Origin of the sequence: Pseudomonas sp. AM8 (assembly GCF_036346475.1) — a bacterium.
In the GTDB taxonomy this organism is placed as follows: domain Bacteria; phylum Pseudomonadota; class Gammaproteobacteria; order Pseudomonadales; family Pseudomonadaceae; genus Aquipseudomonas; species Aquipseudomonas marginalis.
The window spans coordinates 1-57,671 of record NZ_JAOTNX010000008.1 but is presented as its reverse complement, the minus strand read 5'-3'; the positions used below and the strand labels follow the sequence as shown (position 1 = coordinate 57,671).

At 52.5% G+C, this 57,671-nt stretch carries 43 protein-coding genes and 20 pseudogenes (1 of these 63 running past the window's edge); 30 read left to right on the top strand and 33 right to left on the bottom strand.

Going from position 1 to position 57,671, the window contains the following annotated elements:
- Nucleotides 1-330, top strand: partial view of an AraC family transcriptional regulator gene (locus V3W40_RS19375; RefSeq protein WP_330208719.1) — the 3' portion only. It extends 699 nt beyond the left edge of the window; 330 of the gene's 1,029 nt are visible here — the last part of the coding sequence; its start codon lies beyond the left edge, outside the window; its stop codon occupies nt 328-330.
- 308 nt (nt 331-638) lie between these two features.
- A pseudogene (locus tag V3W40_RS19370) lies at nt 639-871 on the top strand (GNAT family N-acetyltransferase); the annotation flags it as partial.
- 185 nt (nt 872-1,056) lie between these two features.
- Here V3W40_RS19370 and V3W40_RS19365 read toward each other — a convergent pair.
- Both V3W40_RS19365 and V3W40_RS19360 read right to left on the bottom strand, forming a co-directional pair.
- On the bottom strand, nt 1,057-1,404 hold the full coding sequence (locus V3W40_RS19365) for a GFA family protein (protein ID WP_330208718.1): 348 nt from the start codon (nt 1,402-1,404) through the stop codon (nt 1,057-1,059).
- A gap of 2 nt (nt 1,405-1,406) precedes the next feature.
- The gene (locus V3W40_RS19360) at nt 1,407-1,655 is read right to left on the bottom strand and encodes an LOG family protein (protein WP_330208746.1); all 249 of its coding nucleotides are present in this window, start codon (nt 1,653-1,655) and stop codon (nt 1,407-1,409) included.
- A gap of 76 nt (nt 1,656-1,731) precedes the next feature.
- On the opposite strand from V3W40_RS19360, the pseudogene V3W40_RS19355 reads away from it, so the two are divergent.
- Nucleotides 1,732-1,929 (top strand): annotated as a pseudogene (locus V3W40_RS19355) (transposase); the annotation flags it as partial.
- Nucleotides 1,930-2,045: 116 nt separating this feature from the next.
- On the opposite strand, the pseudogene V3W40_RS19350 reads toward V3W40_RS19355, so the two are convergent.
- The 10 genes and pseudogenes from V3W40_RS19350 to tnpA form a co-directional block, all read right to left on the bottom strand.
- A pseudogene (locus V3W40_RS19350) lies at nt 2,046-2,527 on the bottom strand (GNAT family N-acetyltransferase).
- A 101-nt stretch (nt 2,528-2,628) separates the two neighbouring features.
- Nucleotides 2,629-2,991 (bottom strand): annotated as a pseudogene (locus V3W40_RS19345) (IS66 family transposase); the annotation flags it as partial.
- A 33-nt stretch (nt 2,992-3,024) separates the two neighbouring features.
- Nucleotides 3,025-3,258: a DUF7673 family protein gene (locus V3W40_RS34785; RefSeq protein WP_442962854.1), complete on the bottom strand. Its 234-nt coding sequence runs from the start codon at nt 3,256-3,258 to the stop codon at nt 3,025-3,027.
- 392 nt (nt 3,259-3,650) lie between these two features.
- Entirely contained in the window at nt 3,651-3,929 is a 279-nt protein-coding gene (locus V3W40_RS19340; RefSeq protein WP_330208717.1) for a helix-turn-helix domain-containing protein, read from the bottom strand.
- Between the two features lie 336 nt (nt 3,930-4,265).
- Nucleotides 4,266-4,478, bottom strand: a complete 213-nt coding sequence (locus tag V3W40_RS19335) for a hypothetical protein (RefSeq protein WP_330208716.1) — start codon at nt 4,476-4,478, stop codon at nt 4,266-4,268.
- Nucleotides 4,479-4,730: 252 nt separating this feature from the next.
- Nucleotides 4,731-5,048, bottom strand: a pseudogene (locus V3W40_RS19330) (IS66 family transposase); the annotation flags it as partial.
- A 33-nt stretch (nt 5,049-5,081) separates the two neighbouring features.
- Nucleotides 5,082-5,663, bottom strand: coding sequence for a plasmid pRiA4b ORF-3 family protein (locus tag V3W40_RS19325; RefSeq protein WP_330208715.1), 582 nt, complete (start codon nt 5,661-5,663; stop codon nt 5,082-5,084).
- 3 nt (nt 5,664-5,666) lie between these two features.
- Nucleotides 5,667-7,172, bottom strand: a complete 1,506-nt coding sequence (gene tnpC / locus V3W40_RS19320; RefSeq protein ID WP_330215512.1) for an IS66 family transposase — start codon at nt 7,170-7,172, stop codon at nt 5,667-5,669.
- A 35-nt stretch (nt 7,173-7,207) separates the two neighbouring features.
- Entirely contained in the window at nt 7,208-7,552 is a 345-nt protein-coding gene (gene tnpB, locus V3W40_RS19315) for an IS66 family insertion sequence element accessory protein TnpB (protein WP_330215511.1), read from the bottom strand.
- The gene (tnpA, locus tag V3W40_RS19310; protein ID WP_330215510.1) at nt 7,549-7,947 is read right to left on the bottom strand and encodes an IS66-like element accessory protein TnpA; all 399 of its coding nucleotides are present in this window, start codon (nt 7,945-7,947) and stop codon (nt 7,549-7,551) included. The genes tnpB (V3W40_RS19315) and tnpA overlap by 4 nt, the downstream gene beginning before the upstream one ends.
- A 617-nt stretch (nt 7,948-8,564) precedes the next feature.
- On the opposite strand from tnpA, the gene V3W40_RS19305 reads away from it, so the two are divergent.
- Nucleotides 8,565-10,220: an ABC transporter substrate-binding protein gene (locus tag V3W40_RS19305; protein ID WP_330215509.1), complete on the top strand. Its 1,656-nt coding sequence runs from the start codon at nt 8,565-8,567 to the stop codon at nt 10,218-10,220.
- Nucleotides 10,221-10,743: 523 nt separating this feature from the next.
- Here the strand turns inward: V3W40_RS19305 and V3W40_RS19300 are convergent.
- Nucleotides 10,744-11,595, bottom strand: coding sequence for a DMP19 family protein (locus tag V3W40_RS19300; protein ID WP_330215508.1), 852 nt, complete (start codon nt 11,593-11,595; stop codon nt 10,744-10,746).
- A 459-nt stretch (nt 11,596-12,054) separates the two neighbouring features.
- Nucleotides 12,055-13,428 (bottom strand): IS1182 family transposase, encoded by a 1,374-nt coding sequence (locus tag V3W40_RS19295; protein WP_330215507.1) that lies wholly within the window; start codon nt 13,426-13,428, stop codon nt 12,055-12,057.
- Nucleotides 13,429-13,444: 16 nt separating this feature from the next.
- Between V3W40_RS19295 and tnpC (V3W40_RS19290) the strand changes: the two are divergent.
- Together tnpC (V3W40_RS19290) and V3W40_RS19285 are read left to right on the top strand one after the other, a co-directional pair.
- Nucleotides 13,445-14,158, top strand: a pseudogene (gene tnpC / locus V3W40_RS19290) (IS66 family transposase); the annotation flags it as partial.
- Between the two features lie 409 nt (nt 14,159-14,567).
- On the top strand, nt 14,568-15,266 hold the full coding sequence (locus tag V3W40_RS19285) for a reverse transcriptase domain-containing protein (protein WP_330208709.1): 699 nt from the start codon (nt 14,568-14,570) through the stop codon (nt 15,264-15,266).
- Nucleotides 15,267-15,585: 319 nt separating this feature from the next.
- Here the strand turns inward: V3W40_RS19285 and V3W40_RS19280 are convergent, their stop codons facing one another.
- Nucleotides 15,586-16,221 carry a recombinase family protein gene (locus V3W40_RS19280; protein WP_330215569.1) on the bottom strand — a complete coding sequence of 212 codons (636 nt, stop codon included), beginning with the start codon at nt 16,219-16,221 and terminating at the stop codon, nt 15,586-15,588.
- 192 nt (nt 16,222-16,413) lie between these two features.
- A pseudogene (locus V3W40_RS19275) lies at nt 16,414-16,794 on the bottom strand (recombinase family protein); the annotation flags it as partial.
- Nucleotides 16,795-17,148: 354 nt separating this feature from the next.
- Here V3W40_RS19275 and V3W40_RS19270 point away from each other — a divergent pair.
- Both V3W40_RS19270 and V3W40_RS19265 read left to right on the top strand, forming a co-directional pair.
- On the top strand, nt 17,149-17,787 hold the full coding sequence (locus tag V3W40_RS19270; protein WP_330208708.1) for a reverse transcriptase domain-containing protein: 639 nt from the start codon (nt 17,149-17,151) through the stop codon (nt 17,785-17,787).
- 82 nt (nt 17,788-17,869) lie between these two features.
- Nucleotides 17,870-18,042: pseudogene (locus V3W40_RS19265) on the top strand (transposase domain-containing protein); the annotation flags it as partial.
- A 29-nt stretch (nt 18,043-18,071) separates the two neighbouring features.
- On the opposite strand, the gene V3W40_RS19260 reads toward V3W40_RS19265, so the two are convergent.
- The gene (locus V3W40_RS19260) at nt 18,072-18,668 is read right to left on the bottom strand and encodes a SagB/ThcOx family dehydrogenase (RefSeq protein ID WP_330208707.1); all 597 of its coding nucleotides are present in this window, start codon (nt 18,666-18,668) and stop codon (nt 18,072-18,074) included.
- Between the two features lie 230 nt (nt 18,669-18,898).
- Between V3W40_RS19260 and V3W40_RS19255 the strand changes: the two are divergent.
- A pseudogene (locus tag V3W40_RS19255) lies at nt 18,899-19,177 on the top strand (IS66 family transposase); the annotation flags it as partial.
- Between the two features lie 11 nt (nt 19,178-19,188).
- Here V3W40_RS19255 and V3W40_RS19250 read toward each other — a convergent pair.
- The 4 genes and pseudogenes from V3W40_RS19250 to V3W40_RS19235 all read right to left on the bottom strand — a co-directional run.
- Nucleotides 19,189-19,278, bottom strand: a pseudogene (locus V3W40_RS19250) (transposase domain-containing protein); the annotation flags it as partial.
- A gap of 153 nt (nt 19,279-19,431) precedes the next feature.
- The gene (gene choX / locus V3W40_RS19245; RefSeq protein WP_330208706.1) at nt 19,432-20,367 is read right to left on the bottom strand and encodes a choline ABC transporter substrate-binding protein; all 936 of its coding nucleotides are present in this window, start codon (nt 20,365-20,367) and stop codon (nt 19,432-19,434) included.
- Between the two features lie 258 nt (nt 20,368-20,625).
- Nucleotides 20,626-21,234 carry an HD domain-containing protein gene (locus tag V3W40_RS19240; RefSeq protein WP_241089453.1) on the bottom strand — a complete coding sequence of 203 codons (609 nt, stop codon included), beginning with the start codon at nt 21,232-21,234 and terminating at the stop codon, nt 20,626-20,628.
- Nucleotides 21,235-21,258: 24 nt separating this feature from the next.
- Nucleotides 21,259-22,374 carry a TauD/TfdA family dioxygenase gene (locus V3W40_RS19235; RefSeq protein WP_330208705.1) on the bottom strand — a complete coding sequence of 372 codons (1,116 nt, stop codon included), beginning with the start codon at nt 22,372-22,374 and terminating at the stop codon, nt 21,259-21,261.
- An 88-nt stretch (nt 22,375-22,462) separates the two neighbouring features.
- On the opposite strand from V3W40_RS19235, the gene V3W40_RS19230 reads away from it, so the two are divergent.
- Both V3W40_RS19230 and V3W40_RS19225 read left to right on the top strand, forming a co-directional pair.
- Nucleotides 22,463-23,368: a LysR family transcriptional regulator gene (locus V3W40_RS19230; protein ID WP_330208704.1), complete on the top strand. Its 906-nt coding sequence runs from the start codon at nt 22,463-22,465 to the stop codon at nt 23,366-23,368.
- A gap of 278 nt (nt 23,369-23,646) precedes the next feature.
- Nucleotides 23,647-23,868, top strand: a complete 222-nt coding sequence (locus tag V3W40_RS19225) for a hypothetical protein (RefSeq protein WP_330208703.1) — start codon at nt 23,647-23,649, stop codon at nt 23,866-23,868.
- A 21-nt stretch (nt 23,869-23,889) separates the two neighbouring features.
- On the opposite strand, the pseudogene V3W40_RS19220 reads toward V3W40_RS19225, so the two are convergent.
- Nucleotides 23,890-24,090 (bottom strand): annotated as a pseudogene (locus V3W40_RS19220) (IS66 family transposase); the annotation flags it as partial.
- Between the two features lie 83 nt (nt 24,091-24,173).
- Between V3W40_RS19220 and V3W40_RS19215 the strand changes: the two are divergent.
- From V3W40_RS19215 to V3W40_RS19180, 8 genes and pseudogenes are all read left to right on the top strand, one after another.
- Complete coding sequence (locus tag V3W40_RS19215) at nt 24,174-24,866, top strand: NADP-dependent oxidoreductase (RefSeq protein WP_330215506.1); 693 nt, start codon at nt 24,174-24,176, stop codon at nt 24,864-24,866.
- Between the two features lie 228 nt (nt 24,867-25,094).
- Nucleotides 25,095-28,070, top strand: coding sequence for a formate dehydrogenase subunit alpha (gene fdhF, locus V3W40_RS19210; protein WP_330208701.1), 2,976 nt, complete (start codon nt 25,095-25,097; stop codon nt 28,068-28,070).
- Nucleotides 28,070-28,552, top strand: a complete 483-nt coding sequence (locus tag V3W40_RS19205) for a DUF1641 domain-containing protein (protein WP_330208700.1) — start codon at nt 28,070-28,072, stop codon at nt 28,550-28,552. Before fdhF ends, V3W40_RS19205 begins: the two co-directional genes overlap by 1 nt.
- A gap of 13 nt (nt 28,553-28,565) precedes the next feature.
- Nucleotides 28,566-29,912 (top strand): cytochrome ubiquinol oxidase subunit I, encoded by a 1,347-nt coding sequence (locus V3W40_RS19200; protein ID WP_330208699.1) that lies wholly within the window; start codon nt 28,566-28,568, stop codon nt 29,910-29,912.
- 32 nt (nt 29,913-29,944) lie between these two features.
- Nucleotides 29,945-30,937, top strand: coding sequence for a cytochrome d ubiquinol oxidase subunit II (gene cydB / locus V3W40_RS19195; protein ID WP_330215505.1), 993 nt, complete (start codon nt 29,945-29,947; stop codon nt 30,935-30,937).
- A 70-nt stretch (nt 30,938-31,007) separates the two neighbouring features.
- A pseudogene (locus V3W40_RS19190) lies at nt 31,008-31,420 on the top strand (VOC family protein).
- A gap of 85 nt (nt 31,421-31,505) precedes the next feature.
- Nucleotides 31,506-31,705, top strand: a pseudogene (locus tag V3W40_RS19185) (transposase); the annotation flags it as partial.
- A 76-nt stretch (nt 31,706-31,781) separates the two neighbouring features.
- Nucleotides 31,782-31,952: pseudogene (locus V3W40_RS19180) on the top strand (ATP-binding protein); the annotation flags it as partial.
- A 69-nt stretch (nt 31,953-32,021) separates the two neighbouring features.
- Here the strand turns inward: V3W40_RS19180 and tnpC (V3W40_RS19175) are convergent.
- The 7 genes and pseudogenes from tnpC (V3W40_RS19175) to V3W40_RS19155 all read right to left on the bottom strand — a co-directional run.
- Nucleotides 32,022-32,955, bottom strand: a pseudogene (gene tnpC / locus V3W40_RS19175) (IS66 family transposase); the annotation flags it as partial.
- A 187-nt stretch (nt 32,956-33,142) separates the two neighbouring features.
- The gene (gene tnpB / locus V3W40_RS19170) at nt 33,143-33,376 is read right to left on the bottom strand and encodes an IS66 family insertion sequence element accessory protein TnpB (protein WP_330208697.1); all 234 of its coding nucleotides are present in this window, start codon (nt 33,374-33,376) and stop codon (nt 33,143-33,145) included.
- A 188-nt stretch (nt 33,377-33,564) separates the two neighbouring features.
- Nucleotides 33,565-33,669: pseudogene (locus V3W40_RS34780) on the bottom strand (transposase); the annotation flags it as partial.
- A 634-nt stretch (nt 33,670-34,303) separates the two neighbouring features.
- Nucleotides 34,304-35,206, bottom strand: coding sequence for a LysR substrate-binding domain-containing protein (locus V3W40_RS19165; RefSeq protein ID WP_330208696.1), 903 nt, complete (start codon nt 35,204-35,206; stop codon nt 34,304-34,306).
- A gap of 167 nt (nt 35,207-35,373) precedes the next feature.
- Nucleotides 35,374-36,172 (bottom strand): annotated as a pseudogene (locus V3W40_RS34775) (aldehyde dehydrogenase family protein).
- Nucleotides 36,173-36,195: 23 nt separating this feature from the next.
- Nucleotides 36,196-36,867 (bottom strand): aldehyde dehydrogenase family protein, encoded by a 672-nt coding sequence (locus tag V3W40_RS34770; protein ID WP_442962848.1) that lies wholly within the window; start codon nt 36,865-36,867, stop codon nt 36,196-36,198.
- A 58-nt stretch (nt 36,868-36,925) separates the two neighbouring features.
- The gene (locus V3W40_RS19155; RefSeq protein WP_330208695.1) at nt 36,926-38,083 is read right to left on the bottom strand and encodes an iron-containing alcohol dehydrogenase; all 1,158 of its coding nucleotides are present in this window, start codon (nt 38,081-38,083) and stop codon (nt 36,926-36,928) included.
- 471 nt (nt 38,084-38,554) lie between these two features.
- On the opposite strand from V3W40_RS19155, the gene V3W40_RS19150 reads away from it, so the two are divergent.
- Nucleotides 38,555-41,068 (top strand): CoA transferase, encoded by a 2,514-nt coding sequence (locus tag V3W40_RS19150; protein WP_330208694.1) that lies wholly within the window; start codon nt 38,555-38,557, stop codon nt 41,066-41,068.
- A 170-nt stretch (nt 41,069-41,238) separates the two neighbouring features.
- Here V3W40_RS19150 and V3W40_RS19145 read toward each other — a convergent pair.
- Nucleotides 41,239-41,609: pseudogene (locus V3W40_RS19145) on the bottom strand (transposase); the annotation flags it as partial.
- 334 nt (nt 41,610-41,943) lie between these two features.
- On the opposite strand from V3W40_RS19145, the gene V3W40_RS19140 reads away from it, so the two are divergent.
- From V3W40_RS19140 to V3W40_RS19120, 5 genes are all read left to right on the top strand, one after another.
- Nucleotides 41,944-42,324 carry a hypothetical protein gene (locus tag V3W40_RS19140; RefSeq protein WP_330208693.1) on the top strand — a complete coding sequence of 127 codons (381 nt, stop codon included), beginning with the start codon at nt 41,944-41,946 and terminating at the stop codon, nt 42,322-42,324.
- Nucleotides 42,325-42,919: 595 nt separating this feature from the next.
- Nucleotides 42,920-43,330 carry a hypothetical protein gene (locus tag V3W40_RS19135; protein ID WP_330215504.1) on the top strand — a complete coding sequence of 137 codons (411 nt, stop codon included), beginning with the start codon at nt 42,920-42,922 and terminating at the stop codon, nt 43,328-43,330.
- 538 nt (nt 43,331-43,868) lie between these two features.
- Nucleotides 43,869-44,291, top strand: coding sequence for a hypothetical protein (locus V3W40_RS19130; protein ID WP_330215503.1), 423 nt, complete (start codon nt 43,869-43,871; stop codon nt 44,289-44,291).
- A gap of 918 nt (nt 44,292-45,209) precedes the next feature.
- The gene (locus V3W40_RS19125; protein ID WP_330208772.1) at nt 45,210-45,473 is read left to right on the top strand and encodes a DMT family transporter; all 264 of its coding nucleotides are present in this window, start codon (nt 45,210-45,212) and stop codon (nt 45,471-45,473) included.
- A gap of 772 nt (nt 45,474-46,245) precedes the next feature.
- Nucleotides 46,246-46,701, top strand: a complete 456-nt coding sequence (locus V3W40_RS19120) for a reverse transcriptase domain-containing protein (protein WP_330208773.1) — start codon at nt 46,246-46,248, stop codon at nt 46,699-46,701.
- A gap of 973 nt (nt 46,702-47,674) precedes the next feature.
- On the opposite strand, the gene choX (V3W40_RS19115) is transcribed toward V3W40_RS19120, so the two are convergent.
- A complete protein-coding gene (gene choX, locus V3W40_RS19115) occupies nt 47,675-48,658 on the bottom strand; it encodes a choline ABC transporter substrate-binding protein (RefSeq protein ID WP_330208774.1) in 984 nt (327 codons plus the stop codon).
- A 378-nt stretch (nt 48,659-49,036) separates the two neighbouring features.
- Here choX (V3W40_RS19115) and V3W40_RS19110 point away from each other — a divergent pair, with 378 nt between their 5' ends.
- The gene (locus V3W40_RS19110) at nt 49,037-49,222 is read left to right on the top strand and encodes a hypothetical protein (protein WP_330208775.1); all 186 of its coding nucleotides are present in this window, start codon (nt 49,037-49,039) and stop codon (nt 49,220-49,222) included.
- A gap of 70 nt (nt 49,223-49,292) precedes the next feature.
- Here V3W40_RS19110 and V3W40_RS19105 read toward each other — a convergent pair whose 3' ends face one another.
- Nucleotides 49,293-50,393: a PDR/VanB family oxidoreductase gene (locus V3W40_RS19105; RefSeq protein WP_330208776.1), complete on the bottom strand. Its 1,101-nt coding sequence runs from the start codon at nt 50,391-50,393 to the stop codon at nt 49,293-49,295.
- A gap of 1,611 nt (nt 50,394-52,004) precedes the next feature.
- On the opposite strand from V3W40_RS19105, the pseudogene V3W40_RS19100 reads away from it, so the two are divergent.
- Nucleotides 52,005-52,265: pseudogene (locus tag V3W40_RS19100) on the top strand (transposase); the annotation flags it as partial.
- A gap of 261 nt (nt 52,266-52,526) precedes the next feature.
- Here V3W40_RS19100 and V3W40_RS19095 read toward each other — a convergent pair.
- Nucleotides 52,527-53,552 (bottom strand): IS110 family transposase, encoded by a 1,026-nt coding sequence (locus V3W40_RS19095; RefSeq protein WP_330208800.1) that lies wholly within the window; start codon nt 53,550-53,552, stop codon nt 52,527-52,529.
- Between the two features lie 74 nt (nt 53,553-53,626).
- Here V3W40_RS19095 and V3W40_RS19090 point away from each other — a divergent pair.
- The 3 genes and pseudogenes from V3W40_RS19090 to V3W40_RS19080 form a co-directional block, all read left to right on the top strand.
- A pseudogene (locus tag V3W40_RS19090) lies at nt 53,627-54,526 on the top strand (IS3 family transposase); the annotation flags it as partial.
- Nucleotides 54,527-54,770: 244 nt separating this feature from the next.
- The gene (locus V3W40_RS19085; protein ID WP_330208777.1) at nt 54,771-55,226 is read left to right on the top strand and encodes a hypothetical protein; all 456 of its coding nucleotides are present in this window, start codon (nt 54,771-54,773) and stop codon (nt 55,224-55,226) included.
- Nucleotides 55,227-57,039: 1,813 nt separating this feature from the next.
- Nucleotides 57,040-57,498, top strand: a complete 459-nt coding sequence (locus V3W40_RS19080; RefSeq protein ID WP_330215502.1) for a hypothetical protein — start codon at nt 57,040-57,042, stop codon at nt 57,496-57,498.
- Nucleotides 57,499-57,671: the final 173 nt, after the last annotated feature.

The following is a 57,671-nucleotide window of genomic DNA, read 5'->3' as shown; positions in this document are numbered from 1 at the left end:
GAGCCGATCAGATGGGTACTGCGTAGGCGACTGGCGGCTGGTCGACCCGATGTCCGCTCGATCGCCACTGAGCTGGCCATGAGTGAGCGCTCATTGCAGCGTAAGCTGAACGACGAAGGTCTGACGTTCCAACGCTTACTCGGCGATACACGTCACCAACTAGCGCTTGAGTATCTGACCGATCCAACGCTGAGCCTTATGGAAGTGGCTTACATGTTGGGTTATGAGGATCAGAACTCGTTTTTTCGTGCCTTCCGCCAATGGGAAGACAGCACGCCAACGTGCTGGCGTGAAAGCAATCAGAAGATAATTAAAGGGCAAAAGTATTGATCTTCAGTGACATGGGCATGGTGGAAAGAGCTGTATTGCGAGAGAGTCTTACCGCGCCTGACGTTAGGCATTAACCACGATGAGGCGCTCGCCCTTTGATTTTTATCATCCCAAATTAGGACAGCTATTGCAGGCCGATCCAATGTAAGCACTCCATAAACTTCCATCTAGCGTAAGCGTCCGGCCAACACGCCTTCCAATTTTCAGACCCTCAGAGGATGGCAAGAAGGTCATGACTATCCACCAATCTGGCAGGTGAGGCAGGTATTATTCAGCGACCAAGATGATCAAGCAGGGATGTGAGTTTCATGGCCGTAAAAATTAGACGGGCTGAGAGCAGCTGTGTTGAAAAGATCGCCCCCCTTTTCGATGCGTATAGAGGGTTCTACGGACAACCCTCCAACCTTCCAGAGTCACGTGACTTTCTTGCCGAACGCCTAAGCCACAATGAGTCGACGATTTTTATGCTCAAGACGAATTTGGCGAGGCGCTAGGGTTTGTGCAGTTGTACCCTATGTTTTCCTCAGTCTCCGGTAAGCGTCCAGGTAATACATCTTGTCGCAACGTTGTTGACAGTCAGAGTGGGGCTCACGCTGATATTTCCACGATTACTGGTGGATTTCAGTTTCAGCAAGGTCATTTACGGATGACAGTATAAAGCTCCGCTTCCCCAAGGGTAATTGCCGCTTCATTCTCCTGGCTAATACTTCATCGTAGAGCGGATAATCACGACCGATTTTTCCCTGCCACTTGCCGCACTGGCAACGTTGCCAAGTCGAGACCGTCCAGACAATAGGCGTTGACGCTGTACAGATTAGAGTCTATGCGCCGTCTGTTGAAGGTATAGATCCCGCACTTTGAGCAAAAATAGTGCTCTGCCTTTCCCGTATTCCACTGGTACAGGCTCAGATACTTCTGGCCCCGGAGGATCTTAAGGGCGGCGTAGCTGACAGTAGCCATCAGCGCGTTCTTTTTGCGGCAAAGTGTGCAGTCGCAAGCAATCAGTTCGTTGATCTCAGCTTCGATGCGGAATTGCACTGCGCCGCAATGGCAACTGCCCTGATAGCGAGTCATCTTTATCCTCCTGAATGTCTCATGACATCCCTACAATTATTCGGTAAGCCTCTGCCCAAGCGACTGTGATGATTCGCCTTCACGAAGGCTTCCTCGACCATCTTGTCCAGGAACGAAATAAGCCCATTGTAGAAGCCTTCGACGTTGAGTAGTGCGCAGAGTTTGCGGTGACAACCGAGCTGCGCCGTAAGCGGTAGTGACCTGCCAGCCTCGTTCCGCCAACTGATTGAATGACTGATCGCACACTTCAAGGCATTGGACAAAGAGGTTGAGGAGCTAGAGGTGCAAATCAAAGTTTGGCATCCGGCTAACGAGACCAGCCGCTAGTTAGAAAGAATACCGGGTAGCGGCCCGCTGACCGCCAGCGCGCTGGTTGCCTCCGTAGGCGACGCGAAAAACTTTAGCAACGGGCGTCAGTTGGCCGCGTGGTTAGGTCTTGTGCCTCGGCAGCACTCCAGTGGTGGAAGGCCAACGTTGCTAGGCATGAGCAAGCGCGGCGATGCCCATCTGCGAACGTTGATGATTCGTATGCGTCCCGGGAACACGCCTTCCAAAAATTTTCAGGGGTAGTAGTCGCTTGAAACAAGTGTGCTCAGCGTTGATGTACTGGTTAGCCTATGACCAGTCACATTGGCAACCTCTCAAATACTCTTTGCCATTTGTTCTAATTCCTCCCCAGCCAAACGGTAGCGAATCCATTCTGGTTGCGCTTTAGCACCGATTAACTCGTAGAACTTTATCGCAGGCGTATTCCAATCCAAGACGCTCCACTCCAGACGTCCGCATCCTTTTTCCACGGCCAAGCTAGCCAGATGCTTTAGCAGAGCTTTACCTGCCCCCAAACCCCTATGCTGGTTAGAGACGTAGAGGTCTTCTAAATAAATGCATTGGCGTCCTATCCAAGTGGAATAGCTGAGAAAGTACAGCGCGAATCCCACCGGTTCGTCACCCTGCATGCATACCAAGGCCTTTGCTGGGGGGGCTCATTGCTAAGGTCACGTTCGATGTCTGCGACGCTAGCCTTCACCTCATGCTCAGCATTCTCGTACCGAGCAAGCTCGGTGATGAAGCGCAAAATCAGTTTTGAATCGCTAGCAGTGGCAGGCCGAATATGTAGACTCATGAAAAATCCTTTTGAAGGAGTAATATGCGTTAATTAGTTTCGATGCGGTGAGCTTTGAAGGTATAGTGAATTGGTTTTTCAAGGTTCAAGCAAGCTTCCACTTAGTACAGCAACAACTGGTCGATTTCACTGGACTTTTGCGTCGGCAACCGCGTCAGCACATTCTTGAGATACTTATACGGATCATGCCTGCTCATACGTGCCGACTGGATCAAACTCATGATCGCCGCTGCTCGTTTGCCGCTGCGTAGCGACCCTGCGAAGAGCCAGTTCTTGCGACCCAATGCCCATGGTCGGATCTGGTTCTCGCACCAATTATTGTCAATGGGTACGGCCCCGTCATCTAGGTAGCGTGACAGCGCTGCCCAGCGTTTCAGGCTGTAATCCAGTGCTCTGCTGATAGCCGAACCTTCGGGCACGAGATCACGCTGGACGGTCATCCAAGCATGCAGCATATCCGTAACCGTCCGGGCAACACACCTTCCTGATCCCAACGCTTAAGGCGATGGTGTCCACCTAAATTTGGCACTGGTGCCCGCGCATCCAAATTGTTGGGGAAACACCTTATTATCGTTTAGCCAGATAAATAGCTGGGCGCATGCGCTGATAATCTCTGGATCCAGCTCCCACACGTCGATCACGGCGGAGCGCACATCTCTCCCTGCGTTCCTCAAGGTGAATAAAAAACTAGCCACCATGCGGCCTTGCTTGGTGTCGACCTGAGCGGCCATCAGCAGTTTTTTTCAAATGCCCGTTGAGTTTCGGAATCGAGTGTAAGTGACGCGTCGTAATTTCCTTTTTACTTGGCTCATGGATTTACGCAGAGCCGTTACGTGGAGGTGGGCCTTCCAGCAGACCGCCTTCCGAACAAACATAAAAACAGCCCAACGTCTGGGACAAGTGTAGAAAACTTTTTACTGCGGCGGCATTATCAAACAGATGAATGGAGCGACCCGCGAGGTTGGCATCACCAGCGAAACAAGCTCGCGCCGCTTACGATAAAATTGCGGAAGAAGATAGGGCCAAAAGCAGCATTATAAAGGCGCAAGCAAGGCTTGGTAAAACGCCAAAGTGTCCCTGACGAAGGACTAATTTCCGCTATGTTGCCCCGCGATGCAGGCAATCAAATCAGTAATGATACGGCGCTCATGGGCAGGCAGCTGGCTGAGTGTCTTGGGGAACCCACCCCCCGGCCCCGCGTCCCGCGCTCCGCAGTTACGACGTAAAGCACGTCAACGCCGACTTTCGCCAGCTTGGCAAGATAGAACGCACTCGGACTCCGCAGCCCTCGCTCGTAGTTTGACTGCGCATTCGGCAGGACACCGCCAACTGCTGCGAAATCCCTTTGTGTGCGTCCCAGTCGGATGCGTTCTTCTTTGAGGCGCTGACCTATTAGATCCATACGTTCTCCCCCGAAATGCTCGAGAATATAGCAGCAGCGGAACCGTGCTCAAATCCGAGTGGTATGACCGTAGCCCTATATCCCTCGCGCGCACCAAAATAGGGTGTTACCACCATGGTGGCCCCGCAGAGAACTTTTTGGACAACAACAACCATATGCCCCCCACTTCAATAGGAAAGTCAGGGACTTGCGTTTTTATAATTTGGCGGCGAAGGAGAGATTCGAAACCCGTATCACCTCAGATGTCCAGCGCATCCCATCCAGCATCCACGCGATGACTGCTTTTTGGCCGGATGCGGCGTTCCGAATTACCTCTCTAGGCCAGGGGAGCAAGAGTCAGTTCGCGCCTGTTTCTACAATATCTGCGGAGCAATTTCTGTACTCCCAAAGAAGCTGGAAATAGCTCAACCCGATTTCCGCAGCTGGCAGACTTTCAAATTCTTCTGCAAACTGAGCCTTACGGCATAAGCGTCTATTACCATGGATGTCCACGGGTTCACTGTAAAAGATTTCGCCCTCCGGCTTTACGATCTTCAGCGTCCATTTCATACGCACCTCCCTACAAGTCACGTGAACAGCTCACATACTCTAGATAGCGCACAAAATGGCATTCGGCCACTACATAGTGCTGCTAGTGCTCACTGTCGGATAGGCGGTTAGGTGGCTGAATGCCCCCTGATTTGCTAAGCCTTCGAATGGCTCCTTTGCGCCGTTATCAGCCTGATGCCTAAGGTGGCTAGTCAGGTCGGAGGTACGGGGGGCGTCCATGTACGTCCGCCCAACACACCTTGCGTGATAAACGGGCACCCACCTGTGCGGCAACAGCTCGGTAATCTCACTCGCCCGCTGCGTCGGCAGGCGTTTAAGAACATCCTTCAAGTAAGCGTACGGATCATGTCCGTTGAGCCGCGCCGACTGGATCAAACTCATGATCGCCGCCGCACGTTTACCGCTGCGTAACGAGCCCGCGAACAGCCAGTTCGAGCGCCCAAGAGCCCACGGCCGGATTTGATTCTCGCACCAGTTATTATCGATGGGCACAGCGCCGTCATCGAGATAGCGCGTCAGCGCTATCCAGCGTTTGAGGCTGTAATCCAGCGCCTTGGCGATGGCCGAACCCTCGTAAGCGTCCGACCAACACCCTCTTGCTGATCAGACCTTCGCCTGCTTCATCCATTGATTGACCCACTCGCAGTCAAACGCCGTCGGATCGAACCCATCATCCCCATACCACTCCGACATTGCTTCATGCTCCGGGTGATTCGGATCCGCCAACGCTGCCAGAAAATCTTCATACCCTGGCGCGCCACCGATGTCCTCCGGCGGGCGAGCATTGGCTCCTTCAATGCAACACGGCAGTTGCGGGAAAATAATCGCGGGCAACGTTTTCTCGACTTTTATTCGTAGTTCCCAGTTGTCGCCAAAGTCATAGACATAGCGAAACGTCTTCTTCCCGTACAACACGCTGATCAGCTTTTTACGCTGCTCCGAAATCACCGGCGGCCCCCAATCTGGATCAGGCACGCCGTAACTTTCACCATCAATTTCAAACTCGTGCAGGTGTGTATCGCTCCAGCCAAAAACGGTCTGGATCACGCGATGCAACTTGCTCAAGGTGATGCTTTCAGGCACCGCCACCCGGCGCCAGATCGAAGGTTTTATCCATTTAAATTCCATGTGCAGTATCAGCACACGGTCGGTTTCAACCACGGACAGATGAGATGGTTTTGGCATGGATCAAGCAGCCTCGCAGTGTTCGAGAGGATTAAGAGAAACGTTCCAGGGCAGTAGTTCGTCCACCCGATTGATCGGGTGGTCGGCGATCCGCTCCAGCACGTGGGTCAAATAGGCTTGCGGATTCAGGTCGTCGAGTTTGGCCGAGCCTACCAGGCTGTAAATTGCAGCGGCTCGCACTCCACCGGCATCGGAACCCACGAACAGATAATTTTTGCGACCCAAAGCGACGGCGCGCAGCGCGCGTTCGGCCGCGTTGTTGTCGATTTCGATCCGCCCGTCATCGCAGTAGCGCGCCAAGGCCTGCCATCGATTCAGGGCATAGAAAATCGCACCGCCCAATGCCGATTTTTTCGACAGTTGAGTCAACGTCTGGTTAAGCCACACGTGCAGCTGTTCCAGCAGCGGGCTGGCCCGGCTTTGCCGAGCGGTTTTTCGCAGGTCGGGTGGTTGGCCTCGAATCTCGCTTTCGATGGCATATAAGGCCGCGATTCGTTGCAGAACTTCGGCGGCAAGCGGCGAGGACTGGTCTTTATAAACATCGTAAAACTTGCGCCGGGCGTGAGCCCAGCATGCAGCTTCTTGAACACTGCCCGAACGATACAACTGAGCAAAACCGGCGTAGCCGTCGGCCTGCAAGATCCCGCTGAAGTTTTTGAGATGAGCACGGGGATGTTGCCCCTTGCGATCCGGCGAGTAAGCAAACCATACCGCCGCCGGCGTCGTGTAGCCTGCGGGTCGGTCATCGCGCACATACGTCCACAGGCGCGCCGTTTTGGTTTTGCCGGTGCCCGGTGCGAGTACGCCAATCGGCGTGTCATCGGCGTGGACTTTATGACCACTCATGACATGGCGGTTGAGGGCGTTGATCAGCGGCCTGAGCAACTGGCTGCTCTGCCCGACCCAGTCGGCCAAGGTCGAACGCTCCAGATCCACGCCCTCGCGGGCGTAGATCTCGGACTGTCGATACAAAGGAAGATGATCGACGAACTTGGAGACCAACACATGAGCCAGTAGCCCAGGGCCTGCCAGGCCCCGGGCTATCGGGCGGCTCGGCGCAGGTACTTGGGCGATGTGCTCGCAGCAGCGGCACACCAGCTTGGGGCGAACATGGCGAATCACCTTGAAACGTGCCGGAACGTACTCCAGCACCTCAGACACATCCTCACCCAACTGGCGAAGCGTCCCATCACAACCGGAGCACTGCGACTCGGGCTGATGGACATGGATTTCGCGGGGGAGATGCTCAGGCAATGGTTTACGGCGGGAAACGGTACGAGGGGCTGGCTCAGTGATTGGCATCACTTCACCCTGGCTGACCTCCAGCTCTTCAAGGCTCAACTGGAGTTGGTCGATCATCGCGTCCAGTTGCTCGGAACTGCGACCGAACTGCGTGCGCCGCAATTTGGCGATCATCATTTTCAGGCGATCAATCTCTGCCCGCTGGGCAGAGATCAGCGCCTTGAAGGTTTGAAGATCATTGGGCAAGGAGTCGGTCACGTGAGTCATGGCCGAATATTACTAAGAATTTTCAGCGCGTAAAGTTAGACTGCAAGGACGGGTGCTGTACGAATTGGCCTGCGCCAATCAATGCCCTCTAACAGCATCGACAACTGTGCCGCTGTCAGCGATACGCGGCCGCTGGTTGCTTGTGGCCAGACGAAGCGACCTTGTTCCAGACGCTTGCAGAACAGGCACAAACCGTCGCCGTCACACCACAGCAATTTGATCCGATCACCGCGTCGTCCGCGAAAGGCAAAGATCTGGCCGGAGAAGGGATTGGCTTCCAGCTGAGTTTGTACCAATGCTGCCAATCCGTCGAAGCCACGGCGCATGTCGGTGACGCCGGCGGCGATCCAGATACGGGTTCCAGCGGGAGGCGCAATCATCGCAGCAACTGCTGCAAGGTGAGTTGCAAGGTCTGCGGGCCAGGTGTGCCGGTGATGCGTAGCTTGGCGTTTCCTACTTCTATAAGGATCTCGGAATGGGATTCTTGCGGCAGCGGCGCTGCTGACGGCAAGTCGATGGGTGCTTTGATCACCTCGACTGGCAAGAATGTTGCGCTCTGGCTAACCGGGCCGAATGCGCCGTCCTGGTATTGCTGCCGCCAGCGAAAAACCATGTTGGCATTGATGTCGTGCTCGCGAGCGATCAACGAAACGGAGACACCGGGTTGGTATGAGGCCTCGACGACCTTGCGCTTGAATGAGGGAGGGAAGTTCGGGCGGCGACCGGCGCAACGAGCAGGAGCTATATCCAAAATAGTGTCCACTAAAAGTAGCAAGTGAACCGATTCCCGCTGACAAGCTTTTGAGCAGAATTTCCTTCCACGCTACCCCCCGATTAGCAACATCCATCGCACTCTTCGCCGACGTGGCGGCAAGGGTGTCCTTGCCGGCCTGCAAGGGGTCGGCTGTCTTGGCGTTCGGGCGAGAGTTCTTCTTGTTGCGAAAGCCGGCGATCAGTTTTCGATTGGTATTCTCGATCGCGCGATCAACGATAAGGTTCGCCAATGGAGATAGCGACTTTTGTTCGTATTGTGGGCCCATGATTCCTTCTCGAAAGAACTTTCCTGTTTGAGGGGCGAACTACGGGCATGGAAGCTATCAAAGTGACACTATTGGTTCCACCTAAAAATGACGCGTTTGAAAAAGTTGTGTTCAGGGTGCTGTCTACGAGGCCCCTATCGCCAGGAGCTTTGCCGAACACGGATGCACGGAACGTCTGCTTCTGGCCGGTAGCTGTCTGTAGTAGGGAAGCAAACGCCAACCACGCCGCAAGCGAGAATAACGGCCGCTTTGGTTATCGTGGCGCGCGATTGCTGGCCCCGCATGAGTGATGTCACAATGACGCGCCACACCTTGCATGCTCAACGATAAGCGCGATTCACGGACTATCACCATGCCCAGCCTCTGTTGCTGTTCTAACACGCCAGGCCCGCCGAAGAGACTCCTCCTGGTTCGGCTGCGTCGACTGCTGTGTCTTGTGCTGCTCTGGGATCAGGCTGCGTGGGCGGGTCCTGGCGCTCAACAGAATGGCGCCGAACAGGTGATTGATGTACAGCTACGTTGGAAACATCAGTTCCAGTTCGCGGGCTACTATGCCGCCATCGCAAAGGGCTATTACCGCGAAGAAGGACTGGAAGTGCGCTTGCACGAAGGTGGCCCCAATGTCACACCGGTCGAAGAAGTGCTCTCTGGGCGTGCCCAATACGGCGAAGCCAATAGTGAATTGCTCTACGCACGTCTGCATGGAAAGCCCTTGGTAGCGCTGGCGGTGATATTTCAGCATTCACCTTCCGTGCTCGTGGCTCGCACAGACCAAGGTGTTCGCACTGTGCACGACCTGATCGGCAAGCCGTTGATGCTGATGGATGCACAGACCGATGCCGATTTTCTGGCGATGTTCCGTAGCGAGGGTATACCCCTCGAAAAACTACAACTGCTACCCAGTAGTTATCAAATTGGGGATCTCGCCAGCGGTAAAGTGACGGCGTTCAACTCGTACCTGACCAACGAGCCCTTCTACCTGCAACAGCGGGGCGTGGAATACAACATCATCTCGCCCGTCACCTACGGGATCGACTTCTACAGCGACGTCCTGTTTACCAGCCAGGTCGAGATTGACGAACATCCACAACGGGTGGAGGCCTTCCGCCGCGCTACCCTGCGCGGTTGGCGCTACGCGATGGATAACCCCGAGCAAATCATAGACCTGCTGCTCAATCAGTATTCGGTGGAGAAAAGTCGCGCGCACTTGCAATTTGAAGCTCAGGCCATGCGTCCGCTGGTGATATCTGACCTGATCGAGATCGGTCATATGAACCCAGGGCGCTGGCAACGTATGGCTGAAACCTTCCTCGAACTGGGTATGGTCGACAATATCGCCGGTCTGGAAAACTTCATTTACGATCCCAACCCGCCACAGCTCATCGAGCGGCTGCGCAAGACCATTGTGCTGATCAGTATCGGCTGTGTGCTTGTCCTGATGTTCGCTCTGGTTCTGTTGAATGCCCAGCGCCATCTGCGCAACGAGATCAAGTTGCGCAAACTCGCCGAAGAGGAAGTACACAAGCTGGCCTTCTATGACAGCCTGACTGGCTTACCCAATCGCAATAGTTTTATTCCCTTTGCTAGTCAGAAACTGCTGGCCGCAAAGAGCCGTGGAGAACATCTGGCCCTGTGCTATATCGACTTAAATAACTTCAAGCAGATCAATGATCGTTTTGGCCACCAGGCAGGCGATGCCATCCTGATCCATGTAGCCACGGCCATCAAATCCAATATTCGCGAGTTCGAAATAGCCGCGCGCATGGGCGGTGACGAATTCGTAGTGTTGCTCGACGGCGCGCATCACAGAGGCGATATCCAGCGCATTACCCATGAAATCTGCAAGGCTGTCGACCTGCTCATTCCATGGAAAAACAGCCAGATCAAGGTCAGCGCCAGCCTAGGGGTGGCGTGGTATCCGGAAGATGGCGAAGGTCTGGACGACCTGATTTTCAAGGCCGACACCGCCATGTTCCAAAGCAAAGCCAGTATCGCTGCGCAGGCTTGAAGCTGCTTGCGTGGTGCCCCTGCGGAAAGACTTGGTAGTTGAAACCAGTGCACCACTGCGGTTTGCGTGTGCGTCGTCCTTCGCATGACGCTTCTAGTCAGCGCCGTGACTGACCCGGATTGTAGAAGCTGAATGATCTATAGCCGCCTACGGTAATCTTCCGTCCGCTTCTGGCCGTTTTCTGCACGTCGTGAGAGTCAGAAAACGACCCAAAGCGGTCATCCACAGAGCCGGCAACTCATGGGAAAGAAGTAAAGGTCGTATGATGCTTACTCATTATCGATAAGGACATCACCATGAACAACGCGATGAGCCCGGCCAGGATAAAGAACACACAAAAGACTTGACTGCTCGTTTCGGTCGCGGGTGTGACCAGGTAAACAGCAGTTGCACAACAGAAAGTTCCTACGATGTCAGCAAGCATTTGCGCAGGGCAGTGCGTAGGTCAGAACGCTGGAGTTAGGATTTACCTCTGGCTTTTGGGTCACGATGCGATGCCCATTTTTCTATTATCGCCATGAATTTATTCTTCACAGCGTTCCAGAGTGATCTGGCCTATTGCTGGCCCAACAATCTCGACGGTGTCGTCGTGGCCGAGATTCTTTAACCGATAGAGCACGAGTGTGTTAGTAGCTGTAATGAACTCGGCTAAAAAACATTGGTAACGCAATCCAATCCAGATACTCGGTCGCCGAGTTTCGAACACGCCTCTCCAGATCAACCTACCCTGAGGCCAGGTTCGCCAACTGCGTGTAGGCAAGTCGTTCAGTGCAATCTTGTGACGTGCACCGAGTTCTCCTACATAGACTTCCAACGGTTTAATCAGCGGCGCCTGGGCGCGGATATCAGCAAGAAAATCACTTGCGCGCTGTCCTTTTGCCTGCAGGCGCGCCTCCCGCAATGTCTGGGCCTGGATGGCCCCGGCTATGACGAATTTCCATTCGAGATCGGGTACTGACTGGATACATTCGAGCGACCTCAGCCACGCTGCATGCATACCGGCAAAGTCGGTCTCTCGTTTAAGCGTGTAAAACTCGCTGTCTTTGTAGCCAATCCAATTGTCGACCTTGCCAAAGTCCCGATGGTCGAATCCTCCCCGAGCGCGAACAGCCTCCAGCTCCTTGGCATCAATATTGACGCGTTGAGCCACCTCTCGAAACAGCGTTTGGATGGCAAGTGCTCCCATGGCTGCCAACCCCTGTTCGACATCGGCCTGAACTTCTGGCGACCAACCGCTGTTGCTTATGAACTGCTCATGCCCTCCATTGCAAACTTCTCCTTCGTAGTTGGATACTTGGCAGCTCAGCCTGGTCTCGATAGGCAATTCGTGTCGCAAATATGCACCGTAATGCTCCAAAGTTTGGACGGTCTTCATAACCGCTCCTATCAAAGCATAAGGGTTCTCGCCCCGGTAATCTCTTTCGCGGATCGGAATAGAGGTCAATCGATGGGAGTTCGGATGTGCGGGGTCAAAAACATCCATATGGCACAGTCTCTCGGCGGTTGAAGGAGTGGCTTACTGTTGTCCTTCGAAAGACAATTTATAGGGCCGCCGACTGAACTTTTGTAATAAAAAAATCATAAATATGAAAGTGTTTTTCCTCAGAAGCAAGTGAGCTCGTAGGTTCAAGTCCCAGTTGGAAGTTTCGCGTAGCGGGCCGTCGCATTGTCCGCTATTGGCCGATTCTGTTGAAAAAGTCGGATTTTCATATGGCCTGAACTCAGGTTCGACCACCACCGGAGAACCTACTCACCACATTGAGTGGTTTTTCGGCCCTTCGGTGACCTTTGCTGCTCGGGTGAATTTGAGGTTTTTTGCTTGGTGCAGGCGCACCTATCCCGTGACTGGAGGCCCTTGAGATGAAAATTTGGCCAGCCGTCGCAGGTTCTGCACCGCAGCGGCCAGCGTGAATTCGTCCGTCGCGCCACTCATGCCACGTAGCCGCAGGCGATCCAATTTCAGGATGCGCTTGAGGTGGGCAAACAACATTTCGACCTTTTTACGTTCATGGCGTGAGCGCTGATATGCCGGCGTTGCTGCAATGCGCCGAGCCACATCGCGAGCGGCTTCATGGACGCTGCGAGCGATTTTGCGGAACGCAGTGTTCGGGCAGCACTTGGCTTTCATCAGACACGTAGCGCAGTCGGTCTGCCGGGATCGGAAGATGATGGTGTTGGCTTTGGTGACGTGTGAACGCTCATTCTTGAAGGCTCGCCATTCGCTGCGCAATGGGTTGCCGGCCGGGCAGCGGTACTCCTCGGCCTCTTCACTCCAGTGGAAATCGTTGCTTGAAAAACTGTCGTTCTTGCGCTCGGTTTTGTCCCACACCGGCACATGTGGCTCGATGTCTTTTTCCTCCACCATCCAGGCCAGCATCGGCGCGGTACCGTAAGCGGTGTCGCCAATGAGGCGGTCCGGCTTGATGTCTAACTGCGCTTCGACCCGATCGATCATGATCTTGGTGCTCTCGACCTCGGCGGTTCGATGAGCCGGCGTGGGCTCCACATCCATGATCACGCCGTGCTCGGTATCGATCAGATAATTCGTGGAGTAAGCGTAGAACGCCGGACCGCCTGGAGCAGCGGTCCAGCGGGCCTGAGGATCAGTCAGTGACAAACGCTTCGGTAGTGTTTCGGCCAAAGCCTCTTCATCGAGGGCTTCAAGGTACTCAGGCACGGCGCGGGTGCTCAGGGCCGGATCGCTCCAGTTGACCGGTTCATCACCCGGTACACCGCGCTGCCGACTCGCATCCGCTTTGATGATGCTGGCGGCCACGGCAAAGCCTTCGCCCTTGACCAGACCCGCGTCCATGCAGCGATGCAGCACTTTATTAAACAACCAGCGAAACAGATCGCTGTCCCGGAAACGGCCGTTTCGATTCTTGGAAAACGTCGAGTGATTAGGTACTTCATCCTCAAGGCTAAACCGGCGGAACCAGCGATACACCAAGTTCAAATGAGCCTCTTCACACACGCGCCGTTCGGAGCGAATGCCATAGCAATAGCCCACGACTAGCATGCGGATCATCAACTCAGGATTAATCGAAGGACGCCCAATTGGGCTATAGAAATCGGCGAGGTAGTGGCGCAGGTCGCTCAGATCGAGGCACCGATCAATGCTGTGCAGAAGATGATTTTTTGAGATGTGGTCTTCAAGGTTAAACGAGTAAAACAGCCGCTCCTGCCCACTCGCTAACTGTCCCATCATGCTGCGTACTCTCCCGCTGGGCAACTGCGGCGTGCAATTACAGCCGCTGGTTGATGCACTGCGCGAAGCCGTGCTGACGCACGGCGTCGTTCACGCCGACAAGACGCCGGTACAAATGCTGACGCCTGGCGCGAAGAAAACTCATCGCGCTTACGTCTGAGCCTATGCCACCAGTCAGTTCTCCGACCTGGCGACGGTCGTTTACGACTTCAGCCCGAGCCGTGCTGGCGAACATGCCCGAGCCTTCTTGGGCAGTTGGAACGGCAAGCTGGTCTGCGATGACTTCGCGGGTTACAAGGCCAGCTTCGACCTGGGCATCACCGAAATCGGCTGCATGGCCCATGCACGTCGAAAGTTGTTCGATTTGCACGCGACCAACAAGAGCCAGGTCGCCGAAAAAGCGCTGCACTACATCGCGGCCTTGTACGAAGTTGAACGAGAAGTCCGAGAGCTGGAGCCGGGTGATCGGCAGCGAATACGGCAGGAAAAAGCAGCACCAATCGCCGACGCACTTCATACCTGGATGATCGCCCAAAGTCAGCTTGTGCCTGAGGGTTCGGCCATCGCCAAGGCGCTGGATTACAGCCTCAAATGCTGGATAGCGCTGACGCGCTATCTCGATGACGGTGCTGTGCCCATCGATAATAACTGGTGCGAGAATCAAATCCGGCCGTGGGCTCTTGGGCGCTCGAACTGGCTGTGTGTCACGAAGGAGGCGTCATGGCGACGACATGAAAACGGCGGCACGACACTCCATGCTCCAAGATGGATGGAGGTAGGCCCTCCGGTCAGGGCGTGCAGGCGCACTGATCAAACGACCCGATGCTGCGAACATGTTCAGCATGTTGGTGGTGAGCGATTCGGGAAAAGGCAGAGAAACTACTGTCATGTAAGGCTCAGGTAGTTGAACGAAAGTGAACTGACTGATGAAGCGACGAAATCTCCACTGGTGTCAAAACGGGCTTGTATAGCCGGGCCCCGAGAAGTGCAGAGGACACCTGTCTACCGACTGCACGGCACTCGTTGTTAAGGCAGCAAGAACCTGAGCCAGGCCATTTTGGGGAACGTGAGAACCTATTCTCTGCACGTATCGTGGGGATAGGGACGGACTCACCCGTAGTAGTGATGAAAGACCTGTAATGGGGCTGGAGCGAAGGGGTGGGGATCACTTTCGTTGTGCGGGACACAACTCAAACGAGGATGACGTTTTAGTGCAGCGAAAAGCATTCGAGATACCGAAGTCGCTGGTGTGGATGGCGTACCAGGATGTACGCCGCAATCGTGGCGCGCCGGGCTGTGATGGTCAGACGCTCACGGACTTTGATCGGCAGCGCGATTATAACCTCTACCGCATCTGGAACCGGTTGTGCTCAGGGTCGTATTTCCCGCCACCTGTACGGGAAAAGCGCATTCCGAAAGACAACGGCAAGGAGCGCATCCTTGGCATCCCAACGGTCTCTGATCGGGTAGCTCAAGGCGCGGTGAAAAGATATGTGGAGGCTGTGATCGATCCGATTTTCCATCCTGACTCGTATGGGTACAGACCCGGAAGATCGGCCCACGATGCTTTGCGTCAATGTTCCATTCGGTGCCGTCGTAAGAACTGGGTACTGGAAGTGGATATCAGCGCGTTCTTCGACCACGTTGGGCACGACCTGATCATCAAGGCTCTGAAACATCCCCAGATGCCGAAATGGGTGATCTGGTACTGTCGACGCTGGCTGCAAGCGCCAATGCAGAGTGAGACGGGATTGCTTCAGGAACGGGGGCGAGGGACACCTCAAGGAGGTGTGATTACGCCGTGTACGATTTTGCATACTTTTTTCTCTGACGTCTGATCCAGTCGAACTCTCGCTGGCGTTGAACCCCGGATCCGGATCAACCCGGAACACGACCAAAATCTCGTCCTTGTGAATTTCGACACGTTTGACCAAGCCGCGGATGATCTCGCGTTTCGTGATGAAATCGACAGTGTCCAATCGGTCATGGACCGCAGCGGCAAACTCTTCGAGACGATTAATGACGAGAAACAGCTCGCGTTGACCCACCTGATGACGCCGAGACTCCTGAATCTGCTGATCAAGCTGGTCCAGGCGATGTTTCAAGTTTCGCATCTTCGGATCAAAGTCCGTTTTGTCGATCATCCCCTCGGCATAACTATCGATGAGCCGCGACTTGCCTTTCATATTCACTCTTTAGCCTTCCGGGATGGGCGAGCAGTTCAATAACCTGCTGCCACACCAGTTCATCAAGACGATCCGTTCGTATTTGCTGATTATCACAGACGCGTTCGCCACCAAAGCGGTAGGCATCGGTTCCAATGCAACGATAATAGGCATAGTTCCGACGTTGGCCTTTGGCCGCTGCCTTGCTGACTTTTTTACCGTAATAGGCGTAGTGACAATGGCCGCAAACGGTCAAGCCCTGAAGCAGGTAAACTGCACCATGACCGTGCTGACGAGCCGATTTGCGATTTTCGGCAAGCTGTTCCTGAACCGACTGAAATAACCCTTCGCTGACGATTGCCGGTACGGATATCTCGACCCACTGACTTGGATCCGTACGTACGGTTGAATACCCCTTCCTGGGCACCTCCGCACTGTGGCGTTGTGCGCGTATCCGAGGTAAACGATCACGCGCCTGTGTTTTACCGAAAGCAGCTCGTCCCATGTAAGCTGGATTTTGTAATAACCCCCACACGGTACTGCGATCCCGATACGGTTTACCTGAAGCGGTGACGGTGCCAGTAGCACCAAGACGCCGCACCACTTCGCCAATGCTCAGTCGCTCCATCCCAATCCATTGAAAGATGGCTCTGACCGTCGCCGCTTGCGCCAAGTCGATAACGTACTGTGCGGGTGCGCCATCAAGTTGCTTACGAATGTAGCGATAACCGTAAGGCGCAGTCGACAGCACATTGATGCTGCCGCGTCTGGCTCCATGAAGCTTGCCGCGACGATGGCGCTCCATGATTTTGGCCCGTTCATACTCCGCAATCATGCCCTGCATCTGCAGCAGCGACTCCTCTGGCGTGACGCCAATGGCATGATTGAGGAACACAACCTCTACGCCGCACGCCGATAGTTCTTCCATCAGCAAGGCCTAGTGAGCATATTTTCGCGACAGCCGGTCTGGGGACAGGACGTAGAGACGATCGACCAAGCCAAGTGCAGCGAGGTCTCTGAGCCGTTCCAATTGTGGGCGAATCAGCGTCGCGCCGCTGACGCCAGCGTCGACAAAGCGCATATCCTCAGCAACCTGGACACCATCAGCCACGATCCGCTCTGTCAACGCGGCAATCTGGCTTTCAATCGTACCGCGTTTAGCCTGTTGATCAGAGGACACGCGGGCATAGAAAGCCACCATCACAGCCTGGCTCATTGCTCACCTCGCTTGGCAGCATGATGCTTTGTCACAGAGGGTTGGGGTTGTGGCAATTCTGAGGAAACGCGCGTATCTGTCGGTTTTAGCTGCTCGTAGGCCCTATCGAGCTGTTCACAAGAGAATCGATTTGGCTCAAAAGCCAGACGGATACGCCAGATCCGCGGTTTTCGGCTCATGACTGAAGTCTCCCGTCAGTGGGGGCGATGACCTCAATGACGAGAACAATCTCGACGTCGGGGCATCCCGCATACCTCGGAGCAAAACTCTCCCTGGCGATGCGCAGCCCTCATTTTATCCGGAGTAGTTTGCTCTATTGTTGCTGGCGCTATCTCGCCCTTGTTAGCCAATTTATTCCTGCATTATGCCTTTGATCGTTGGATGGACAGGACGCATCGCGGCGTGCCGTTTGAACGGTATGCCGACGATATTGTTATTCACTGCACAAGGATGAGCGAGGCTGTTCGAATCAGGGAGAGCCTGACGCGACGGATGAGTGAAGTAGGCCTGACCATCAACGAAGAAAAGTCGAAGATTGTCTACATCGATACATTCGAGCGGCACAACGTTGCGACTAGCTTCACCTTTCTCGGATACGACTTCAAGGTGCGAACCCTGAAGAACTCCAAAGGCGAACTCTTTCGTAAGTGCATGCCGGGAGCGTCGATGAAGGCGATGCGCAGGATGGTAGACACGATCAAACACTGGCGCATCCATCGATCCACGACTGATGACCTGAGGGATTTTTCTCGCAGGTACAATGCGGTGATTCGAGGATGGATCGAATACTACGGTAGATTCTGGTACAGAAACTTCAGCTATCGATTGTGGAGCGCGTTGCAATCGCGCCTGCTCAAATGGATGAAGAGCAAGTACCGAATCTCTATACGTCAAGCGGAGCATCGGCTGCGTCTTGTTCGAAGAGAGAATCCGGAGCTGTTCGCGCATTGGTATTTACTACGTGCATCGAATGTGTGATCAAGAGCCGTATGACGGGAGACTGTCACGTACGGTTCTGTGAGCAGCCGAGGGGTGCAACTCCCTTCGGCTGACTCGACTTGCCGGTTCGCTTCGCAGCGGCAAACGGGCAGCTGCGACCATGAGTCTGATCCAGTCGGCAAGGCTGAATGGACATGACCCGTACACGTACCGAAGGATGTGCTCACACGCCTGCCGACGCAGCGGGTGAGTGAGATTACGGAGTTGCTGCCTCATCAATGGACACGAGCTTAGTAACAGAAGTTATCGTCTTCAGAACTCGACTAAAGAACATGTCCTACGCAGAAAAGGGCAACTGGAAAAGTTGGGGCCTCAAGCTTTAAGGTCTTGCCCATTTTCAAGTCATCAAACCCCATCACTACTACCCCGCCTAGGCCAGCTGCCGCGGCGGACAAATACATATTTTGAGTTACTGCCCCAGCTTCGAAATCAACGTAGCGAGCCCCTCTTAAACCGTCAGGTTGTTGATCCGCGAAATGACGAATTGCTGCTTCTCGGTCGGCCACAATGGCGATAACGGCAGGTGCGTCTTCGAGCCACTTTTCATCGCCTAAAGCCGCTGAATTTAATGACCCTTCGTCAAGAACATCTCCAGAGTGAGAGAGCTTCCCTGTATCTCCGTCGTATGGGTATACCCCTGGTGTCAACCCTTGCACTCGACGTACCACCACGATCAGTCCAAATGGATGCAGGGCGTGGGCCGATGGTGCGGTTCGTTTTCCGTCAGGAGACGTATGACCTTGTCCAGCATGCAGCAACGTCTCCAAACTTGTTAAAGAAAGCGGGTGCTCTCTGAAAGATCTAACACTCCGCCTGACAGACAGGAGACTTTTCAATACGGCTTCATTTGAAGTATCCACCACTTTTTATCCTTGCAAGGTTTTCATCTGACCATAACAGACCTGCGCCCCCAAAAATGAAACAATTTCACAGCTGTAATCACCGCTATGGGGCGACGCTGATCACGTCCTGCTCAGCGCCCAATGCCGCGATTAGATAACGCTTTGGAGCGTAAAAGTTAGGTTCAGATGCTTTCAGGCAGCCACTCCAAGGATTGTTTTTACCGAACGTGTTCACCATCTGCTTACTGGCCATCGCCAAGGCTTTGAATTACAGCCTGAATCGCTGGCCGGCATTGTCGCGTTATCTGGATGACGGCGCGGTGCCTATTGATAACAAGCACATCGAGCAGCAGATTCGGCCATGGGCTTTTGGACGCAAGAATTGGCTCTTAGCAGGATCGCTGCGCAGCGTCAAACGCGCGTCGGCTGCTTACTTGAAAGACGTTCTGGCGCGACTGCCAACGCAGCGTGCAAGTGAGATCGCCGAGTTGTTGCCGCATAACTGGGTACCGTTGCGCAACCTGTGATCCCCGTTCGGTCACGCAAATGGTAGCCGCTCTAATACATGGCGCAGCCACGCATAGGGCTCTTGGCCGTCGATCTTGGCGGTCTCGACCAAGCTATATATCTAAGGTAAGCGTCCAGCGAAGTCACCGTAAGCGTCCGGTTGAGGTACGTTGCGATGAGTAAACGCCTGGCACCTGGCTACATATGGCTCCCTCAGCGAGCCTACAACTGCGGATTTTCGATAAAAAAACCGCTTCACTGAAGCGGCATTTCTTTACTTGGAGATGTTTGCTAACACTGCTGCTTTCGCGTCTTTACCGTCGACGGTAGTCACACCAGCCAGCCAGCTATCCAGAATCTCAGGATGAGCGGCCAGCCATTTTTTCGCTGCACTCAAAGCGGGCTCCTTTTTGTCGAGGGAGTTCATGATGCTGCTCTCCATGTCGACCGTGAATTTCAGATTGCTGTACAACTTGCCAACGTTACCGCAGCGCTCGGCATAGCCTTTGGATGTGATGGTTTTGACCGTTGCTGCGCCGAAATTGGGACCGAAGGAATCATCACCACCCGTTAGATACACGATGTCCATGTTCACGTTCATTGGGTGAGGCGCCCACGCCAGGAACACAATGGGCTTCTTGCGTTGAATCGAGCGCCCTACCTCTTGGATCATGCCTGCTTCACCAGACTCGACCAGTTTGAAATCCTTCAAACCATACGAATTGTCTTTGATGATCTTCTGCACCAACGTGTTTCCGCCGCTACCAGGCTGGATGCCGTAAATGCGGCCTCCGAGCTGGTCTTTAAATTTCTCGATGTCCTTGAAATCCTTCAACCCCTCATCGGCTAGAAATTTTGGAACTGCGAGTGTGTATTTTGCACCTGTGAGGTTAGGGGCCGGTAGAACGGACAAAGAATTCTTAAGCGGGGTGACCAGAGGATCTTGAGATGGCGACCAGTAGTTAATAAACGTATCCAACTTGCCATCACTAATAGACTTCAGAACGATTGGCAGCGAAAGCATATTGTCCTCAAATTTGTACCCCAGACCTTCGGCCACCACCTGAGTTAATGCGTTTGTCGATATTCCATCAAGCCACCCCACGTTCGCGGTCTTGATGACTTGGCAACTACTGGGTTCTTGAGCCATAACCAATACGCTTTGAGATGCCATGGTTACTGCGATCACGGTTTTGTAAAACTTGTTCATCCGACTCCCCTCTAGAGTTGCACTAACTCTGTTTGACGTAACTGGATGGCAGGCTCAAATTTGCAAGTGGCTGACGCTTGTGAATTGCGCCTTTCCCGCTTCGATTATCGGCCAATCGCCAGTACGGCATAACCGCGTTTTTATTATGAGGAGCATGCGGTTTTCTTATGGATCAGTACGGAGGGATCCACCTGGATGCGCACGTAAAGCGGCAGCATGCTGCTGCTATTCCGCAAATTTGAACCGTAAGTAAAACGCCTAGGCCACAGGTTGGTCGAGCGCGCTGCGGCCCATAGTCTGGTCACCAACGTACTTTTGATCGAATGCTGGCCGAGTGAAAATCCTCCGAACCATAGGCTCGAAATGCTCCAAAGGGCGAGTAGGGTAATCAGGGTCAAAGGATGATTGGTCCCATTCCTCACAGAAGCGCACACAGCTTTCGTAGTACGGGTGGTCTTTGTATAAATCCCGCTCATTCCGATCACCGCCGAAGAAGTGAACGTAGTAGTAGTTTTGGAAAAGGCCGTGATAATTGATGACCCAGGTCACCTCTGGACGAACATAAGGGCGAAGGATGGATGCTGCATACTGGGAGTGGTTGTAGGGGGCGAGCTCGTCGCCTAGGTCATGTATCAGCGCTGCAACCACCATCTCCTCATCTGCACCAGCGTCCTCAGCTCTACATGCGGTCTGAAGCGAATGAGCGAGTCTGCTCACCTTGTAACCGCTTAGAGAGTGTTCCAGATCCCGCAGGCATTTGAGGAGCCGGTCAGGAAGCTCCTTTGCGAAATCGGTTTCCAGCTGGGTCAGCATTTCATATTCGGCTTTGGTGCCGTCTTTCATCTGGGTAAAAGCTACGGTTTCCATCATCAGTCCTCAGGCTTTCGAATCTTATTGAGCTTTCAAGCTTCTTTTCATGGCTTTGTAGATGCCTTTGGGGCCATCCATATCCATGTAGCAACCTTGCAGATGACGGCGACCTTCATTGGTATCAAAGCTCGTCCGGCCATGGAGGACACGTGTGTTGTTGAACATTTGCAGCTCGCCCTTCTCCAGCTTGAAACGTCGCTCAAATGCCGGATCCACAAAGAGCTCGCCCATGCGACGACGTGCACGGTGGAATACGGCCATGTCGTGTTCATTCAGCAACGGTAGATAGTCGAGGCGTGGGCTATAGCTGACACCTGTCATTCGGCCCAGCGCGTCGGTCATGATGATTGGCCGCCGCTCAATCAACTCAACGTCGTTATCGACGTGGCGGTAACGCACAGGCACGTTGGCCAGCAGTTCGAAGCCTTCGGGATCTTCCAACTTAAGCTGCTCTGCGACCGCGAGACTGTCAACGAGTGTAGAGAGCCCCCCCGATGTTTCGTTGATCAGGCAGTGCAAAAGCTGGATGCCAGGCATCGGATCGCGATAAGGGTTATCGGTATGAGGATCGAGGTGAATTGAGCGATAGGCCAGGTCATTGGAGTTCGGCCGGGAGTAAACCTCGAAGTACTTGCCGAAATTGGTTTCGCGCACCTGGCCAAAGATTCTGCCTACATCCAGAACTGACTCGGCTTCGGTAGGCACGTTCTGGATAACGACAACCCCATAGGTTAAAAACTTGCTGAATGCCTCCAATCGATAATCGAAGTCACTCAGTCGGTTGAAGTCGATGTAGATGAGCTGGGTGTCAATATTGCTCTTCCAACTGATGGGCGTTGGCAGGCCATCCAGCGGATCGAAGTCGGCACGAAACTCCGTGAGGTCATACAGACCAGCATAACCATCGCTAAATGACAGCCATGCCTGATCTACGCCTTTGGCCTCTGCTTCAACCAGAGTGATGCCGTCAGGAAGGTTGTGCGGGTTGAACAGTCTTTGCTGAGTTGTGACATCAAGACTCACGGCGTCCTGACAGCGCTCCCGCAACCACAAAGGCGCGAGCACAATGGTTTCCCCTGGCAGCTGCGCGATCACGGATGCCGGATGTTGCTTGATTTCAAAAGTGACCTGTACCATGAGAACCTCCAAATAGGTGGTCTTAGTATCCTTACGTGCTCAGGGATAAACACCCGCAATCCCCTTATTAGAGGTATGCATAAACGTTATGGAGCCGAGCGAACAGGACCTTCCGCCACTTAAATCTTTGGTCGCCTTTGAGGCCACAGTCCGCTTGGGTTCGATGACGGCCGCAGCCGTTGAATTGGGCACTACTCAACCGGCGATTTCTCAGCGGATTCGCACCTTGGAGGAGTCGCTTGGGTGTGTACTCTTCGAGCGCAACGGCAAGCTGTTGCGACCCACCTATGAGGGTCAGCAGATTTATTCAGGCCTGGCATCCCCGGTGAGTGAAATTAAGGCAGCGGTCAAGCGCATGCGTCGCCATTTCACCAAGCAGAAACCTACCATCTCGATCGCTGCGAATTTTGGATTCTGCTATTTCTGGCTTATGCCGAAATTGCCTGCGCTCCAGGGCCAGTTCCCCCAGATCCAATTCAAGATTCGCCCAGTAAACCTTGACGATGATCCGATGCTTCAAGATGCCGATATCGCCATTCAGTTTGGATCCCTCGACGGTGACTTCCGATTTGAAAAGCTACTGATCCCCGAGACGGTATTCCCAGTGTGCAGTCCAGATCTGGCTGAAAAACTGGGGCTAATGGAAGGTACGAAAATAAGCAGTATCGAGGATCTACCGCTGCTTCATAAGGACAGCGATGACTCCCGGTGGCTGGATTGGCATCACTGGTGCCTGCACGCGAAGATCACTCCGCCAGAGGAAGCGCCAGTTTTTTGCTTCAATAACTATCCGTTGCTGCTTACCGCTGCGCAGGATGGTCAGGGTATTGCGCTGGGATGGGCGGGGCTGATCGAAGAGCAGATCAAGGCGGGCAAATTGATCGCTCTCGGGCCATCAGTGGACAGGCCTCACCGGGGTTACATTGTGAGATCGAACTATCACGAGACACTTCTTGTGAGGGATGTCCTTCAGTGGCTGATTGCGGCAAGCTGACCTTGAAGCCTGCGCCGTTGAATATCCGCCAAATCCGTTTCCGCTGCTGAAAATCGTGCTGGCGAGGTATTAGATTAACGCGATGCCGATCCCGCCCGGGACCAGACTCGTCTATCTGGCGAGCATTCTCGCCTAAATGGGTGTCCGGTTTCATTAGACCACTACAGGATCAGCCGATAGAACATGATGGTAAAACGTTTCGCCCTTCCATTCATCGTAGTGCTTGAACCGTCTTAATCCTCTCCGCTCTACTGTTTTACACTTTGGGGATTTTAACCATGTATGAAGACAGAAAAGCACATGCGCTGGCGACTTGGAATCGGCTTCTTGAGCATCCTGAGATTCGTATGAGCGCCCCCGAACAGTACGATGAACTGCTACGCCTTGCAGAGGAGTATTGCGAGGAAGGGTTTATTACCCGCGAAGATCGGAGGCGAATTATTGAGAAAGCCACCGCGAACTACCGTCGAGCAGTGGAGGGGCTAGGCCAAGGCATTTAGCGTCATTCCCGACATAATCATACCACTACGTAACGAGCCAGCGAACAGCCAGTTCGAGCGTTCAAGAGCCCACGGCCGGATTTAATTCTCGCACCAGTTGTTATCGATGGGCACAGCACCGTCATCGAGATAGCGCGTCAACGCTATCCAGCGCTTGAGGCTGTAATCCAACGCCTTGGCGATGGCCGATCCCTCAGGCACAAGCTGCCTCTGGGCGATCATTCCGTAGGTCACAACCGATAAATTACCGCTGACGTTGGGCTGGGAAGTCGCCGGACTGATCGAAAAAGTCGGGCAAGGCGTGAATGGAATTCAAGAAAGGCGACCGCGTGTATGCGATGATCGGTGCCGCTGGCGGCTATGCCGAGTATCCCGCGTGCCGGCCGAGGATCTGGCATGGATCCCCGCAGGCCTCGATTGGCCTCACGCAGCGGGCGCGCCACTGGCCGGGCATACGGCCTGGCAGGCCTTGGTGGAACATGGCCAGGTCGAACATGGGCAAAAAGGTGCTGATCCATGGCGGCACGGGGGGCGTCGGCCATTTCGCGGTGCAATTTGCCAAGGTCAAGGGCGCCGAGGTCTATGCCACTGCGTCCACCGACAGCCTGCCGTTTTTGCGTGAGTTAGGCGTCGACAGGGCAATTGATTACAAAACCGAGCAATTCGAGGCGATCTGCAAAGACTTCGACTTGGTGATCGACTTGATCGGTGGTGAAACCCAGGCGCGTTCCTGGCAGGTACTGGGGGAGGGTGGCCGGCTTGTATCGATCCTAACAATGCCTGATGCCCACCATCCACAGGCAGCAGGCAAGACCGGAACACGATTTACCGCCATGCCTCGCGGGGAAGAGCTGGCCGAGATCGCAGGTTTGATTGAGGCGGGCAATGCGCAGGTCTATGTCGCCAAGGTCTTCGAGCTGAACGAGGCCGCGCAGGCGCTGGATTTCCTGAGCAGAGAACACGTGCACGGCAAAGTGGTCTTGCGCGTGAGTCACTGAAGGAGGCGACTCTTGAGTAAAGCTCGTTGCCGATTGCGCCGGTACTTGGCCGGCGCAATCAACTCAAGCTCGGCAATGGCCGTTCACGAAGTCAGCAAAAAAAGTTCTGAACGTTTTTCGTCCCTTGAATATCGACTCTGTAACTGAATATTTCTGCCTGGGCATCCGCCTTGAGTTCTCGCGGAGCGAATGCAACGGCAAATAAATCGGCTAACGGGGCGATTTTCCATGAGTGACGATATCCAGTGCAGCGTCGAATATAACGGTCGCATCCTTCACGGCAAAACTGACCAGCCGCTGATCGATTTCCTCGCGGAGCAGGGTATCGATTTACCCCACGTCTGCTATCACCAAGCCCTTGGGCCGATTCAGACCTGCGATGTCTGTTGGATCGAGCACAACGGCCAGATGGTTCGCGGCTGTACGTTGCGCACTGTCGACGGCATGCAGCTGGTCAATGACGGGCCTCGCGTAAAGGCCGCTCAAGAAGAAGGCCTGGACCGGATTCTCGCCAAGCATGAGCTGTATTGCACCGTCTGCGAGCACAACACCGGTGACTGCACGCTGCACAATACCGTCGCCGACCTCAACCCTGCGATCCAGCGCTACAGGTACCAGCGCAAGCCCTATGACAAAGACCACTCCAACCCTTTTTACACCTACGATCCCGACCAGTGCATTCTCTGTGGACGCTGCGTCGAGGCGTGTCAGAACGTCGAGGTCAATGAGACCTTGAGTATCGATTTCACCATGCAACATCCGCGGGTGCTGTGGGATGGAGGCACCACGATTGAGGGTTCCAGCTGCGTGAGCTGCGGTCACTGCGTCACCGTTTGCCCCTGCAACGCCTTGCTCGAAAAAACCATGCAGCCCGATGCAGGGCCTTTGACATCAATGCCCGAGGACATCAAGCGTCCGCTTATCGATGCGGTGAAAACCATTGAGAACACTCTTGGCGCACCGCCCATCACGGCTATTTCCGTCATGGACATGCACTGGCGCCAGCCCGAAATCAAGCGCACCAAAACCGTATGCACGTACTGCGGGGTGGGTTGCTCGTTCGAAATGTGGACGCGAGACCGCCACCTGTTGAAAGTGCAGCCGGTAATAGATGCGCCGGCCAACGGCATATCAACCTGTATCAAAGGCAAGTTCGGCTGGGATTTCGTCAACAGCGAAAAACGTCTGACGACGCCGCTTATCCGCGACAACGGTCGATTTCGTGAGGCGAGCTGGGACGAAGCACTAACATTGGTCGCCGAACGCCTCTTGGCGATCAAGCACGAGCATGGCCCCGACGCTATCGGTTTCATCGGCTCAAGCAAGGCCAGCAACGAAGAGGCTTACCTGACGCAAAAAATCGCGCGCTTGATCATCGGTACCAACAGTGTCGACAACTCGTCGCGTTACTGCCAGAACCCGGCCACCCAAGGGCTTTTTCGCACGGTGGGTCATGGTGGTGACGCCGGCACGATTGCCGACCTGGAGCAGGCGGACCTGATCGTCCTGGTGGGCAGCAACCTGGCGGAGAATCATCCCGTCATCGCCTCGAAGATCAAGGCCGCACGCAAGCACAAGGGGCAAAAGCTGCTGGTGGTCGATCCGCGCAAACATGAAATGGCGGAGCGCGCCGATCTCTTCCTGCAGATCAAATCCAGCACAGACATCGTCTGGGCCAGTGCCATGTCACGTTATCTCTTCGACCATGACTTGGCGGACAAGGAATTTCTGAAAAGTCGTGTGAATAACGTGGACGAATACCGGCGCTCGCTTGATCCGTTTACGCTGGAATTCGCCTCGCACATCACAGGCCTGTCTCAGTCGGAACTGGTCAGGGCCGCGACCATGATCGCAGAGGCGAAAAGCGTGTGCCTGCTATGGGCGATGGGCATCACGCAGCACAGTCATGGCGCGGACACCAGCACGGCGCTCTCCAACCTGTTGCTGGTCAGCGGTAACTACGGGCGCCCAGGCACGGGTGGCTACCCGATGCGCGGCCACAACAATGTCCAGGGGGCCAGCGATTTCGGTTGCCTCAAGGATGTTTATCCAGGCTACGAGAAGGTCTCCGACGAAGCGGTGAGAGCCAAATGGGCCAAAGCCTGGGGCGTGGCGCCTGAACAGCTGTCCAGCAAGGTCGGCGAAGACAATTTCCTGATGGTCGAGCACGCCGCGCAACGCAAGATCAAGGCCATGTACATCATCGGCGAAGAGACGGCGTTCTCGGATGCCGACACGGAAAACGTGCATGAGGCATTCAAGCATCTGGACTTCATGGTGGTTCAGGATATTTTTTTCAGTCGAACCGCACAATTTGCAGATGTCGTGTTGCCAGGCTCCCCGAGCGTTGAAAAGGAGGGGACGTTCGTCAACACCGAGCGGCGGATCCAGCGTTTTTATGAAGTCTTTCCACCGCTGGGCAACAGCCAGCCGGACTGGCGCATCCTGACCGATCTGGCAAAGCGCATGGGGCATGACTGGGGCTATGAGCATCCCTCGCAAATAATGGAGGAGGTGGCGAGTATTTCCACCCTGTTCGCGGGTGTCCGTTATGAGCGCCTGGAAGGCTGGAAAACCCTGCTCTGGCCAGTGAACGAAGATGGCACCGACACGCCATTGCTCTACACCAAGCGGTTCCACACAGAGGATGGCAAGGCCGTGCTGTATCCGCTGGAGTGGAAAAACCCGGCGGAAGCGCCTGACAGCGACTTCGATCTGATGCTGGACAACGGGCGCATGCTGGAACACTTCCAGGGCAACAATCAGACGGGACGTGGAGACCGTATCGATTCGTTGTCCCCTGACTGGTTTGTTGAAGTCAGTCCCGAGCTTGCCGCCGAGCGCGGCCTTCAGGAGGGGACCATGGTGCGTATCACCTCGCGGCGTGGATCGGTCTCTGCGCCGGGGGTGATCACCGACCGAGTGCGCGCAAAGGTGCTCTTCATGCCGATTCACCAAGGCAAACCCGGCATCAATGAACTCACGGGCGAACACCACGACCCGGACGTCAATACGCCGGCCTATAAGGAAACCGCGGTGAGGATGGAGGTCCTGAAGGAGCCACGTCAGCGTCCGCCATTGCCACCCGGGAATTTTCGACATGGCCACAGGACGCCGAACAAGGGCGTGGACGTGGCCGTGAAATGGGCCAGAGACGATTACGCGCCGATCGATGCCCCGGCGCCCCATCCGGAGAGGTTCTAATGGCTGAGCCTATCGATTACGACGTCAAACCGCCCAAGACCGAGCCTGATGCGAAGGATGAACTGGATCGCCTGCTTCAGAACCTTCATCAACACGGCGTTTTGCGCATGGCCAATGATTTAGTGTGCGCCAACACAGCGATTACCAAAGTACTGGTGGACGGCCTCAACAAGGACGGCACGCTCAACGTTATCCAGAATCTGTCGATTTTGGCGATGGCGCTTTCACGTGTTCAGCCCGATGAATTCTACCGACTGGTCTTTGCGCTGAAAGACGCCGGCGCGGCGCTCAGCCAATGGCGCGCGCCGGAGAATGCCGACCTCGCACCGGGTGTCAAAGGCGCCTACCGTTTGCTGCATGATGAATCGCTCTGGCGTGCGATCACACCGCTTGTGGAAGGGTTGAAAGCAATGGGCGAAGGGATGAAAAAGCCGCTCGACAAACCGGTCAGCCAGTTTACCGGCAAGCCCAGCGACGCCTGATCGGAGCCCGCACATGGAACCGTTGGATCCCGCGTTGATGCTGGCGCGTTATCAGTTTGCGTTCACTATCAGCTTTCATATCGTGCTCGCTGCGTTTTCCATAGGGCTGGCCAATTATCTGATGGTGCTGGAAGCCCTGTGGTTATGGAGCAAACGCCAGATTTACATGAACGTCTACCGATTCTGGCTGAAAATCTTTGCCTGGACCGTTGCCGTGGGCACTGCGTCCGGGCTTGTCATGGAGTTTCAGCTCGGGACTAACTGGAGCGCACTGGCCAGTCGAGCCGGAGGTATTCTGGGGCCACTGATGTTCTATGAAGTCATGGTCGCGTTTTTTCTGGAAGCGGGCTTTATCGGGGTCATGCTGTTCGGCATGGATAAAGTCGGCCCGCGCCTGCATTTCCTGTCTACGTGTGCGGTGGCCGTTGGCTCGTTATTCAGCGCATTCTGGATATTGTCAGCCAATTCATGGATGCACACGCCTGCCGGTTTCAGCATTGCCGAAGATGGCCGGTTCGTACCGCAAGACTGGCTTCACATCATCTTCAACCCCTCGTTTCCCTACCGCATGGTCCACATGAGCATCGCCGCGTTCCTCGGCACGGCCATGCTCGTGGGTGGCGCGGCCGCCTGGCATCTATTGCGCAACAGCCGTCACGCATCCGCGCGAGTGATGTGGTCAATGGCCCTGTGGATGGCGGCGGTGGTCGGACCCCTTCAGATCCTAGCCGGGGACTTGCACGGTGAAAACACACGCGATTATCAACCGCAGAAGCTGGCTGCCATGGAAGGCTCATGGCGGCGTCCGGCGCCGGGTGAGGGGGAACCCCTCAGGCTGTTTGCGATACCCGACCAAACGCTGCGTAAAAACGACTTCGAGCTGGCAATCCCCCATCTTGGCTCGCTGTACCTGCGCCATGACTGGACCGGCACCATACAGAGTCTTGATGAGTTCGCTGAACACGACATCCCGCCGGTGGCCGTGGTTTTCTATGCATTTCGCATCATGGTGGGCCTCGGCTTGCTGATTGTGGCCTTGGGCATTGCCAGTCTTTTCCTGCGTTGGCGCGGTGGCCTTTTTGAATGTCGATGGCTGCTGCGCTGTTCAGTCCTCATGGCTCCCGCCGGGTTCGCGGCAATGCTATGCGGATGGATCGTCACCGAAGTCGGCCGTCAACCATTCACGGTCTACGGGTTAATGCGCACCGTTCACAGCCATTCGCAGCAACCCCTTTCATTCGTTGCGGGCAGTACGCTTGGCATCATGGTCATGTATGTGCTGGTTTTCGGAGGGGGTCTTTTCTACCTGTTGCGCGCGGTCGGACAACTGCCGGCAGAAACTACGGACACCAATGAATAAGCGGCAGCGCAGAGTGGGGAGGTCGTATGTTCATGTCTGAAGCACTGTTACCCGACCTGGCGGCTGCCGCGATCGCCTTTACGATCATCCTCTATGTGATTCTGGATGGGACCGATCTGGGGGTCGGGATCCTCCTGGCGACGCGTCAGGATCCGGATGAAAAAAAGATCATGGTCAATTCCATCCTGCCCATCTGGGATGGCAACGAAACCTGGCTGGTGCTGGGTGGCGGCGGGTTGCTGGCGCTTTTTCCGGTGGTGTACAGCGTGTTGTTTTCCGCACTCTACATACCCGTCATTATGATGCTGCTGGCCCTGATCGCCAGGGCGGTTGCGCTTGAGTTCCGGGCTGACGCGCCCACGCGCATGAAGCGTTGGCTCGACATCTGCCTCGTGGCTGGCTCGCTGATCGCGACGTTGTGCCAAGGAATGATCATGGGGGGCGTCGTGCAGGGCATCGAGCAAGAGCAGGGCCGGTTCAGCGGCCACGGCTGGGAGTGGCTGGGCGCATTTGCGCTGACGTGTGGCGTGGTGCTGGTCATCGGTTATGCGTTGTTGGGCAGCTGCTGGCTGGTGTGGCGCACCGAAGGGCGCTTGCAAGCCGCGGCGAAAGGCCAGGCCCGCACACTCGGCTGGCTGACCCTGGTCGGGATCGCGGCTATCCTCGTCTGGACCGGCCTGTCCAACCAGGTTTATCGAGATCACCTGTTGAATTCCAGCCTCAGCCTGCCGCTTCTAGCGCTCCAATGTGCGTTAGTGGCCGGCTTTTACTGGGCATTCTCCAGCCGCCTCGAGTTTCTGCCGTTGTTCGCGGTGTTGGGATGGTTTGGCGTAGCTTTCGTTACCGCCATCCTCGTTTTGTATCCTTTGATCCTTCCTCCCTCATTGACGATCAGTCAGTCGTCTTCCCCTGCCGCGAGCCAGGCCTTTGTGTTGGCGGGCTTTGTGGTGTTGGTACCTGTGACGCTTGTTTACAACACATGGGGTTTTTGGGTATTCCGGGGCAAGATCACGGCGGGTAAATGAAATTACGGCTTGCTATACATAAGCGCATGTCGCTTTAGCACATAAAATCAGACATATATTCGGAGAACATATATTTAGTCACATTCAGATTGGTACCCGTGACCTTACGATCATAATTGACTTTTGCGATGCGGTATTCACTAGACTGGGCCTGGTGCGTATGCCCCTTGAAGATGACAATGGTCCAGCTTGAGCCGGTTGGCAATTGCCAGGACGGCGATGCCCACAATTTTTTGTTCAGTTGCCCTTTAATGGTTTGCCGGAAACTTGGGGAAATGCTGTTCAAATCAGCTTCGTCGCCGATTTGCAAAAGCCAGTAAGGCTGCTTGGGAAATCGCACTTGTAATGGGCGGCAAAGACGAAGGCGCGCCGGGGTTGCGGCCTCAGTATGCAGAGGACTACTTCGACACGTATTGCCGAGATCCGGAAGGCAACAAGCTATGCTTCGTCCATTCAGACGATATGAAGGGAGCGGGAATGTAAGTTTTTTCCGCTGTATTACTATGTAGTGGTCTAATGAAACCGGACATCCATTTAGGCGAGGATGCTCGCCAGATAGAGGTATCTGATGACCAAACAACGTCGTTCCTTTCCCGCTGAATTCAAACGCGAGGCCGCAGGCCTCTTGCTCGATCAAGGCTATAGCCATTTGAAGCCAGCCGCTCGCTTGGGGTGGTCGAGTCCGCGTTGCGTCGCTGGGTTAACCAGCTCCAGCAGGAGCGCAACGGCGTGATTCCGCAGAGCAAGGCGCTGACGCCAGAGCACCAGCTGTTGGCCGGTTACGGATGCACATTGACAACCACGTCTAAGTCGACGGTCAGTACCAACTGGTGAAGCACCAACTCGCTGCCCTTGTGGCTTGGACAAATCCCTGAGCTGGCAACTGGGGAGTGGCCGGTGGCTGTGCGACAGGCTGAACCTGATTATCGGCGGCCAGACCGGCGTGAGCAAAAGCTGGCTCGCTTGCGCGCTGGCCCACAAGGCCAGCCGGGACGGCTACGGCATGCGCTACCTTTACATAGCTCTATTTAAAAAAAATATTTGATAATCAGTAAGATAATCCTAAAAAATGGCGTTTCATTACGAATGGACCAAAATTATTGCAAGCCAGCTTGCCATTCCACGCGCCAAGCAAGTTGCGTGCATGCTCTCCCGCACGGCTTGGACTGAAGTCATAAACGACCGCCTTGAGCGCCGAATTTGGCGTAGTGCAGTAGGCCCAGGCATAAGCACGATGCGTTTTCTCACCTGGGGGAAGCATCTGCACCGGCGTTTCGTCAGCGTGGATCACGCCTTGGGCAAGCACTGTTTCGCGTAGCGCATCGACTAAGGGCTGGAGCTGCACACCGGTTTGAGCGACCCATTGCGCTAGTGTCGATCGGGCGATGGCGAAGCCGGCGCGGCTAAAGATTTTCTCTTGCAGATACAGCGGTAAATGGTCGGCAAATTTGGCCACCATCACGTCAGCCAGCAGGCCTGCGGTCGGAATGTCCTTATCGATGACCTGGGCGGGAACCGGTGCCTGAGTCGGTATTTCACACGCGCCAGACCCCCTTTTCCGCGCACATGCTGCTCCACCATTAACATGCCCGGCGTGTAATCCGGCTTCTCGCTGACATTCTCGCCAACCCGCTGGAGCTGGCAGCCGCAGGCGCATTGGATGTTGTAGGGTTCGCGATAAATCACGGTACGTAGAAACTGCGTAGGCAAGGAAACACGCTTGGGCTGCTTGCGTGGTTCAGCTTGCGCAGCCGGCGGATTCAACGCCTTCAGCTCGGCTTCAATGGCCGCGATGTCGGTGTCGAGCAAGTCGTGGAGCAAGCGGCCTTGGTCGGAACTCAATTGCTCACTGCGCTTGGCAAACTTGTTACGTTTGAACCAGGCGATTTCGTGGGTGAGTTGCTCGATGATGGTTTGGTCGCGGTCGTTCTTCTTGCCCATTCTGTCGACTTGCTGTCCGAGCGAATCAACCTGGATAGCAACTGCGCAGCGAAAGCGCGCAGTTGGTCGGGGGTCATCTGATCGATGATTGGGCGAGGAAGCCATGCCCTGGATTTTACCAAAGCGGATCGCCTGCGGTAGCAGGCCGAGGCGCTAATTACAGTTTCTAGAGCAATGTGATTGCACCGTCAGCCCCAACGAGTTGCCAAGGCAGACCGAGCACCAAAGCCTGAAGTTGCTCGGAATTCAGCTCCATCTCGCAGCCTAGTCGAATGCCTGGCCAGTGAAATCTAGGTTCAATCGACGAGCAGCTAGCCAGATGCCAATCCCGTCATGCACCAGCACTTTCATACGAGTGGCACGGCGGTTGGCAAACAGATAAGCACAGTACGGCTTCGCCGCACCCAACACCGCGATCACTCTGGCTAACGCGGTCTCGGTGCCGGCACGCATGTCCATGGGCTCGGTGGCAAGCCAGATGGCGTCGATGTGAATCATTGCATGAGTCCACGGACAAAGCGAGCGTAGCCTTCAGGATCAGGCATCGGCCATTTCACCGTGACCGATTGCTCGCCAAGCGGCAGCTCAATAATCGCCAAAGCTTTCGTCTGCCGCTTGGGTGCAGCTCTCAACGGAACGAAAGCCGGCAAGGTTGCAGGCGATTGGTCCCGGTAAGTCGGTAGCCACTAGCGGATCACGTTGGCGTTGATGCCGTGGCTGATGGCGACGCTGGATAGGGTGGCGTCCGGTTGCAGGCATTCCCGAATAACGTGGGCCTTGAAGGGTTTCGGATAAGAGCTTCGATGGCCGCATGAAAATCCTGACGTTAAGGCCGATAGCGTCCGCTTACGAGGACACCATCGCCCTTAATGCTGGGGTTCGGAAGGTGACTTTCCCAGACGCTTACGCAATAAGGTGGGGCAAGGCTGATTGGTCGGGCTTTCGTGCGGACTATCCATTAGGTTTGGATACGTTCCGGTTTGTTCGCCTGCTTTACTTGAATGTGAAATCCACTAACCGACCCGCTCAACATGATTCACCATATATTATTTTATAATCGTAGCGTTGATAATTGGGTCAGTTGGGGGCGAACATACCCTGGCGTACCTATCAAAATTGAGGGAGGAAACCTGGTCAGTAACTCCAAAATGCTCACAGAGCTTGCAATGGAGGGCTTGGGTGTTGCGCTGTGCGGGCTGGAGTTCATCCAAAGCCCCCTCAAGAATGGTAATTTAATCATTCCATTCCTGAGATGAAGATGTGACACCTAATGGGTTATTACTACCTCTCGATGAGAAAATCCGGTCGCTTGTGCGATGTGGCTCAGCAATTCGTCACTTGCTTGAAGAAGGAGGCCCGCCAAACTGAAGGTATAGGAAAACGGTTTGAGGATGGGCTATTCAGTCGTCTAAAAGTTGTATGAATTCATTTTTTTGAAAGAGAGGCTTCCTCAAGTAGCCAATCTAAAAAAATTTGGGAATGAGTGCTGGCATATTGATGTTCTGGAAGGACAGCGTAGAACGCTTCGGAGGTGGGTACGCGTTGAGTGAACGGAGCGACGAGCTTGCCTTCAGCTAGCATCGTAGCTACAAGTGATGTTCGTCCTAATGCAAAACCGTGTCCAAGAACCGCCATTTCCAACGCTGTTATAAGCGTGTCAAATTGCATGCCTTTCGAAGGTGGAACGCAGGAAATTCCTGTTTGCTTTAGCCAATAACCCCATCCCTCTTCGTATCCGATGACATGGAGTAGTCCATGTTCTTCTAGTGTTTTCTCTATATTGATGTCTACGTTAGAGCCGGTACTTAATAGCTTGGGGCTGCATACTGGAATAAGGTCATCCCACGTCAGTCTGTATGACTTATAACCCGGCCAATTCCCCTTGCCATATCGAACATCAATATCGACTTCTTTATCCTGCTCCTCCAGCCAGATATTGCTGGTGAAATGCAGGTTAACTGAAGGATAAACGCTGGTAAATCGTTCTAGTCTCGCAGCTAGCCAAGTAGTAAAAAAAACAAGGTTCACCCTGGTGGTAATGACCTTTGCACGTCCTTCGCCAAAAATTTCATCGGTGGCAGCAGCGAGACGTTCGATAGCTTCATGAACCGCAGGCATATAAGCGCGTCCCGCTTCGGTCAATTCTAGTCGGCGCGCTAGACGTTTGAAAAGCGTCATGCCAAGTTGTGACTCCAAACCTTTGATCTGTTGGCTGATCGCGGCCTGTGTCAAGTTTAGTTCGTCGGCAGCTAAGGTGAAATTCAAGTGGCGTGCAGAGGCCTCGAACGAGCGAAGCCAATTCAGCGGGGGAAGGCGTTTCTTATTCACTTATAGATCGCTCTTCATATAGCATTTATTGAGCGGGTGATGGTTACCGCCATCGCCCGTTCAATAATAGTATGTAGCGTCTAAAGATGTAAATGATCATATGAGGCGATAGCAACGAACGCCTCGGAGCATGAAAACTCCAGGGTTTCCATGCCCAATCGGGGCCGTTATTTCAATGTAGGTATTGAGAATGAGGCTCCTTCACGAACACCTGCCGATGGCCAGCGCTGGGTGATCATTTTGCGACGAGTATAGAACCGCACGCCATCCGGGCCATAAGCATGGAGGTCGCCGAACAGAGAGCGCTTCCAACCGCCGAAACTGTGATATGCAACTGGTACCGGCAATGGGACGTTGACGCCCACCATTCCTACTTTGATGTTGTCGGTGAAGTAGCGTGCTGCCTCGCCGTCGCGGGTGAAAATACACGTCCCGTTGCCATATTCATGGTTATCAATGAGACTCATGGCTTCCTGCATTGAGTCGACCTGAATCACCTGAAGCACCGGTCCGAAGATCTCCTCTTGGTAGCTCTGCATCGTCGGTTTCACGCCATCGATCAGGGTGCCGCCCACAAAGAAGCCGCTCTCGTATCCCGCGACTTCCACATTTCGACCATCTACGATGAGGCGGGCACCGTCGGCCTCCGCGCTGTCGATGTACCCGACAATCTTATCCTTGTGCTGGCGGGTGATAACGGGGCCGAAGTCGTTGCTCGCATCTGCCGCCGACTTTAAGCGCAGCCATGGCGGTGCGCATCTTTTCAACAAGGGCTTGTGCAGTACCTGCACCTACCGCAACGGCAACCGACAGTGCCATGCAGCGTTCACCTGATGAGCCGAAAGCTGCACCCAAGAGCTGGTTCACTGCGTTGTCCATGTCAGCATCGGGCATTACGATCGCATGGTTTTTCGCCCCGCCCAATGCTTGGCAACGTTTTCCATTGGCGGTGGCGAGCTTGTAGATGTATTCGGCGATTGGCGTAGAGCCTACGAAAAACTTACTGCTTCAATCCGCGAATCGGACAGCAGAGTGTCGACAGCTTCTTTATCCCCGTTGACTACGTTCATGACGCCGTTTGGAAGACCGGCTTCTTGCAGCAGTTGGGCGATGAGCAAAGTCGAGCTTGGATCGCGTTCGGATGGTTTGAGGATGAAGCAATTCCCACAGACAATTGCCATCGGAAACATCCAAAGCGGCACCATTACCGGGAAGTTGAAAGGTGTGATGCCAGCCACGACTCTCAACGGCTGGAACTCGCTCCAGCAATCGATATCAGGGCCTACGTTTTTGCTGTGCTCCCCCTTCAAAAACTCAGGAGCTCCGCAAGCGTACTCAACATTTTCGATACCACGCTGCAACTCTCCCATGGCGTCGTGGGAAATCTTGCCGTGCTCTTCGCCAATGAGTTGGCAAATTTTCGTAGCATTCTGCTCCAGGAGTTCCTTGAAGCGGAACATGACGCGAGCGCGCTTGATGGGAGAAGTATTGCGCCAGGCGGGGAAGGCTGCCTGAGCTGCCGAGATGGCTTGTTCAACAGTCACCTTGGAGGCCAGCGCCACGCGCTTGGTCACTTGTCCAGTCGCAGGGTTGAATACATCCTGAAAACGGTGTCCTGCGTCTAGGCGCTCGCCATTAATGGGGTGTCCTACAGTTTCCATTTCATGTTTCCTGATTATTGTAATGTTGGATAACAGCGTCTAGCGGTAGGGCATTCAACTACCATAGCTGGCGATAGAGTTCAGCCATTTGGTCGGTGGTCGGGAGACGAGGGTTGTTCCCCGGCGATCCAGAGGCCAAGGCCTGCTGTGCCATGGTTTCGATCTTGTCCATGAACTGGTCTTTATCAATTCCAAACTCTGCCAGGCTGGGGACGTTCAAATCCTCATTGATTGCTATGAGCTCGCGCAGCAGTTTTTCGTTGGCCGTGGCATCGCTCTCCTGGATGGTGGCCAAGTCCATTGCGCGAGCGCATTCGGCATAACGCTCCGGTGCTGCAGGGATCGAAAATTCGGTCACGGCCGGCAGCAGCATCGCGTTGGACAATCCGTGCGGGACTTGAAAAAAAGCGCCAATAGGGCGGCTCATGCCATGTACTAGAGCTACTGATGCGTTAGAGAAAGCCATCCCCGCGAGCGTTGAGCCGAGCATCATCGCTTCACGTGCCTTCTTATCGGCTCCGGTGCGATATACGGTTCGAAGATTTGGCCCGATCAATCGCATCGCAGCCAGAGCCTGAGTGTCGCTGTAGGTGTTTGCCTTTTTACTGACGTATGCCTCCATGGCGTGGGTGAGGGCGTCAATGCCCGTGTCAGCCGTGATGCGTCCTGGGAGGCTCAGCGTTAGCGTGTAATCGATCAGGGCGGCAACTGGCATAAAGGCCAATCCCACACAGAGCATTTTCTCGTCAGTCGATTCATCAGTGATGATTGTGAATCGGGTGACCTCCGAGCCAGTGCCCGCCGTGGTCGGTACAGCAATCAGCGGCAGTCCCGCTTCGTTTACGATTCGTGGGAACTTGTAATCACGCATTTGTCCGCCGTGCTTGGCAAGCACACCGATAGCCTTCGCACTGTCGATAGGGCTGCCGCCACCCAGTGCAATGATGCAGTCGAAGTCGCCTTCTTCGGCGTAGCGCACACCTGCACTGATCGATGCGACGGTGGGCTCGGGAACGGTGTCATCGAATACATCAGTATGGATGCCGGCAGAGGAGAGCACTTCTACGATTCTGGCGGCATAGCCCAGCTTGACCATCATCTTGTCGGTCACTACGAGGGGCTTGCGAAGACTAAGGCTTGCTAGAACTGTCGTAATTTCTTCACAAGCATTTTCGCCGATGGACATCAGGCGAGGCAGAACTACTGGGGTAGCCATAAATGCTCCTGTTTTATTTATCAGTTGGAGTAAAAGACAACGTCTCTGCGCAATAGCCGCATAGATTATTTGGGCATGGCTGCCGGCATGAATTGTTTCGACCTCAGGTGGGTCGTGATTGATTCTCGGGTGTGAGAATAAGTTTGTGAAGCAATAAAATGTCAGCCTGACCCCCTGTTTTTTTATGGGGCGAGGGCGACTTGCGAGAGGTTTGCTGTTGTTTATTTCAAGAGGTCGCCTGCAGCCATAATAAAAATTGACCCTCAGGGCTAATTTATATTGCTGGATTGGTTGTTGTGAGATTTCTAATATCGGTATTACACGGTGGGGGATAACAAAAAAAGTTGACGAGAGTTTTTGACGTCAAATCAGATGTCAGTAGTTACTGATATCGCTTTTCGTCCACTCCCGGACTCTACAACTAGGTCATTAGACCTAATCTAAAACTGCCTCTAAGAAGGATAAAACGAAATGAAGCAGACTAATCCATTGCCGCTTGCCGGCGTTCGCGTAGTCGATTTCGGTCAGCAGATCGCTGGCCCCGCGGTTGCAATGATCCTGGGGGATCTCGGTGCGACAGTGGTGCACATCGACCCTCCTGCGGGCCCCCTGTGGGACAACCCGGCGAACGCTGTGCTTAATCGCAACAAAAGCTGTATCCGTCTCGACCTCAAGACCGCTGCCGGTCTGGCGCAGGCGAATGATCTGATTGCTCAGGCTGACATTGTCCTGGAAAGCTTCCGTCCGGATGTAATGAAAAATCTGGGCATTGACTTTAAAAAGCTGCGCGCCAGCCGCCCGGAGCTGATCACACTTTCCATCCCAGGCTTTGCCAGCAACGACACACTGCGTCGGGAATGGAAAGCTACAGAGGCTGTTGTTGCCGCGACTGCGGGCGCATTCACTGACATGGGGTTCAACCGAGTATTGCTTGGCCTGAACCCTAGCTTTTCGCCGCTTCCTCTGGGTTCTGCATACGCCACCACTCTGGCCGCTGGCGCAGTTGCACTCGCTCTTCAGGCTCGTGAACGAACCGGCCATGGTGATGGGATCGAGGTGCCCGTGGTTGCCGCGCTGATGGAAGGGCTGTCCTATAACTCCTACGTAATCGACGGTCTGCCTGAGCGTTATAAGACGATGCGAGAGCTTGAAATTGAGCATCGCAAGGCTAACAACATCCCAATGAATCTCAGCTACGAGGATTTGCAGGAGTATCTCGATCCTTTCTACCGCACCTATTTGTGTGCAGACGACCGGATGTTTTACTGCGTATGCCCGTCGCACCGTAACCATGCCAAGCGTGCGTTGAAAGTTCTCGGCATCTACGAGGAACTCGTGGCGGATGGTCTGCCGGAAGTATCCGATCTGCACTCACCCATCAGTGAGTGGGATGGCGAGACGTCGATTGGCGTATACCCTCTGCCAAAGAAGTGGGCAGACCATATCTCGGCGAAAATGAAGAAAGCGTTCCTCACCAAAACTTCGGAAGAATGGGGTCAGATTTTCGGTGAGAAAAAAATTCCAGGGGCGCCTCACCGTACCACCCAAGAATGGGTCAATCATGAACACACCAATACTGCTGGTCTGATCGTTGAGGTTGAAGATCCTGAGTACGGCCTGATGAAACAGCCTGGGCCGATCGTGTGGCTTGAAGAGTCCGCAGGCGAAATGGTTAAGCCTCGTCCTCGCAACAACATATCTTTCGAACAGGCACTGGTGGAGCTTAAAGATGTTGCCGTTGAATATCCGGCTACCTACCCAACAGGTAGTGCAATTAAGTCCGAAGTTGGAAATGGCTGGTTGGATGGGCTACGGATCCTTGACCTGACCAACGTTATTGCTGGCCCGCACTCGACTGCGTTCCTCGCGCGCTTCGGTGCCGAGGTCATCAAGCTCGATCCGGTTAAGCCTCTCTATGACCCACTGATTGGCACTCTGTTTACCTTCCAGACAGGCATGGGCAAACAAAGCGCGCTGGTTGATATTCTCAGCCCGGAAGGGCGTGGCGCTTTCAACCGCTTGGTTAGCTCAGTGGATATAGTGGTCATCAATGCTCCAGAGCGTCAGTTGAAAGAGCTGGGACTGGATAAGGAGAGCCTGCGTATCGTCAACCCCAACGTCCTGTTCTGCCGCCTCGATTGCTTAGGTGGGCCGCTGCCAGGGCCGAAGTCCAACTTCATTGGCTATGACGATATCATTCAGGCCCATAGCGGCATCATGAGTCGCTTCGGTGGCCCACAAACGCCAGAAGAGCACGCTCACCTAGGCACCCTGGACGTCAACTGTGGTTTCGCTGCCGGCTTGGGTATGGCGGTGCAGCTCTACCATCGGATCAAAACCGGAAAAGTCACCCGTTCGCGCACCTCCCTCTCGGCTGTTACCAACCTCGCGCAAATCTCGTTTGCCTATGACTATGCGGGGCGCGGCGCCTTCAACGAGCCCTCGGGTCGCGATGTGCTGGGCTATAACGCTCTGTCGCATTTCTACCAGACGAGTGAGGGGTGGCTGTATCTGGACAGCAAGCCAGCAGAAATCGAGAAGCTGGAAAAAATCGAAGGGCTGGAAGGCATCGGTAAAGCCTCCGAGGTTTCGGCATTCTTGAAGAAGGCATTCTTGAATGCACCCGCTGCATACTGGGCTGATCGCCTGCATGAAGCTGATATCGCTGCCGCAGTACCGAATTCGATCGAGCAGCTCCGTGCGCTATACACCCGTGAAGGGGACAACACCGTTGGTATTCACAACGGCAGCTTCGCATTTTCGATTCACCGCAACCATCCAAGCGGCCACTGCCTGACACAGATCGATCACTACGCAATCCGCCCAGTGGATTCGAAAATCTCGGCGGTATCTCTCCCTGAGCGCTGGGGGCATTCAACCAAAGAGGTACTTGCCAGAATCGGGTACTCTCAGACGGAAGTGGATGATTTCCTCCGTCGTGGCATTGCTAGCCTTGGATGGGCGGAGGAGTATCTGCCAAGCTAATCAAGCGTTTACGCGCTCGTAGTTGCATCAATTTTTAGCCATGTGTCCACGCCCACATGGCCTTTTTTGCGTAAAGCTGTATGCGTTCAAGCTCAGCATCGGGAACACGGAAATGCTCGATTTTGCCGAAATGCAAGTGGTGAAAATGACAAATAGAGCTAAGCGAGTGCATACGTCCGGGTATCCTTTCTCGTGTGATGCATTTCGGGATCTCGTTTGCCGTCCTTGTTCTTGGTCGAACTCGGTGCATGAATAATCGTCGCATTGACTACTGTGTCTTGGCGCAGCATCAAACCAAGATCACCCAGATAGCCATTGATGACCTGCAAGATCTCGCCTGCCAGCTCATGCTTTTCCAGCAAGCGCTGGAAATTGAGAATGGTGGTTTCATCGGGAATCCAGACCAGACTCAACCTCGCGAACTGGCGAAGGATCGTTGTTTCGTACAACGCTTCCTCCATTGTCGGATCGCCGTAGCCGAACCAGTTTTGCATCAGGTGTATACGCAACATCGCCATAACGGATGGGCCGGACGGCCACCTTAGCTCCGGTAGGGCTGCTTGTAAATATCAAGAGTCCAATCATCGGCGCGGTCTGTGACTACCTTCTCTACTCAAACCGCCAAAACTGAGTCAACCAACTACGGACATGTCAGCAAAGATTAGTTTCCTGAGTAACGTGTGTGTACCTAAATCTTGCTTGCCTGGTTCTCCATCGCAGCCAGCACATGATGGTAATTGATGTATTAATAAACGCAGATTTTAAAAAAAAGCGAAAAAATCTATGTCTGTTTCTACCTTATTTCGTAGAATTTTCAGCAAGGAAAGCATACTGTTTGATCTCTACTAGCCTTTTCGAATTAGAGCGCTGAGACAATGCCAAAAACCGAAGGGTATATTTCAGTTGCTGCGAAGGAGTACGAAAAGCTCACGGTGCCCCTTAGTATGGAAGTGGGTTCCATTATTTTTTCCGTGCGCAGCCTAAAGAATAATCTTCTGACGATGAGTAATACTATTTCTAAAATTTCAGAAGATACATATACCGATACGCCTGATGACGAAAGTCCCCTGCTTAGACAGGAAATTAAAAATTTAATCAATACGCTGCATGTTCTGAAGCAAACGGTTAAGTTTAATCTCTGTTTTATCATGCGCCGGATAACTATTTCGCTCTTCGAGACCGTCATCGCTAATAACTTGACGCCTTCGAAAGTGAGAAATTTCATGAGGCAAATATTGAGCTCCAAAAAACAGTGACTAAATGCATCAAGATGCTCGAGCAGCTCGATGACGATCTCGCTATAAGGCGTTTTAAAAAAGAGACGAGACATCTATGTCTAGTGATAATTAATATGAAATTAAAGTCGAGATTACCATCAGCATTTGGCATATGTGCAGTGGTTACATTATAATAGCTTTCTTAGGCAAGTCGGGACTTACCAAGTTAAATGCTCAGTTAGACAATATTATTGGGAATCTTGTGCTGTCCGAGGGACTCGTCCAGCAAAGCAGTATGAAAATCGTCGCCACCAATCTTGATATTTATAAAGCTATTTCTTTAGCATCTACGAGTTTGAGTCAGTTTTTAAAATTTATGAAAATAATAAGCTGCGAGTTGAAGAGTCATTAATCACCTTTTTATTCGATAGGGATGTAATAGGCGGAATAAAGCGCAGATAGTGAATTTTTTTTGATTGAGAAGATTGTTGATTTCAATGCGTGCTATGACTTGCTTCATGCCGTTGATTGGAGCTTTTAGCAAGCTAAACTTGGCAACAAAGTCTAGCTTATTAACAGATTAACTGAGCGAAAAATAATATGCCTACGCTTTGCAGTTATTGGTTGACCGTACTTGAAGAAAAAAAACCGGGTCGGTAAAGAGCTATTGAATCAAATTAGAGTATTGCATTTTTCGATGCAAATGATCACTAACTTGGTCATGGTCCGAAATGAATCTCCGTCGCTTAATGATCTAAAATCTCCTGGACTTGTGATATATCACGACAGTGCCAAGGATTCGTACGCTCTCCACAAGAATTTGCAAGATTCCTTAGAGGGGTCGATATTTTTGGTAGAGGCGTTTGTTGCAGATGCATCTAAGCTTGTTCGTTATATCGACTCATATTTATTAGTTGCTCCGCCTCATAAGGATCGAAAAAACCTTATAGATATGTGCGTTGCTGTCAATGATATGGTGTGTGCGCTTAAAGATTGGAAGGATAGCCGTCTGGAGCGAACGCCTATTCGTCAATTTAATGATTAAATTCTGGCGAATAAGAGTTGCGTCAAAATACAAAAGTAAATATATGGCTAAAAAATCAGCCTATTGAATCAGCCTATTGAAGTAGTTAAAGTAACTTAAAAAATGATCAACAAGTTGTTGTTAGGGCGGTTGGTAGGCTTAATCAATGATCACAAGCTTGGTTACTAATCTTGTAGATGTTCAAAACGAGCCACTATTGCTTGACGAGGCATATAAAGGGTCGGGTATTATTATGCATCCCAAAAGCGCCAAGGGTATGTGCGCTCCTCATATCAATTTACAAGATTCCTTGGAGATGGTGATATGTTTAATAGAGGTTTTTGCTGCAGATGCCCAGGCTTTTTCGCTATGTTTAGTCATATATATTGTTTGCGCTATCAAACGAAGATCTGCATCTGATTATAAGTATGCATCTTACTGTAAATGATATATGTGCGCATCTAAAGGCTGGCAAAATGGTCGCTTGGAGACAGGGCATGTCAGTCATCTTAAACATATATGAGTCGCTGTTCAATAAAAGTCGCAATGAAATGTAAGGGTGAATATTATGTTGCCTGGAAATAGATTGGTGGAGGTTGTTCAGTTGCTAGCGTATAACCAAGAAGTTGTCGTTAGAGCGATTGCTGGGCTTATACAGTCTTTAAGGTGGACTGAACAAAAAATGATATTTGTGGGTCAAAGCGTGCGCAATATCGATAGTTTAGGTGTAGAGAGTTTACAGGGTAGGCTTTATATTTGTGCTGTTGAGGTCGAAACTATTAAAGATGTTGCGTGTAAACAGCTGGATTTTCTTTCGGCGAAACTTGACGCGGGGCTCTCGGTGCTATCCAGTGAAATCAGCATGGATGGAAATGATGATGAGGAGGGAGGGCGGATTTTTGCGCTGTTTTCTCAATGCTCATTGCAGCTTGTAAATTTAAAATGTCAAATCAAAGATCTGAGGCGAGATATCAATCGATAAGAATGCGAGGGTTTGTGTGAATAAATTAATTGAATGCATTCAATATATTTTTTTTGTTTTATTTTTGATTTTGTATGTGATGGTGGGCATATTTTCTAGAGGCTGAAAATCTTGCCGCGTCGGCGACTTAATAATATATTTTCTGGTTCTGAAGATTAAGTTTTGTCGATGACTTGGCTCAATCTAAAGTTTAACAATGCTTTATTTTTTGCTGGATTAGCTGAAGATGCACACTTGAAAAGACGTTAAACTTCAATCGCGGCTGATGAGTTGTGAGTTGCCCATAATAAAGCATAGTCATTTAAATGCTTAGGCTTATTAGTGATTCTTAGTCGCATTATAGTGCAGGTAAAATGGTTAATAGTATATCGCCGGCGCATCGCCGACTGCGTTTTTTCGCGTGTTGTTGGGCTCTATTGGTTTGGCCGTTATTCTTGCCATTTTAAAAACCAAAGTCGACTTCAAAGTTAAGCTGCAGTAGATTATTGTGTTGGACGTTATCAATCCGGGCATCCCATTTTTGATATATAGCGTGGCGGCACCGCTGTTACCTGGCGGCTATTCAGAAATTTTCAATACGACCACACTGATGATGGGTGTCATGATAGGCTGGATGTTTTTCAGCGATTCGTTAACACTGAAAAAGGTGTCGGCGTGCTGATCGGGCTTATGAAATGACCAGCACCAGCCCCATCACACTTTCAATGAACGTTGTCATAGGCGCGTTGGCGTGTTTAGTCGCCACCATTTGCTACGATGCAGAAGGATATCTGACTAGACGATGGGTAGCTGACAAGGGTGGGCTAGACGCGAACTCGTAGCTTTTGGCAGTCAAATTGGCGCGACGCTGTTTCTCGTACCGTTTTTCGGAATCTCACCCGCAATAAACCCACCGGCGAGTTGGGGTAACCAAGAGGTATGATAGCACTGGTTGCGCTGGGTTTCATCTGCACCCCATGTGCGTACATTCTGTATTTCCGCTTGATCGCGGATATCGGGCCGGTGCGTTCGCTGACCGTGGCCTTCCTTATCCCTCCCTTCGGCGTGCTGTGGGGTGTGATGTTCCTTGGTGAACGTTCTTCGGCCGCACATTTGTACGGCGGCGGGCTTATCTGTTTAGCTGTGTGGTTCGTTCTCAGCAAGAGCAAGCCGGAGCAAGAGCCCTCACCAGCTTCAGATTGATCCAATAGCTTAACTGTGCTCAACGATTTTCCATCTGATTGGGTGGTGGCACTAAGTGAATAACATGTCTTAGTTTTGCGGAGTCTGGTAAATGACTTGGCCGGACGGATACACCGTCCGGGCAACACACCTTCCTGACACCGTTGCTTGAAGCGATGGTGTCCACCTCAAATTTGAAGTGCACTCCATGTCCTGGCCTCTCGGGGTTGGGTAGATGACTTGGCTGGACGCATAGAGCGCCAGTTAAAGTTGGCAGAGGATAGTCGATGAAAGTTCGATACTGGTAAGAAATGACGAATCAACAGACCACGAGTCATGCAAGTTGCACCGCTAGGTGCATGATGAAGCGTTGCCAGGGGAAACCGGTGGGCCAACCATTGAGCCGCGTAATCAGGAATTCGGGATGCCGATGCTGTTAACCGAAGCAGAAGGTAATACGGAGCATGGCGTTATATGCCAGTCATGCTCTGATCCCGCGCGATCGGAGACCCTGTGCACATCGGGAAGTCCTTCACAGAAACTGGGAGATCTCCGGTGCGCAAGCACCGGGCGGAGCAAAATAGACCAAAAGCCGTAACCCTGCTGCCCACGCCGCTGAGAAGTCGGACCTGAGAAGCCGAACAAAGGGCCTGGCCCGGCGGAGATAGTGAAGGAAAGGGATGTAGCCAGGGAACATCGACACGTCCCCCGCGCCCCCGGACACAGAGTCAGGATCAGTAGCGCGTCGATGGGACTTGAAGGTGTACGTGAAGCAGCTCGAAGGCACAAGGGTATGCAGCTCACGGCACTGCTACATCACATCACACCGCAGTTATTGGCGCAGAGCTTTTATGCCCTGCGCTGCGGCTGCGGTGAGCGCGTGGACGACATGTCGTGTCGAGAATATGAGGGAGGTCTTCTCCAGCGTATGACCGATTTGCACGGAAGGCTTCATAAAGGGGCCTTCAGGGCAACGCTATCGCGGCGGGTCTACATTCCCAAAGCCGATGGTAAGCAACGCCCGTTGGGTATTGCTTCTTTGGAGGACAAGATCGTACAGCAGGCGGTTGTTACCGTTCTGAATGCGATCTATGAGCAAGACTTTCTTGGATTCTCGTATGGGTTTCGACCGGGCCGCAGTCAGCACGATGCGCTGGATGCGTTAACGGTCGCGCTCAAAGGCCAGAAGGTGAACTGGATATTGGATGCGGATATCACGTCGTTCTTTGATGAGATCGACCATGAATGATGCTGATGTTTCTGGGGCACTGGACGGGCGCTTGCTCGGGCTTATCAGTGGGTGTTATGGAGGATGGCCGGAGGGTGGTTGCGACCAAGGGGCCCCCCCAAGGCGCGGTGATATCGCCATTGTAGGCGAATATTTACCTGCACTGTGCTGGACCTGTGGGGCAAGGCAGTGGCGCGAGCGACATGCCCGTGGCGATGTGATTGTCGTGCGCTACGCGGATGACGGTGTGGTGGGGTTCAGGACGAAAGTGCAGGCTCAGCAGTTTGTGGTGCAATTACATGAGTGGTTGGCCCGGTCCGGGTTATCGTTAACCTCGCGAAGACTCGGCTGATTGAGTTCGTCGTTTCGCCGGGATGAATCGCAGGAAACGAGGTTTGAGAAAGCCAGAGACTTTTGATTTCCTGGATTTCACCCACTGTTGTAGTGTCAGCCGACGCGGTGACTTCCCAGTACTGCGACTGACCGTCAAAAAAACGTATGCGTGCGACGCTTCTTGCTATCCGCGAGGAGTTGAGTCGCCGACGCCATGACCTTGTCCGGGTTGAAGGGGAATGGCTCAACGTGTGGTGAGCGGTTACTTCATTTACCACGCGGTATCAGGGAACCTAATACGTCTTGGCGGTTTTCGTTTGGCGGTGTGCCGTCTCTAACTGCCGTCCCTACCGCGACCATTGAACTGTCTAGAGCTCGACGGGGAATCATACGGGCTCTTTGCCAAGTTTGGCACGGGAATCGTGCAGGATCCGGATATGAGCAAGACCATTCGCGCTGGAACCGACTCTAAATTTGTACTCATCACGGTGGATTGGTTTCTTGGTGGGCCAACCCGCCCATTGAATGGGCGGGTTGGAGTTGTTAAAAGCTATTGTTCGAATATGTGACGATCCATCGTTATTGCTACTCCCCGACATGGCCTACACGCGCCGTCGCAACCCAAGATTAATATTGCGGCGAACGAGCCCATGGAGCGCCTTTAGTCGTCGTGTCGCTGGATGCTGACTGAAGCCTCGTTATTAAGCAACTTAGCCTTCACCGCTTCTAAGCCAGACCCACCTTCCCTAGTTGTGACCCCCGATAGCCATGTATTCAAAATTTGAGGATTAGCTTTGAGCCAGGCCATTGCCGCTGCTTGGGGTGCCATTTTGTCGTCTAGGATTGAACCCATGATTCGGTTTTCCATATCCACATTGAAGCTCATGTTCTTGAGGAGTTGCCCCACGTTCTGACACTCGTCCACGTAGCCCTTACGGGTACTGGTATACACCGTAGCTTGACCAAAATTGGGCCCAAAGAAGCCATCCCCGCCGGTCAAGTATTTCAATTTGAAACGGTTATTCATCGGATGAGGTTCCCAGCCTAGGAATACAATCCCTGAATTTCGCCTCGCTGCCCGCTCTACCTGGGAAAGCATTCCTGCCTCACTGGAGGCTACTAAGATGAATCCGGCATCTTTCAAGCCAAAGGCGTTTTCATCGATTGCTTTCAGGATCGCATTGTTTCCGCCATCACCGGCTTCCGGCCCGTAGATCTTCCGACCTAGCTCATCTTTAAATTTAGCGATATCCGAGAAGTCCTTCAGCCCCGAATTCCAGAGTTTTTCAGGCACTGCCAGCGTGTACTTGGCGTTTTCCAGGTTTACTCGCACTGTATCGATGGTGCCGGCGTCCCGATATGATTTCAGTTCAGACTCCATGGTCGGAATCCAGGTTCCTAAAAAAACATCGAGATTCTTACCTTCGGCCAGAGCCTTGTACGTAAGTGGAACTCCGAGCGACGTCACTTTTGTTTGGTAGTCGAGCGCTTTCAGAATCGTCGTGGCGAGTGCGGTGGTACTTTGAATGTCGGTCCACCCCGGGTCTGCAAATTTAACCAGTCGGCATTGATCTGGCTCCGCAGCTTGGCTGACGAAAGACGCTAAAAGAGCGAATAGAAATAACGTTGGAGGTAATGCGTTCATGGTGCAAATTCCTCAAGCTAATTTAAGGTAAGGGCGGCAGTTTCTATTCTTTTTCTGTTATTGATTGCTTTTTTTAGGGTTTATCTTTCATGGTCTGGTTATGATCTTTGCGGTTGCCGAGACATAGATTTGTGCATTGCTCGGCAAAAGGAAAAACCTTCCCGACCCGCCTGCTCGTTGCCATAGCTTTATTAAGGCCCTCTTATTGGAGGCGTGCATTTGCGAAGGAGCGAACGGTGAAAAACTTAACCAAGTGAGGACGCTTGCTAATCCCGTGTATAAATTAGCTGTAAATTTATATCTTCCGAAGTAGTTTCGTTTTCAATAGTTCGTCCAAGTGTGCTTATCCCGCTATACATGCTTTGCAGCGATAATTTTATGCCTTCGCTGAGGCTGGCCTACATCCATCGCGCGGAGCCATCAGTCATAAACGTCGACCCTTATCGCCCGCGTCGGGAGGCGGGCGGTTCGACGTCGGCCCAGCCGGCCGAATTCGACGGTACCGAAACAAGTCCCGTCGAAGGCGCTCACCGCGACCGCCACAACTACAAATCGGCAGGCTAAAGCCGGAATCACATGAACGCTATGTTCCTCGCCAGTCGGCGCAAGCGAGCTAAATCGGATAGCTTCATAATCACAGGTCCAGAATCAGATTTTCGGACTCTGCACGCGAGCAGCACAGGGCAATTAGCTGTCCAGAGTTTCGTTCCGCCTGCGTTAAAACACTGTCCCGGTGATCCGGCTTGCCGCTCAGCACCGGAGTCAGACAAGACCCGCAATACCCCTCCTCACACAATGTTCGTACCCTCACACCGTTATTGGCCAGAACCTGCAATATCGACTGGTCCGAGGGCACGGCAAACGACTCTCCGGTGCTACCGATTGTCACCGTAAATTCCGTATCGCCCTCGTGACACCGTATTGAACTTGGATCCGCCCCGAACAGCTCGTAATGCACCGTTTCAGGAGGCCAACCTTGCGTGGCGCTCTTGACTGCCTCTACTAGCCCGTGTGGACCGCACACGTACACGTGACAATCTTCCCTGCGATCATTCAAAAGTCGGCTCACATCCAGACGCCCACCTGTTGCCTGGTCATGAATAAACGTTACATTCGTGCATAGAGTCGAATTTACGATCGCTCCGTAGTGCGCGGTCTCCTCGACCGAGCGCGCGCAGTAATACAAGTGATACTCGGTTCCGATTTGTTGCAGGCGTCTCGCCATCGATAGGATAGGGGTAATACCGATGCCACCTGCAATGAGAATTACTTTGCCCGCCGATTCGTCGAGTCTGAAATGGTTGGTAGGGCCTTCTACTTCTAGTATATCCCCAATCTTCCAATTTTCGTGTATCCAATGCGAACCACCACGTCCCTCCCGCTCCCTAAGAACCGAGATCAAGTAACAATTCGACGAGCCGGGGGTATTCGCTAACGAGTACTGTCGCCTTATGGTCTCGGTTACGCGCACGGTGATGTGCGACCCCGCCGAGAATTCCGGCAATGGCACTCCTGTCGATGCATTAACTAGGTAAAAGCTTCGAATCGACGCCGTTTCGTCAGATATTTTCGAGATTTTCAAATACATGACAATCAGCTCCTGTATCGCTACGATGCACTCTCGATTCGCGAATAAATCTTTATCCAACTCTGTCCGCTCCAGCATCGCGCACCATGTGTGTTGGGCGTAACCGAAATCGAGGGGGCAATGAGTTGAACAGGTTTCGAATAACATATATCTAATCTTGCTATCCTTACCAACAATCATTCCTTGGGCATTCGGATAAATAATTCTTATGAAAAATATCGACAAAAGCTTCCTCGGCTGGATCCGTTGATCGCGTTGGAGGCGCCGGCTCGGCGCCTGAGTTCACGAAGGCTGGCATGAGTTGCATCTCACCCAAGCCGCAATAAGCAATAAGATTCAACCATTTGAAAGCATTTGAATGTAATGCTATTCATCAGAGCCAATCGTTCGGTCAGCATTACTCCACAAGGGCGCAACTGCCAGCATGTGGTCGCAACAGCGCTCGCGAACCTCGCCAGCGAAACGACCTACCTGCGGGCCACGGGAGAGGAGAGCACCCTGGCGAGTGGATGTGACCAAGCTATCGGCAATATGCTTCTGATGCCGAAGCTCCCCGGAATTAACCGCCGCCTTCCCGCAAATCACACCGCGCTTGATGATTTCAGACGTCGAGAAGATCTGTTTGACGAACGGTGTCGATGCGGCGATCACCATCGGTGATGGCACGCGACACGGATTTCATGCGGAGAACTCTTCCCCCTGAGCGTATCTTTCCGGTTTGCAGTCCGGAATACTTTCGGAAACCCTGAACTCCGAAAGGCCAGCGACCTTTCAGAACACAAGCTTATCGAGCTTGAGGATGAACACTGAAACTGGATAATCTGGCGGCACTGTCTCGACCGGAATAGCGTCAACACGGCCATTGTTACAAAGGGATTTACCGTGAACAGCTATAACTGGTGGTCGAAGCTGCGGTACAGAAAAAAAGAGCTGGAGACCGCTCAACCCACTTCCACTCGCAACGGTCGAATCGGAGTTCGACTAGTATCTGCTGTGTATCAATTGATACTCATTGCCATCCAATTATAAAGATTTTATTAATAGGTGCTTTCAGTTTATTGCTCAGCATTGAAATTGCCGGATTTGCCCGCTGCTGCGCTGTAAGAAGTTAAGTCCGCATCATTCGAGTACGTGGAAGGCGCGCGATGTTCCGCAATTTATGCTACACCTTCACAATCGGACACCGAGGGGATCTTGCTCACTAAGTAATCCGGCATCTAGATTCGTGTGGATAAAGTGTTGCGGTATTCGGGATCCTTTATATGTGCAGCTAGCCCGCTATGCCGAAAAAGTAAGGCATAGCGGGCCTTCTATTACATCATAGGGTACTCGTCTTTCAATACAGCGGGATCGAATGGTTTGCGGCTGAAAATCTTGTGAACCAATGGAGCGAAGTGTTCAAGACTTGGCTTAGGGGAGTCTGGGTCGAATGAGGATTGATCCCAGCGTTCGCAAAAGTTCACGCATGATTTTTAGCAAGGGTGATCCTTGTATCTTTCACGCTCGTTGCGGTCTCCCCCAAAAAAATAATGGGCATAGTAGAAATTTTGAAAAAGTCCATGCTGATGCAGGATCCATGTCACCTCCCCTCTCACATACGGCCTGATGATGGAGACGGCAAACTATGAATGATTGTAGGGAGCGAGGAAGTCACCCAGGTCATGGATCAACGCGCCTACAATCATTTCTTCATCTGTAGTGGCCTAATGAAACCGGACGCCCATTTAGGCAAGAATGCTCGCCAGATAGAGATGACTGATGACCAAACAACGCCGTACCTTTTCCGCTGAATTCAAACGCGAGGCCGCATGCCTCGTGCTCGATCAAGGCTATAGCCATATCGAAGCCAGCCGTTCACTTGGAGTTGTCGAATCCGCGCTGCGTCGCTGGGTCAACCAGCTTCAGCAAGAGCGCAATGGCGTCACGTCTCAGAGCAAAGCCCTGACGCCCGAGCAGCAGAAAATCCAGGAGCTGGAAGCTCGGATCACTCGTCTTGAGCGGGAGAAATCCATTTTAAAAATCTATGGTCACCCCCCTTTTTTGCAATGCTGATTCATGGGCGAAGTAGTTGGCTTGCTTAAATCTATCCGGCGTCTTTGGATGATTCACCCGCGCCATGATGAGAGTCGCGCCTGACGATCCTGAAAAAGGCTAACGGCTTCTTGCTGAGCCAATTTTTAAAACAGGTTCTTCGTCAGGCCGGTAGGCCGTTTACGTCATCCATTATTCAGCTATCGCAAAACCTGAAAGGTGAATCGTGGTACAGCAACAACTGCAGAATCAGGCGTTCAAGGCGTCTGGCCCTGCTTCGTGTTGCGTATGGTGCGCAGCCATCGCCCAAGCGATACGCGCCAGCTTGTTAGCCAAGGCACAGGCCACGACATTAGAGTGGCGTCGGCTCAGCAATGAGCGAACCCAATCGGCCAAGGCTCCTTTCTGGTGATCGAGTCTCTGCATGTAGACCCTGGAACATTGCACCAACAACTGTCGAAGGTGCTTGTCGCCGCGTTTACTGATCCCCAGTAAGTTGGCCTTGCCGCCGGTGCTGTATTGCTTGGGTACCAAGCCCACTGATGCGGCAAAGTCCCGGCTGCATCGGTACTGCTTGCCATCGCCCATCTCCACAGCCAGCAGGCTGGCGGTGATCGGGCCGACACATGGAATGCTCAGCAAACGACTTCCCAGATCATCGTCGGCCAGTTGGCATGCCAATTCTTTATCCATTGCCTTGATTTGCTCATCCAGATAGACGAAGTGATTGTACAAACGCTGCAGCAGCACCGTCAGACGAACGGGAAGTTCATGCTCAGCCAAAACAACCGCCAGACGCTTCATGATGGCCAAACCTCTGGGTAAGCTGACGCCAAACTCCAATAGAAAACCGTGCATTTGATTAGCGGTTCTGGTGCGATCACGCACCAACGATTCGCGCATCCGATGGAGTACAGACAGGGTTTGCTGGGATTCAGTCTTGGGCGTAACGAAACGCATCGAAGGACGAGAAGCGGCTTCGCAAATCGCCTCAGCGTCGACAAAGTCGTTTTTGTTCCCCTTGACGAAGGGGTTAACGAACTGCGGGGAAATCAGCTTGCCCGCGTGTCCCATTGCCGCCAACTGACGAGCAACATAGTGCGACCCCGCACAGGCCTCCATTGCCACGACACAGCTCGGCGAGCGGGCGAAAAACTGCATCATTTGCGCCCGTGAACATTTTTTGCGAAACACCTCCCGGCCTGACTTATCCTGGCCGTGCAGATGGAACGTATGTTTACCGAGATCAATACCTATCAGCGCTGACTCACTAATGATGATGCCCTCCGAAAATAAATCACCCTGCTAAAGCCTAGCCCTCGCAAGGTGTGGGGGTGACCATCTCATTAGGCTACCGCGCTCTTGATGTCGGAAGAACACGAGCGCATGCGCTGATTGATCAACTGAGTGCTCGTGAGTCGGTAGAATTGTTGTGCGAAGCCTTTGAAGTGCCGCGTTCGTGCTACTACAACTATCGCCTCAGACGCCGAACTCCGGACGTTGAGCGGGTTCGATTACGCATTCGAGTCAACGAGCTGTTCACGCAAAGTCGAAGCGCTGCCGGCAGCCGCAGTATCGTGTCGATCATGCAGGCAGATGGCGAGCAGGTCGGCCGTTTCAAAGTACGCAGTCTGATGCGGGCATTGGGTTTGATCAGTAATCAGCCGGGCTCGCATTCCTATAAAAAGGCAACGGTGGAGCGAGACCTGATATTCAGAATATTCTGAATCAAAAGTTCGATGTGCCCGCGCCCAATCAAGTCAGGTGTGGCGACATCACTTACATCTGGGCACAAGAGAAATGGCATTACCTGGCCGTGGTCATGGATCTCTTCGCGCGCCGGGTGGTGGGCTGGGCGTTGTCGAACAAACCGGATTCGGACTTGGTGATCAAGGCACTCGACATGGCCTATGAGCAGCGCGGCAAACCTCAAGGCCTGCTGTTTCACTCCGACTAGGGCTCCCAATACGGCAGTCGCCACTTTTGCCAGCGACTCTGGCGATACCGCATCAATCAGAGCATGAGTCGCCGAGGTAATTGCTACGACAACTCGCCGATGGAACGTGCTTTTCGGAGCCTGAAAACTGAGTGGATACCGACCGTGGGCTCATGACGGCCCAAAAGGCTCAGCGCAATATCAGTCAGTATCTGATGCATCGCTATGACTGGATTCGGCCACATCAGTTAAATAACGGACTGGCACCAGCTCAGTCGAAAAAAGATTTAACGTCGTGTCCGGGATCAGTTGACCACTCCAAAGCTCATCTGGCTCATGGGCGGCTCGGATCAGCTGGTCAGGCGTATTTCATCACATTTGAGGACTTGTTCGGAGATTCCCTAGGTCGAACACCTTAGAACGTTGAAGGTGCAGCATTGAAAAATAAACGCAAATCTTAAAATAAAGCGCAGAAATTAACTATTTCAATCATGGCTTTTTGATTAGTAATTTAATATGGTGATATCAAATAGCCGTAACCAGGGAGGTGCTAAAAGATGTTAATGCTAGAAGAATATTATGCTGAAGCAACTGCAGAGTATGTAGCGTTAGCAAGCACTCTGACCGAAGTGGTAGGATTAATAGTATTTTCAGTTCGTAATATTGAAAATACATTTTTGATCGTTGACAACACAGTATCGAGAATTTCTGAAGACGCTGCGGCTGAAGGCAAGGATATATTATGCCCATTCGCCAAGCAAGAAATAAGAGAACTTGGAAGCGCGATGGGAGTCTTGAAGCGAACAGTCAAAGAGGGTATAAGTTTAGTAATACACACAGTGAGTAACACATTAGTGGAAGTTTCAAAAGGTATTGATACCAGTGAGGTGTACGATGAACGCTGCCATGTTTCGCGTCTCCAGTTTATAAAAACACTTAATAAAACTATGATTACGCTACGGCTACTTGACGAGACGCTCTTTAATGCTCAGGTAAGCCTAAGCTATCGCTGAAAAATCTATATTTTTGATGCGCTTATATCTTAAATTGTTAGGCAAAGGCTAGATAACGGATAAGCATGAAGTGAGCTGTAACTTAAATTTTTAAAACATGATGTACGCAGCGTACTAGCTTTCGCGAATATAAATAATGCAGGAGTAATAATTATTTGTGGTAGATTTGTGTCGCTGGTTAGCTACGAGCTACATAATATTATTGGAAAGCATTGAAGTAATCTACACGGCCTCACACGATAGGGGCGATTATTGTAAAGCATAGAGAAAAAATGCCTTTAAGGTACGTTCAATAGACGCTTCAGTATAAGTAACTCCATTGGTGCATCGAAACTTGTATGTACATCTTAAGCGGTGGTGACGCGGGTTAGTTCGAACCTAATATTGTTCCTTTCAAAATTCTCAAGCGGCGGCATAAACGTATCCAGAGCTTATTTAAGCTAAAATCCATCATGCGCTGTAAAGTATAAGCGTTCCACCGCCGCCGCAAATTATGGTTGATCTGCAGATGGAGCGTCGGCCGGCTGATAATTCTCGTGACGTGCCAGCCGCAGATAGCGCCGCTGTGGGCTCGGAACAAGGGGATGCGAAATTCGCACCAAACGATATCCTGGAGTAAGTCACCGCCGCGGAGGATGCACACTTGAAATGCGCAAGACTTGCAATGAACACTACTTCATTAATAGTCTGGGGCGATAGCTTGTAGTAGAATGAAACTAGTTTTAACTCTGCTGTCAACCAATTTCTGAAGGTAGGTAAAAAACATTATCTTCTTAGAGTTCTGAGCTTGACTGGAAGAGTGACTGCATTCGGCGTGCTCCAAAGATGCCTCTACTGCGATTTATAAAAAATTATAATGAGCGCCATGAAATACCTAGTAAGTTAAAGATAACTTATGACGTTCGTTTTGATAACGTTTTAGGTAGATTAGGATCGTGGATCTTTAATAGATAACGCATTCGGCGTTGCGATAGATTCTTAATGGTGTTCATTGTACTAGATTTAGCGGCGGTGCAGTAAATATAAAACTGAATGTGTATTTAATAAAAGTTAATGCCGGTGAGTTAGACGTGAATTCCGGGTTACACAATAGAATGTTTTTCAGTCGCTGCGCAAGGTGGGTTAAGAGTTTCAACATCTGACCGATAAAAAACCTAGGTGGAATGGGGACGTATTCGATAAGGGCGCCGAAAGCATTGGTGGGGTATAGCTAGCTCAGCTGTCAGTAATTTAAGAAACGCTAGTTCGAACGTTATTTATATGTTGGCTAATAAAACTCTCCTGATCATCCCAAATCGCGTTCATCGAAGAAACCTTGTTGGCACAGTTAAGAGTGACAGATACAAACGGGGCAATAAGTTTAATAATATGCTCGCAATCTACTTGCTAGAGGCGCCTTGGCTTTATCACAGATATGCCATCCGGATTTCATTGAGGTTATGTTAACCTAAAAACTGGGTGAACTATAAAGATCATGAAAAAGCTTCGGTAGGGCTGCTTGCAAATTTCAAGAATTCAATCAATGGCGCGTTCCGTGACTACCTTCTTTACTCAAACCGCCAAAACTGAGTCAACCAACTACGAACATGTCGGCAAAGATTAGTTTCTTGAGTAAAGTGTACCCACCTAAATCTTGCTTGCCTGGATCTCCATCGCTGCCAGCACATGATGGTAATTGATGTATTAATAAGCGCAGATATTAAAAAAAAGCGCAAAAAACTGTATCTGTTTCTACCTTATTTCGTAGAATTGTCAGCAAGGAAAGCATACTGTTTGATCTCTACTAGCCTTTTCGAATTAGAGCGCTGAGACAATGCCAAAAACCGAAGAGTATTATTCAGTTGCTGCGAAGGAGTACGAAAAGCTCACGGTGTCCCTCAGTAAGGAAGTGGGTTCCATTATTTTTTCCGTGCGCAGCTTAGAGAATAATTTTCTGACGATCGGTAATACTTTTTCTAAAATTTCAGAAGATACGTATACCGATACGCCTGATGACGTAAGTCCCCTGCTTAGACAGGAAATTAAAAATTTAATCAGCGCGCTGCATGACCTGAAGCAAACGGTTAAGTTTAATCTTAGCGTTATCATACAACGGATAACTATTTCGCTCTCCGAGACCGTCAGCGTTAATAACTTGACGCCCTTCGAAAGTGAGAAATGTCATGAGGCAAATCTTGAATTCCAAAAAACAGTAACTAAATGCATTAAAGTGCTTGAGCAACTCGATGACGATCTTTTTAATGCTGAAGTTAGCTTGGTTTACACCCAATAGCCTTGTATTGTTAAAGTAAATTGCGTGAGAGCTGCTCTTAGATATTGCGGAGATAACCTATGTTCACTTTCAAACGTCCTGTTCGGAAAATTGCATACTCTCACGAGTCTGCCACAGAATACATGGCGATATCCGAGGCAATAGACGGCGCCTTAGCAATTATCAGGATAAAC

Coding starts and splice junctions, on each gene's coding strand:
- V3W40_RS19365 (WP_330208718.1), bottom strand. CDS start 1,404: ATGACTCGCTATCAGGGCAGTTGCCATTGCGGCGCAGTGCAATTCCGC.
- V3W40_RS34785 (WP_442962854.1), bottom strand. CDS start 3,258: ATGGCCGCTCAGGTCGACACCAAGCAAGGCCGCATGGTGGCTAGTTTT.
- V3W40_RS19340 (WP_330208717.1), bottom strand. CDS start 3,929: ATGGATCTAATAGGTCAGCGCCTCAAAGAAGAACGCATCCGACTGGGA.
- V3W40_RS19335 (WP_330208716.1), bottom strand. CDS start 4,478: ATGAAATGGACGCTGAAGATCGTAAAGCCGGAGGGCGAAATCTTTTAC.
- V3W40_RS19325 (WP_330208715.1), bottom strand. CDS start 5,663: ATGCCAAAACCATCTCATCTGTCCGTGGTTGAAACCGACCGTGTGCTG.
- tnpC (WP_330215512.1), bottom strand. CDS start 7,172: ATGACTCACGTGACCGACTCCTTGCCCAATGATCTTCAAACCTTCAAG.
- tnpB (WP_330215511.1), bottom strand. CDS start 7,552: ATGATTGCGCCTCCCGCTGGAACCCGTATCTGGATCGCCGCCGGCGTC.
- V3W40_RS19305 (WP_330215509.1), top strand. CDS start 8,565: ATGCCCAGCCTCTGTTGCTGTTCTAACACGCCAGGCCCGCCGAAGAGA.
- V3W40_RS19300 (WP_330215508.1), bottom strand. CDS start 11,595: ATGAAGACCGTCCAAACTTTGGAGCATTACGGTGCATATTTGCGACAC.
- V3W40_RS19295 (WP_330215507.1), bottom strand. CDS start 13,428: ATGATGGGACAGTTAGCGAGTGGGCAGGAGCGGCTGTTTTACTCGTTT.
- V3W40_RS19285 (WP_330208709.1), top strand. CDS start 14,568: ATGGGGCTGGAGCGAAGGGGTGGGGATCACTTTCGTTGTGCGGGACAC.
- V3W40_RS19280 (WP_330215569.1), bottom strand. CDS start 16,221: ATGGAGCGACTGAGCATTGGCGAAGTGGTGCGGCGTCTTGGTGCTACT.
- choX (WP_330208706.1), bottom strand. CDS start 20,367: ATGAACAAGTTTTACAAAACCGTGATCGCAGTAACCATGGCATCTCAA.
- V3W40_RS19240 (WP_241089453.1), bottom strand. CDS start 21,234: ATGGAAACCGTAGCTTTTACCCAGATGAAAGACGGCACCAAAGCCGAA.
- V3W40_RS19235 (WP_330208705.1), bottom strand. CDS start 22,374: ATGGTACAGGTCACTTTTGAAATCAAGCAACATCCGGCATCCGTGATC.
- V3W40_RS19230 (WP_330208704.1), top strand. CDS start 22,463: ATGGAGCCGAGCGAACAGGACCTTCCGCCACTTAAATCTTTGGTCGCC.
- V3W40_RS19225 (WP_330208703.1), top strand. CDS start 23,647: ATGTATGAAGACAGAAAAGCACATGCGCTGGCGACTTGGAATCGGCTT.
- V3W40_RS19215 (WP_330215506.1), top strand. CDS start 24,174: ATGGAATTCAAGAAAGGCGACCGCGTGTATGCGATGATCGGTGCCGCT.
- fdhF (WP_330208701.1), top strand. CDS start 25,095: ATGAGTGACGATATCCAGTGCAGCGTCGAATATAACGGTCGCATCCTT.
- V3W40_RS19205 (WP_330208700.1), top strand. CDS start 28,070: ATGGCTGAGCCTATCGATTACGACGTCAAACCGCCCAAGACCGAGCCT.
- V3W40_RS19200 (WP_330208699.1), top strand. CDS start 28,566: ATGGAACCGTTGGATCCCGCGTTGATGCTGGCGCGTTATCAGTTTGCG.
- cydB (WP_330215505.1), top strand. CDS start 29,945: ATGTCTGAAGCACTGTTACCCGACCTGGCGGCTGCCGCGATCGCCTTT.
- tnpB (WP_330208697.1), bottom strand. CDS start 33,376: ATGATTCACATCGACGCCATCTGGCTTGCCACCGAGCCCATGGACATG.
- V3W40_RS34770 (WP_442962848.1), bottom strand. CDS start 36,867: ATGGAAACTGTAGGACACCCCATTAATGGCGAGCGCCTAGACGCAGGA.
- V3W40_RS19155 (WP_330208695.1), bottom strand. CDS start 38,083: ATGGCTACCCCAGTAGTTCTGCCTCGCCTGATGTCCATCGGCGAAAAT.
- V3W40_RS19150 (WP_330208694.1), top strand. CDS start 38,555: ATGAAGCAGACTAATCCATTGCCGCTTGCCGGCGTTCGCGTAGTCGAT.
- V3W40_RS19140 (WP_330208693.1), top strand. CDS start 41,944: ATGCCAAAAACCGAAGGGTATATTTCAGTTGCTGCGAAGGAGTACGAA.
- V3W40_RS19125 (WP_330208772.1), top strand. CDS start 45,210: ATGATAGCACTGGTTGCGCTGGGTTTCATCTGCACCCCATGTGCGTAC.
- V3W40_RS19120 (WP_330208773.1), top strand. CDS start 46,246: ATGCAGCTCACGGCACTGCTACATCACATCACACCGCAGTTATTGGCG.
- choX (WP_330208774.1), bottom strand. CDS start 48,658: ATGAACGCATTACCTCCAACGTTATTTCTATTCGCTCTTTTAGCGTCT.
- V3W40_RS19110 (WP_330208775.1), top strand. CDS start 49,037: ATGCCTTCGCTGAGGCTGGCCTACATCCATCGCGCGGAGCCATCAGTC.
- V3W40_RS19105 (WP_330208776.1), bottom strand. CDS start 50,393: ATGTTATTCGAAACCTGTTCAACTCATTGCCCCCTCGATTTCGGTTAC.
- V3W40_RS19085 (WP_330208777.1), top strand. CDS start 54,771: ATGTTAATGCTAGAAGAATATTATGCTGAAGCAACTGCAGAGTATGTA.
- V3W40_RS19080 (WP_330215502.1), top strand. CDS start 57,040: ATGCCAAAAACCGAAGAGTATTATTCAGTTGCTGCGAAGGAGTACGAA.